Source organism: Gimesia benthica, assembly GCF_009720525.1.
Taxonomy (GTDB): domain Bacteria; phylum Planctomycetota; class Planctomycetia; order Planctomycetales; family Planctomycetaceae; genus Gimesia; species Gimesia benthica.
On sequence record NZ_CP043930.1, the window covers coordinates 461,372 to 519,042 of the forward strand.

Below are 57,671 nucleotides of genomic sequence, written 5' to 3' on the forward strand. Positions count from 1 at the left end.
TATCTGAGAGTGACAATCTTCTACACATTGCGAAAAAAATGAAAATTTGTCAGAGTGAACCCTCGGTCTTTCAGAATTTGTTTACAGAAATCGATCCTGGGAAAATGATTGAATGGATTTTTTAAAGTTAGCGGGAAAACGGATTCTCGTATTTGGAGTCGCCAACCGTAAAAGTGTCGCCTATCAGACAGGGAAGGTCCTGGAGGAAGCAGGCGCCGAAGTGATTTACGTCGTTCGCTCGAAAGCCCGCAAAGAATCGCTGTCCAAACTGCTGAAAGACGCACCGATCTATATCTGTGATGTTGAACATCAACAGGAAATCGATCAGCTCCAGGCGGACATCAGCCAGAAATACGATGTCATCCATGGTCTGGTCCACTCCATCGCGTTTGCAGACTACTCAGCCGGCTGGCTTCCGTTTCATGAAACACCCCGCGCCGCTTTTCTGCAGGCAGTTGATATTTCCTGTTTCTCCCTGATCGCAGTCTGTAATGCTTTCAAGGATCTGCTCGATCCAGAGCAGGGGAGTGTGGTGACAATTTCGATCTCCACCACCCGCATGGCGGCGGAAAATTACGGCTACATGGCTCCCGTGAAAGCGGCCCTCGATTCCTCGGTCTGCTTTCTGGCCAAGTCGTTCTCGAACTTCTCGCAGGTTCGCTTCAATGCCATCTGTCCCGGTTTGTTGAAGACGTCCGCCTCCGCAGGAATTCCCGGCTACGTGGACAGCTACCTGTTTGCTGAAAAAGCCACATTGAGAAAGTCAGCCGTCCAGACCAGTGAAGTGGCAGATACCGTCGCCTTCCTGATCAGTCCCCGTTCCTCGGGAATCAATTCGCAGGGAATCGTTATTGATGCCGGTATGGGCACCAACTATTTCGACAACCAGATCATCTCAGAGCAGTCGACCTGAGTGCCTGACGACCAATAAAAACAGCCGACGGAATAAAAATCCCGTCGGCTGTTTTCGTTCACATCACGAACGAGACCTGCGTCCCGTCCCTGATTAAGCATTAATTCTTCTTCTGTCCTTTGCCTTTGGCTTTCCCTTTGCCACCGGCACCTTTACCACGGTTCTTCATCATTTCTGCCCGTGCGGCCTGACGTTCTGTGTCATCCAGTTTGCCGTCGCCATTCTTGTCGAATTTCTTGAGCATGGCTTCACGATCAAACCCGGGACGACGACCGCCCATGGCTTTGCGTGCTTCCTGGCGTTCAGCTTCGCTGAGCTTCCCATCGCCGTCTTTGTCGAACTTTTTCACCAGTTCTTCACGGCTCATGCGCGGACCACGCTGACCCATTTTTTCGCGGGCTTCGCGGGCAGCTTTGCGTTCGTTTTCATCCAGTTTGCCATCACCGTTTTTGTCAAACTTTTTCATGAACTCTTCGCGATTGAAACCCTGACCACCCTTTTCACCACGGGCAGCCCGAGCAGCCGAACGCTCTTCTTCATTCAGCTTGCCATCGCCGTCCTTATCGAATTTTTTGAGGATCTCCTCACGGTTGGGGCGCTGTCCTTTTTTCCCCTCTTCAGCCTGCGTAGCAGAGCTCCATGAAATCACAGCCATACCCAGTGCACACGCAGCAACGATCCGATTCATTTTCATCAAGACAGCTCCTCATTCTCAAAATCTGTGGAAACAGGAATCAGCTTCCTGCAGCGGTTTCAGTTAACACGGTATCAAACGCGAGAGGGAGGCAGAGGTTTCGCGGATTCTCAGAAAAAATTCAGAAAACGTGATCGAAGTCGTCGCGTAACCCCTTGAAAACCGGGCTTTTCTGACGCATCCCAGGTACAAGCTGATCTTGCCTCATTTCGGCAAATCACACTATGATGCCGCCCCTGTGGGCTGCGCCTGTTCCAGTACACCTTACATCTGATGCCTGTATTCCCGAATTCGATGAACACAACCGACCCGTTAGCACGATTGAATCAGATTGAAGCGCAGCGGATCTGCATTATCAAACCCAGTGCCCTGGGTGACGTCGTGCAGACACTCCCCATCCTGCCGGTCCTGAGGCAACGGTTTCCCAATGCCCGCATCTCCTGGGTCGTCCGAGACAGCTTTGCTAATCTTCTGGAAGGACATCCCTGCCTGGATGAAATCATTCCCTTCCAGCGACGCAGCTCAGCAGGACAGTGGTGGCAGTTTCTCAAGTCACTCAACAAACAGAAATTTGATCTGGTCATCGATCTGCAGGGCCTGCTCCGTACCGGCATCATGACTGCCGCCACCCGCGCCCCCTGGCGGGTCGGTATCGAAGCAGCCCGCGAAGGTTCACACCTCACCTGTAATCTGACGATCCCCGACACGGGACGCTACGTCCCTGCCTGGCTCAAATACTGGCGCGTCGCTGATGCCTTTGGTCAGGGGAAGCTGAAACGCACGACTGACATCTATCTCTCCGAAGATGACCAGAACTGGGCACAGGAAAAACTGTATTGCCCCGAGTATCCTCTGCCGACTCTCGCGATTCACGCGGGCGCGCAATGGATCACCAAACGCTGGCCTCCGGAAAGCTTCGCTGCGGTCGGTGCCAAAGCCATCCGTCGCTTCCGCTGCCAGGTTGTCCTGGTGGGAACCTCTGCGGAAAGAGAACTGACCGGCCATATCGAAAAACTGCTGCAAAAGTTCGTCCCGACCGGCAGAGTCATCAATCTGGCAGGGGAAACAACACTCAAACAACTCGCCGCGGTGTTACAGCAATCCGACTTTGTCCTCACCAATGATTCCGGTCCCATGCACCTGGCCGCTGGTCTCGGCACCCCTGTCACCGGCATCTTTACCTGCACCAGTGCACTTCGCTCCGGACCGCCGGGGGACCGGCACGAACTTGTCTCCACGAATGTCAGCTGTGGTGGCAGCTATAACAAACGCTGCCCCAAACGCGGACCACAGAATCTGTGCTGCATGGAAGAGCTGGAAATCAGCCGCGTCTGGCAGGCCCTGCATCGCCTGATCACACGGGAAGCAGCTGAAAGAACGCCGAAAGCAGCCTGACGCTTCTCGCAAGCGGTCATCAAGGACGCCGCAGCTCGTAGTAGCGACTCAACACGCGGACCCGATAAATCTGGTAAGCCGTGATCATTCCCAGAATCGCCAGCACCATAGCGTAGATGACGGGGTACTGCCATAACTCAACCAGCTCCGACCGGGCCAGTACCAGGACAGCAAACGAGAGCAGTGAAAGCACCGTGGTAAACAGCACGAGCCTGACGTAAAAGAACAGTCCAGACGAGACAATCAGCATCGGATATCCAATCAAGAGAATCCCGATTGGCGCATCGGCGAGCATCAGCAGTCCCGTCAGCAGCGCAACATCTGCCGCCGACCAGCAGTAACGTACCCGTTTTTTGTTCGGAAAGTGATCCAGACCAAACTGGAAGAACACCACCAGTGCGCCCCACAGACCAAACAGCGACATGATCCGCAGGTGATAATTCAAATCAACGCCCTGCGTGGAATACACGGTCTGAATAATTCCGACTGCCAGCAGGATCGCGGAGAGCCGCGACACCAGTGCCGGCTTGCGGCGGAACCAGCGCTGGAACTTCTGAATCATGCCCGCAGGTTGTGCCTGCAGAGGCTCTCCAGCAATGAACCGTTCCAGATCCGCCGCCAGTTCGCGGGCCGACTGGTAGCGTAAAGCGGGATCCTTCTCCAGGCACTTCAGACAGACCAGTTCCAGACTACGGGGAATGTTTCTGTTATGCGAATGGGGGAGTGCAGGTTCCCCTTCAATCACCGCCACCAGCGAATCGAGAGGGCTGGAGTGTTTGAACGGAGATACGCCGGTCATAAGTTCATACAGAATAATACCCAGACAGAAGATATCACTCCGCGTGGAAATCTGATCCAGTTGCCCCGCGGCCTGTTCGGGTGACATGTAACCCGGAGTCCCCACTATCATGCCCGTCTGTGTGCGGGCATCGGTCCCTGAGCCTCCCGGCAGTCCATCGTAGAGTTTCGCCAGACCAAAATCGGTGACATAAGCCTGCCCAGCTTCATCGATCAGAATGTTCGACGGTTTCAAATCACGGTGAATGATCTCTTTGGAATGCAGATACTCGACCGCCTCGGCAACCTGCTGCATGAGAGAGGCGACCTCGTAATAATTATCCGGTGCCATCTGAGAAAGCGGGCGAAAATCGGGACTCGCCAGTGAACCTCCGCCAATAAAGTCCATGGTGAAATAATGCTGCCCCAGATGCTGGCCCACTTCGTGAATCGCGACAATATTCGCGTGCTGCAATCGACCGGCGGCCTGGGCTTCCAGATAGAACCGTCGGACCTCGTCTTCGGATGCAAACTGATTACTGAGGATCGTTTTCAGTGCCACGACCCGATTCAGATCTTTCTGGCGTGCCTTATAAACGATGCCCATCCCGCCGCGTCCCAGCTCCTCCAACAGTTCATAATTGCCGAACTCCCGCGCGAGCAGGGGGGGCGCCTGTCGGGATGCGTGGGGAGAAACTGGCAACGTCGCATCATCGGGGCCCAGCTCAACCGATTCGGGATCACTGTCTGACTGAGGCGCGAGACGCTCCAGGGAATCCAGACAGGCCATCAGCGGTTTTAACTCAGGATTGACTGCACGCAGACTCTGACAGCTGGCATCATCCTGACGCTGCAGGAAGTCCAGGTACTGATTGAGTACTTCCACCTGCTCAGATTGCTCATTCGACTCGTCGGTCACGGGCTGCAGTCTTTCTTAAATCTTCAGTTTTCAGTCGGATTTTTCCAGGCGCGAGTACCGCTTCAGACCTGCTCCAATTGTTCCTGTAGCTGATTCAGTGCCCTCAACCAGAGCATCTGTACGGCACCGGGGCTCCTCTGCATCCGCTCGGCAACCTCTTTGAACGACAGTCGCTGCAGATTGCGAAGCATGATCACTTCCTGGTAGTCAGGGGGGAGCCGACTGACCGCGTCAGCAACCTGAATCTCCTGCTCCCGGTTCAACAGAATCCGGCTCGGCGTCTCCGCCTGGTCTGGCAACTCCCACTTCATCTGACCAGAGGCTTCTGGTTGCTGACCAGCGCGATCAATGGAAAACTCACGTTTCACATCACGCTTGGCGGCCCCCTGGTAACGCCGGGCGAAGTCCAGCGTGTTATGATTTAAAATACCCCGCAGCCAGCCCAGCCATTCCGCCTCGGTCTCTCCCTCGAAACGGGAAAGCCCCTGGTGCGCTTCGAGCAGCGTCTGCTGCACCAGGTCGGAGGCATCGAACTTGGTTCGCATCCAACCTTCAATCTGAGCGCGGGCAACCAGGGAGATATAAGCGCGGCATTTTTCCAGCAGTTCATTTTCGGCACTGCGATCGCCGGCACGCGTACGCTGAATCAGCTCTTCAAATTGTGACTGAGGCATGACGGACCACCGGAATCAGAATGCAATCTCACAGCTGTGAACTCCCGATCCCTCAGGGTAATCTGTCGCAGTCAGTGATTCAACGCTTTTTGTACTTGCTGCTGGCCTCTTTGAGCAGTTCTCGCTCCTGATCCGTCAGACTGGCTTCACCTTCGCGGCTGATTTTTTCCAGGATGGCGTCCACCCGCTCATCCAGGCTCGCTTTGCTCAAACGGGTATCGGGCTCGGAATAGACTTTGAGTTTGCTTTTACGGACCGACCGGTTGGACTGGAAGCGATCCCACTTCCGCAGCAGACCATTCGACAGATTCCAGCCGTAATATTTGTAGGCCACCCCAAAGGCAGCGCCACCCAGGTGAGCAAAGTGGGCGACGCCATCGCTGCGGGGATTCACAAAGCCAAACAGATCGACGACCGCATACAGCACCGCCAGCCAGCGAAGCTCGATCGGCAGGATGAAAAACAGTAGCACGGTCATCTTGGGGTAGTACATGGCCGTCAGAAAGACCACCGCCATCACGCCCCCCGAAGCACCAATTACAGGGTTGGGACTGATGGCAACATGACACAATCCGCTGATCACGATGCTGACCAGGTAGAAGACCAGGAATTCACGCGAGCCGACCACCGGTTCCACCATGCGTCCAAACATCCAGAGGATGAACATGTTGAAAAAGATATGGCCCAGAGTCTGCGTGGAATGACAGAAGCCGTAAGTCAACAGCCGCCAGATCTGGAAACCAGGGAACAGGCTGCCTCGGTCCAGTGCCAGGAAGTTAATCACGGGAGAAGAGCCCCGACCTTCCGAAGTCGCCACTTCCAGCAGGAAGACAACCACATTCGCAATAATCAGGTATTTGATCGCCCAGCCACCGGATGACATGTTGAAAGAGCGGTAATTTCCCTCACTCTCGTGTCGCAGGTAATCCCGACTCTCAATCCCCATCGCCTAACGTATCCTTAGTCTGTCAGTTCCTGGCCAGAGACATTGTGTGCAACGCTCTGTCATCCATGTCTGTGTCGTCCGTGTCTTTTAAGCTATTGAGAAGAGACTTCAGAAAGCTTATCGCCGGTTGGCTGTTTTTGTTCGCCATACCCTTCGTTGTGCTGGGGCAACTGTCGGGCCAGCTTGCTGACGTCTTCAATCAGTTTCTGCTGCTCCTGGTAGACTTTCAGCAAATCACGCCGCAACTGATCGGTTTCCTGAAATTCCTCGTTCCGCTCCTGCTCTTCTTCTTCCAGACCAGCAACCAGCCCCTTGCGCAATTCAACGGGCAGGTTCTCTTCCTGGGGAGCATTGTCGGAACCGATCAACTCACTGACGCGTGCATCCAGTCGCTTCTGGGCAGAAGCCAGCAGGCGGTTGAGGTCTTCGATTCGATCCTGTTTTCTTTCGAGCTGCTGTTTGCGCTCAACCAGTTGATCCCGCAGAGTTCGCAGGGTTGTGATGTAGTTGGGGGGCACCAGAGCTCGCAGCCGCCAGGTACCGTTTTGCCATTTTGCTGCTTCACCACCTTCGGGAGGTGTCACTTTCTGCAGAAGTGCACGGTTCGCTTCCAGGGCGGTTACACGGAACGCACCGACATAAGCGACTCCCCCCGGTTGACCGGGAGCTGCCTGAAACGCGAAGACAACCGGTTTGGCCTCTTCAGCATTCTGAGATGAGCCGAGCCCGTTATTACTGCCGATCGCAACCTGAATCTCACCGGTCTGCTGATTGGATACAGTCACTGCAGCATCCCAGTAACGATCCCAGCCCAGCATGACCCGGGTCAGTCGGTTGCGAAGATCTGCGCTCTCTTCGGATTTCGCTTTGATTTCTGCTTCGTTTTTGGCAATCTGAGTGCTGTTCTTCTCCACTGCCTGCAACCAGCTGCTGCGGACGGCAAGAACCTTGGCTGTCAGTGGTACTGCGACAATCGCTGCCAACACGACAAGCCAGGCGAAGACTACTCCGGATTTATGCATCGTTTTAAACCTTGATCGAATTCTACGAAACCGGCGGTTTCGTGTGGTGCGTTCGAATTCCTGTAATGAATGTCTGTCTTCTATGTTGGGTTTCAGACAAAAACTGATGAGCCCTTGTCTGTTACATCGTCTATCCTGACCATCGGAACCGAAGATAAATCATTCGGTATCAATTATTCACGCGTATCCCGGACAGATCAATTGTGGGGATCAGGAAAGCTGCGAAAAACCGGACGGGACTTTTATTTAATGATAAGTCCCATAACAAATCAGGGTCAAGCAGAAACCGTAATTATACGCTTTTCGCCGGCCGATAACCGCTAAAACCCCTATAAGCGAACTCCCGGAAAGAGCAGCGTGAGCGTCCCCTCGCATTCTCCGGTTCCGACGGGGCGGCCTTTCCAGAGCCGCTTCTGATTGATTTCCCAAACTTTCTTGCTGCAGATTCCGTGCATTTTCCCGCTCAATGGCTTATAAAACATCCTATTCTATCATCAGAGGTGTATTGAAGTCCTGAATTATACTGACCTTGCGGCGGTCTGTTTTAATACGTTCCGCAGCCCCCGGGAATGGGGACAGAGCAGTCGTTCAGCAGGTTTTCAGTCGCTGCGAACCTTTTCAGACTTGAACCGTCATTTTATTTATCAGGGAAGCCGACCATGTCCACTGTCACAGTAAAACGATCCGATCTGAAAAGCGGGGAAGTATTATGCAGTTATTGCACGGCACGCTGCTGTCGCTATTTTGCACTACCCATCGAAACGCCGACCACCTGGGAAGACTACGATCACATGCGGTGGTACATCATGCACGGCCACAGTGCCATTTTCGTCGATGAGGATGTCTGGTTCCTGATGGTCTACGGAGACTGCAAATACATTCTCCCGGATTACCGTTGTGGGAACTATGAAGACCGTCCCCAGATCTGTCGGACTTATACCACCGACGACTGCGAATACGACAATGACGGCACCTATGACCGCCTGTTTGAGACTCCGGAGCAGATCTGGGAATACGCCCACGCCGTTCTGCCTCCGAAGAAAAAGAAACGCAAAGGGAAGTCCAAAATCAAAACTGAGAACCTTCCCGTCGTGCACGTGTAGCACGGCTTCAGTCTCAAAACGAAACCATAACTGAAACTCTCCAGTCAACAGCGATCCGCGAGGATCACAGCCGGTACGATACTGTGAATAAACCATTAATTACCCCACGTACGCTCAAAGGGTTCCGCGACTATCTCCCCTCAGCCATGATTCCCCGCGAACAGCTGATCGAGACAGCCAAGTCCGTCTATCGCAGCTATGGCTTCAGCCCGATTGACACACCGGCTCTGGAATACACCGAAATCCTGACCGGCAAAGGGGGAGAAGAATCGGACAAGCAGATGTTCCGTTTCGAACAGGGGGCCGTGATGTTGCCATGCGGTTCGACCTGACAGTTCCTTTCGCCCGTTTCTCAGCGCAGAACATCAACGAGCTCGGCACCCCGTTCAAACGCTATCACGTCGGCACGGTCTGGCGGGGCGAACGACCACAGAAAGGACGCTACCGCGAATTCGTCCAGTGTGACTTCGATACCATCGGCACCAACTCTAATGCCGCGGACATTGAAACGTTGTTTATCATTCACGATCTGATGCTGAAGATCGGCTTCACCGATTTCAAAATCCGCATTAATAATCGCATGATTCTCAATGGACTGCTCCAGTTGCACAACCTGGAATCGCAGTCGGCAGCCGTCCTGCGCGCCCTCGACAAGCTGGCCAAAACCAGCCCGGAAGCCGTCATTCAGGAAATGCAGGAGCAGGGGGGACTGACTCAACAGCAGGCCGAACAGATTCTAGCACTAATGACCGCTCAGGGTACGACTGCAGAAATTCTGGACTCACTGGAATCACAGCTCAAAGGAAACGAGCGGGGTACGCAGGGTGTACTCAATCTCCGTGAACTGTTTACCGCGGTAGAGCGGGCGGGAATCCCTGCCGAACGGGTGGTACTGGATACGTCCATTGCCCGTGGCCTCGATTACTACACCGGTACGATTTACGAAACCTTCCTCGACCAGATGCCCGGAATCGGCAGCGTCTGTTCGGGCGGACGCTACGATAACCTCGCTGAGCTGTTTACCACTCAGGAACTGCCCGGCGTCGGTGCCAGCCTCGGACTGGACCGTCTGCTCGCCGCGATGCAGGAACTCAATCTGCTAAGCGAGGTTTCTACTCCCGCACCGATTCTGGTGACACAAATGGACGCCGCTTTCACCCCCGAATACCTGCGTCTGGGACGTGATCTGCGTCAGGCGGGCTTGAACGTGGAAGTCTATCCGGATACCAAAGCGATCAAGAAACAGTTCAAATATGCCAACCGTCACGGCTTCAAAATCGTCATCGTGGCTGGCTCAGACGAATTCGAAAACCAGCTCTGGCAGGTCAAGGACATGCAGGCCGGTACGCAAACCGCAGTCAAAGAAGAAGAACTACTGGAAGTTATCCAGAAGATCCTCGCCTGAACCCCCTCATTCTGAAAACAGACTGATCTATAGATATTTACAGTACCACCAGTCATTGGTACCATTTGATCAGTAATCAGATCGTTTTCAGATGAGGATCAGCATGGTCATTCGCAGGAATCACTACGAATCCGCCTTTGAGGATTACCTCCGCTCCCAGAAAATTCCGTATGTCGCCGTGGATGAGAAACGCCGGGCACTGGCCCAGGAGGCGTCAATCAAATCACTGGACTTCATCGTCTATTCATCGCAGGGGCCCAATTTGCTGATTGACGTCAAGGGACGCACCGAGATCTTTGACGCCCCCACGCGCAGCCGTCGCTGGGAAAGTTGGGCCACCCGAGAGGATATCAGGGGGCTCTTCCAGTGGCAGGAACTGTTCGGAGAAGGCTTTATCTCCAGCCTGGTCTTTGCCTATCAGTTGCCCCCTGACTCCATTTCCAACAACCTCGAGAAGGTTTATGAGTTCAAAGAAAATCTGTACGCATTCTACCTGGTTCCGGTCGACGCCTATCAGGACAAAATGAAACCTCGTTCCGACAGCTGGCAGACCGTTTATCTGCATCAGCAGGATTTCCAGCAGCTCCGACAACCTGTAGAAACGCTCATCCAGGGCTCAGAACCCGCAGAATTAACCGGGGAAAATAGAGAGGAATGCGGTTTTCCAGATGCAGATTCGAGTTCAGGCTGATACAATCAGGCGACTGACAGACACTTTTACCAGACTCTCAGAATGACGTTATGAACATACGCACGCGATTCACATCCCGCATCTTTTCCGCTCTGACCGCATTTGCCGGTACGACGCTGTTTTCAGTGATGACCGTCCTGGCCCAGGAGGAGGAACGCAAGGGGGGAGCGATCGTCCAGTCCCAGACCTCGATCGTGGAATATCTGATCGTAGCGGCCCTGATTGGCGCCGCCCTGTTCGCCGTCTGTCGCACCAGCCATCGCGTCTGATCACTCTTCGATTTCATTCACACTCAGCCCTCACGTTTTCATGCGACCACTGTCTACAGTATCTGAGCCTGAGCCCCGCAGGATTGTCATCACGGGCATCGGACTGATCACCCCGTACGCCGTTGGCCGGGAAGCTTCCTGGCAGGGAATCTGTTCCGGCGTTTCCGCGATCCAGCCATTGGATGCATTATCCCAACAGCTGAAGCGTCCCTTGGCAGGGGGAATCATTCCCGACCCCAGTCTCTCAAGTGCCTCATTACGCAGCTCGACTCCCCTGCAGACTGAGCCCTCTCTAACCCTCGCACTGCAGGCAGGCACCGAAGCATTTGAGGATGCCGGCCTGGACTTGAACCTCCTCAACCGGGAAACCACCGGGTGTGTCATCGGATCGAGCAAAGGGGGCATGGCCAGTTTTGCACAACTGGCCGCGCTCTCACACCTGGATGCATCTGCCGCAGAGCAGGTTCCCCCGGATCTCTGGCTGCAGTGTTTCGCGGGGGCAGCCAGCCACTCATTCGCCGCCCACTTTAACCTGCAGGCCGCAGCCCTGACCCCGGTCTCAGCCTGCGCTACCGGCTTCTCAAGCATCATGCGTGGTGCCGAACTGATTCAGGATGGAGTCTGCGACACGGTTCTTGCGGGCAGTACTGATGCTTCACTCCTGCCCGCCGTTCTGGCCTCGTTTCATCGCATGGGTGTACTGGCATCGCAGTTCGATCACCCCGCCCAGGCTTGCCGTCCTTATGATGTCAGACGTAACGGGTTTGTCGTCGGAGAAGGGGCCGGCATCCTGGTGCTTGAGTCACTGGAGCAGGCACAGAAACGTAACGTGACTCCCTATGCAGAATGGTTGACCGGAGGCCTCGGTGCGGATTCCACACATTTGATGCAGTTCGATCCCCAGGCAGAGAGCCTGTCGCACCTGATTAACGTTACACTGGGTCGGGCCGGAGTGGCTCACGAGGAAGTCGACTATGTCAATCTCCACGGCACCGGAACCCAAATTAACGATATCTATGAAACGCATGCTTTACAGAAAGCATTCGGTTCCCGCGCCGCTGCGCTTGCCTGTTCCAGCCTGAAAGGGGGCATGGGCCATCTCCTCGGAGCAGCAGGGAGCGTGGAACTGGCGCTGACGCTGCTCGCCATGCGGGACGGAATCGTTCCCCCCACACTGAACCTGGAAACTCCCGATCCGGAGTGCCCACTCAATTACACGCCCCAGGTTGCAGTATCACGGGAAATCAGAACGGCTCTCAAACTCTCTTTTGGATTTGGAGGCCACCTGTCTGCCGGCCTGGTCCGCAAATGGGACAGCGACCGATAAGCTGTCGTAGCTGCGGAGTTACTGTTTGAAACGAGCCGACTTCAAAAACGCTTCGAACTCAGGCTCTGCTTTCAGCAGCTGTTCCCGAGGTCCAGTCAGCTTGAGGTAAAAATCGCGAGGACTGCGAGGGATCGCCACGCCAATCATCCGCATGCCCGCTTCCGCCGTCCCGTTCAGGGCCGGTCCGGTATCAAAGGTACCGCGAAGATCGAGCCAGATCGCTTCCACGTCATCTACGCGGACAGTCTTCTGAATCGGCTCTTCACCCGGAGGTAACTGAAACTGCCCTCGCCAGCGCTGCAGGTTGGCCTCGATGCCACCGCCGACCGAAGAAAGAGTGAGTTTTACATCCGGTCCCGCTTTGGGAATCTGAAAGCTGGCTGAGATCATCCCCTGTTGTGCTGGAGACAAAGGGATCTGCTGCCAGCCGACGGGCACGTCGAACTGAATCCCGTCAAAGACTTTTTCGCCGGACTCAGAGTCTGAAGCTTCAGTCGCAGCACTTTGAGCAGAACTCAGGGGAGCCGCTTCGGGAACAGGCAGGTCGGCAGGAGCATCTGATTCACCAGAGCCACAGCCCGACAGGACAGGGAACAGGCAAATCAGGAATACACTGTGCTTCCAGAGATTCTGAGGTAGGACAGCTGACATGAAAGACTCCCGCATGAAGACAGAATAAGGTTATACACCTATCCTAATCATTCAGCGAAAGTCAGTCCATCAACCGACCGTCAGTTCCAGTTGCTCAGCAGATTCCAGGTTGTATTTCTGCGAGAGCTGAGTGATTTCATCACGGATCTCAAAGTAAGCGTCGATCACGTCAGCATCCCATTGAATCCCTTTACCTTCACGGAAAATTCCTTCGAGTCGTTCCAGGGGCATACCGTTGCGGTAGGGACGATCACTGCCCATCGCATCATAGGCATCCGCGACAGCAATAATCCGCGCCATCAGTGGAATATCGTCTCCAGTCAAACCGTCGGGATATCCCCGGCCGTCGATCTGCTCATGGTGATTACGGATCCCCGGCAGAATGTTTTTGAGTTTTTTGATACCGGTCAGAATCTTGTATCCGATCATCGGATGTTTCTGAATCTGCAGGAATTCTTCATCGGTCAAACGGCCTTCCTTGCGGAGAATGCGGTCATCCACGCCGATTTTCCCAATGTCGTGCAACAGACCGGAGAGATAGATGTCGTGAATGAATTCTCCCGTATAACCCAGTTGTTTCGCCAGTTGCTGTGCGATCAGGGCCACGCGCTCGCTATGACCGCGTGTGTAAGGATCTTTCGCATCCAGAGTGGAGATGAACGATTTAACAAAGCTGAGCATCAGCTCTTCCTGTTGCGCATACAGGTCGATGTTACGCAGGTGTGTTCCCAGGAAAGAAGCCACCGAATTCAACAGACTGGCCTGAATAGTGCCATACTCTTCGCTCTTGAGAAGATTACAGCTCAGGATCCACCCGTAAGAATGAGAGCCATCGGTAATCGGCACCAGCACCAGATTATGCAGATCCGGAAATTCCAGTGAGAGCAGGGAACTGTCCACGTGATTGATGACCAGAGGCTGATTGAAGTCAAATCCATCAAACTGTGCGACCAGCCGAGCCAGTTTGAGTTCATCAAATTCAGTCTGGCTCTCAGACATGAATCGGGACGTGTGTCCCTGTCCTTCGAACCAGATAATATTTGTTTCCGCTTCGATCAGATTGCCGATCCGCTCCAGACAGAGCTCTCCCAGCTTCTCGGGACTTTCAGAAATCTTCAAATGCTGCGCTACTTCGTGCAGCAGGCTGATTTCTTCAAACGTCTCATCCAGACATTCGGACAGATTATCGACTTCCTCGTTCAATTCATCCAGCTGCTGTTCTTCATCCAGATGCATGATGGCCAGGCTGAGCAGGGCATGCAGCGATTTCACATCCAGTATCCGCTGCCCTTCGAGCCAGGTATCCAGTTCCTCGGAAGACCAGCTCCGCTCTACAGCTGACAGTACCATTTCCGTCAGTTTGCGTTTCTCTTTCTGAAACACAAAGCCGGCGGCAACATATTTATGTTCGCTATCCTCAAACAGGGGAAACAGATAATGGGTCAGTCCGTTAGTATTCTCGACCAGGGTCAGCCCCTGAATCTCATCGAGCTGGTTTAAGACGTCGATCGGAAAAAAGGGCAGGGAGTGCGTATGAGTCCGCCCGACCAGCCTTTGAACCCTGGCGTCGAAACAGAACATTGACAGGCCCGTCAATTCTGAAATGCGCCGCATGCGATCATTGGACAGTTCCACCTTGGTATCCTGGTGAATTTCCAGATCCCATGCGCCACCACACTTGCTGAAGTTAGACAGTTTCTTGAATGAATCAATTGTTCCCGAGACCATAAGTCATTTTCCTGCTTTCTAGAGGAGTTATTCCCTATAGAAAGTTAGTTCGCAGACGAATGGTCGCAAATCAGATTTGAAATCAGGACCTGCGATTGTGTCAGTTTTCAGTAAACCGCAGTTTTCGCCCTGAAAACTGCGGTTTACACCGCAAATATCGGCAAACACAGGTTCTAGTGAACAAATCCAGGGTTTTCTGAAGTTATCTTCGTCAACAACCAGATATCAAAATGGATATAAAGAGTAACGGGTCCATTACTCTGGTTGTATCACCTTGTTTTCATGACAGTTAGAAACAATTCACCATGAATCCCCGTCTTTCTGCCAGGGAGAAGAGCTTCTCAACCTTGTTCACCACCAGACGGATCCGAAGTAAGCAAAACTACATCTGAAAAGCACGATGCTGCGGATTCTGCCAGATGTGTGCATTGTCAGGCCAGACCAGCAAAATGATTCACCAGTTAAGTAAATTTCGGCGATTTTCGGTGGAAAGAGAAAATGAAACACCGTCTGAGTGCAAATCCGCCTGATTCTATGGGTCGGAATTGCTCTTGCGATAGCGGGCACTCACCTGATTTAACTGCTGACGCTCCTTGGGGGTTAAGGATTCCAGACCGAATTCATGAACCTTATTCAGCAGGAGATCGAGTTGCTTTTCTGCATCCCGTTCTTTTTCGCGTTCCCGCATCCGTTTCTGCAGTTTTCGTTTCTCACGCCACTTCTGGAAGAAACCAACTTTCTGTTCTGAAGGTTCCGGACTCGAACGTTCCAGGCTGGTATAGCCTTGTGAGAAATCGTAGCCGAAAATGGAATCGTCGAAGGCTTCCTCGCGATGGCCGGCAGCAAATTCCAGCAGGTTCAGCATTAACAGCAACGCTCCGAAAAAGACCACCCAGACGGTATGGGTGCAGAGGCCGATCACCATTCCCAGCCCCCCGACCAGAAAACTGACGTTCAGCATCACCATATGCAGCACAGTTTCATCAAAGCGGCGGGAGAGGATGATCTGCAGCACTTTACCACCATCCAGGGGAAGTACCGGAATCAGGTTTACCAGCAGCAGGAGCCAGTTGATGCTGAACACCATCAAAAGCATTGCCTGCCCCAGATTATTGCTCAGATCGACAGTCGGAAGCTTGATCGGGTTGAGCGATTCCGACATCTGTCCGGACCAGATTACAGCCGGCAGCGTAATCGCACATAACAGCAGATTCACCAGCGGCCCACCCAGAACGGTGAAGATGCGTGAGGCATCGGTACGGGCAGGGCTGCAGGGTACCAGGCCTCCCAGAGGCCAGAGCATGATCTGATCGGCTTCGCCTCCCATCATCCGACAGGCGACCACGTGCCCCATTTCATGCAGGAATACGCTGATGAACAGAACGCCGAATAAAGCAAATCCCAGTCCTAGAGAGTAATGTGACCAGAAGACGAGCAGGACGACCGGCAGAAAAATGCTGACACGCACCTGAGTCAAAAACCAGGATCCAATGGGAAATGACCAGTGCAAAGGATTCGATCGACTCATCTTACCATGACCTGTTGCAGAGAATCACAAACGTCCTTCAGCTAATGCTGAGCTCAGAATGACCGGGTACGTAGAACGTTAGAGCAGGGAAACTCCTGTTTCCACTCCACATGTTATATACATCAGGAAATCTCCTGACAATTCCACTCCCTTTTCTGTAACGAAATCATACTCAATTCACAGGTTCAAAGCATCCCCAAAAGTTTTTTCTCACCGATTCGGTTCGCAATCTGAGTCTGAATTTCCCACTCGGCATCGCCTGCCTGATGAATACAGTCTGTGGAAATTGCCAGAACTCCGGTGACCTCACCGTCCTCGATGACGGGTATCGCATAGGATTGCTGTGCACCAAACTTCACCAGCCACTCAGAAGACCCTGGCAATCCTGACTCTGTGCTACTCAGAGTTCCAATCGCAGGCCGACGATCCAGCACCGCCTTGACGATGCCTAACCCTTTATTTTCCAGTGAAACTTCTTTCGTCAGAGCGGCAAAATCCTGTTGCACCTGCAGATCCATTTCCGGTACTGCACGAAAGCCTACCTGCAACAGATTCCCGTCGGCACACCGCCAGAGACCAGCGGCCCGCCCCTTCAGCTGGGCCAGCAGCAGATCCAGCACACCGGAAACAGAATTCTGTTCACGTAATTCCTGTTCCAGCTGAGTGACAACCTGCTCGACCTGTAAATCCATGATTCTCTGTCCCGTTCCTGAAGTGGTAGTGGTGTGTTATGTTCGAATGGCTGTGGATCGCAGCGCTGCTTTTGAGTTAACAGTCTCTGTCAGAAGTTTTTCTCATTTCTGAAGATCCGACATTCATCGGCGTTCATTGAATATTCCTTGAAGAGGAGGTTATTCAATGTATACAATGATACTTAGCTTTCTGTTTTCTAAACAGTTAACTATGATTCCTTTCCGATCACAATCCAACTGTTGCGTTTTGATTTTTCCTTTCTGAAGACTTTCGGATTACGTAACAGGTGAGACATGGACATTGATTAACCACCAGAATATATCGGACGATTGAAATATGGATTTGCCAACCTGCCCGTCTTGTGGGGCATCAGTACTTGATGAAGACGTCACCGAGTGCCCGTCCTGCGGCGCCCCCATGAAGTCCTCAGGTAAAACCAGCAGCCCCTCTCCCAAAGACAAACCCGCACCTGCTAAATCCGCTGCAACTCAGCAGCCCGTCAAACGTCGAGGCCGGGAAACGGTCTCTGATGATGACCCGTTTGAACTGGAACGGAAAAAACAGGAAGCAGTGAAGGTGATCCCTCTGGCACGTAAGCCCGCCAAGGGAAAAATGTTCCGTGTGGTCTGTCCCATGTGCGACACCCAGGGGTTCGCCTCTGAGAAAGTCATCGGACGTGAGGTAAAATGTCGAAATCCGGAGTGTCTGGCCCCCGTCTTCACCGTCCCCAATCCTGAAGCGCAGGAACGCAAAGCCACTGAGGAAGAAGAGCCCAAAGAAAAGAAACCCTCGAAACTGCCGCTGATCGGTGCCATCGTAGTTTCTGTAGGAGCCATTGGTGGTGCCTACTGGTATTTCACTCAGGTTCCAGATGCTTCCGAACTGTCCCAGCCCTTCAAAAACCCGGTCATTTCTCAGGCGACTAAGAATAATTTCTCAAACAATTCCAATGATAAACCAAATCCTCTGGCGCAAAACCCGCTGAATCCCCCGAGCAGACAACACAGAATCCGCAGACGTCCGTTGATCCGGCCAAAGTGAAACAGAATGCACTGGAGGAAATTGTTAATCTTTCTCGCGACCGCGGGAATCGCAGCAAACCGTTCAGTCGGCGACTGGCAGCCGAAGCTTATGCAGTTACCAGAAACATTCCTGCCGCCCGCGAACAGATGGAGCGGATTGACGCCGTCAGTCCTCCACTGCCATTTTATAAAATCTTCCCCCTGATCGAAATTGGCTGGATCCAGCTTAAGGAGAAAGATCAGGCCGGTCTCAAAGAGACGCTGGATCAGACAATTGAACTCTCCCAGAAGATCCCCGATTACGGCGGAAGGGATACATTAGACCTGATCTCCCGCCTGGCTGCCTTCTGGATTGCCGCTGGAAAAGAAGATCTGGCAACCGATCTCATCCGCAAATACCAGGCGGAAAGCAATCTGGCACAACTGTCTGCTTATCTGCAGATCGCCCAGGAAGCCAATCATCATGATTTTGAATCCCTGATCGACCTGCACCGCATGTGGGCTTCTCCCCAGTGGGTAGCAACCACCATGATTCTGGTCACTCACGGTTATCCGGAAGCCGCCCTGAACTGGGCAGCCATGGCCTCCGACTCGGCCGACCGGACGGAAGCAGTAACTCAATGGTCACTCTCTCGGCTCGAACAGGCCGTCAAACAACAGCAGAAACCAGATTTAAGTCTGGTCCAGCCGGCAGAGCAGAAGCTCTCGCCCACCGGTAACGCCATGATGTTGGCTCGCTGTGCGCGAGAACTGGTCAACCTGAATCAGAAAGAGGCTGCACAGGCCTTTGTCGACCGGGCCGTCAGTCTGATCAAAGATCAGCCCGTTCCGACTCCCATTACTCTGGGAGACCTCAAAGAAGTGAACTCCATGCGGCTGCCTCAAGCTGCTCCTCTGGAACAGTTGGCTCAGACTTACCTCCAGATCGCCTGTGCTGAGTCAGAACTCGGGAAGAAAGCTGAAGCACTGCAATACCTCAAAAATGCAGTCCAGAGCATTCAGGCCACTGCCCCCAGCCTCGCTGCAGTCAAAGAAAAATCGAACGCGACGACGAATTTCAATTTCCGGGATGAGATCAAAGACACCTTCAACCTGGATACCTCCGATCGCATCAACCGGGCCATTACCGAATACAATAAACAACTCCGCAGTCTGAAAGCCGCCGGTGAACAACGTTCCGAAAAACTTGTCGCACTACTGGCAAAGGCCTCCCGCTCTGGCCTGGCTCTTGAAGTCTGGAATCTGGTGCAGGCTGCTTCACAAAATTCAAATCTCAACCTCAAAGATGCCCTGCAGGAAACGACGCTGCCTGCTGTGATTCTGGAATCTGTCGGCTCACAGAACGAAGATCTGAAATCACAGATCAGCAAGGCCCTGACCAGCAGTGCTCCCAAGCTTTCCAAAGAGGATGAGCTGATCCGTCAGACCGCGTCCCTGATTAAGAACGGGAAACCAGAGCAGGCGGCTCACCTGATCAACCAGTCTGACCTGAAGAAACCCTGGAAGGGTCAACTCTCCCTCAAACTGCTATCCCAACTCCTGAATCAGTCTCAATTCAGTCAGGCTGTGCAGTTTGTGGCTGCGACTAAAGATCCGGTACTCCGAGAGGATATGCTGAACACAATTGGTGCAGTCGCGGTCGAACAGAAACAGATCCCGGCTGTCAGCAAAATGCTCCAGGGCAGTAATTACACGCCTACCGAACGAATCTCAGGCTATCTGGGACTGGTCACAGGAATTGAGGCTGCTCGTAGTTCACAACCCGAAACGCCTCCCGCCAAAGAGCCAGAGAAAAAGTTGTAATCACAGTTGAGGACTCCCTCTGATGAAACAGCGGGGATATCCCGGCGATATCGCGGACTGCCCGACTCTCAGCCAGAGAAGGGCACCTCCGCGCTGGCCTGGTCAGTCCCGTTAAGACTGAATCAAAATCGACTGAAAATTCAAAGGCTGGGGAATCTTAGCGATTCTGCAATGAGGTCGACTTCACTTCGGAAATTTTTGGGTTTGTTTCTGAACAGCCTTCATATTTTCGCGGAGCACCGCCGAATTTCTATTCTGGACCCTCTAGTCCACCCGGACCCTGACAATACACACGTACACATTGTATTTCTTATCCCAGATTCGCCTGGTCTACCCGACAGAGAAATCTTCGATTTCGGACTTTAGCTATTTCTTCAACCAGAGTTCCCTATTCATTACTATTGGTATAAACTAACATTTGCACCAACCTGTGTTGAATCGGGATGACAGTTACTGTCGGTCCCTGCAGAAGATGCAGGCAAATCAGATATCGATCCCCAAGATCCTCAGAAATACATCATGGAGGAAATGTATGAGCCGCATTGCTCATTTTGCTTTGATTCTATTCGTTGCGTTCTCACTCCCGCGCGTCGCAACTGCTCAAGAAAATAAAGCTGCCCCTAATATCTCTCTGGTCCAGATTAATGCCGATGGCATGATTGCGGACCTGAAGTATCTGGTATTAGATCTGGCAGGCGACAAAAAAGGCTGGACCAACCTCGAACAGTTGATCCCGACCTTCCTGGAGGGAATTGATAAACAACGTCCCCTCCGCATCGACATCCTGCTTGGTGAAAATCAGCAGCAGCGCTATCGACTGATTCTCCCCATCAGTGACCTGGGGGAATTCCGCGATAACCTGGAAGTCTTTGAAATCTCTTCCAAGAAACAGCGTAAAGGCCCATACAAACTGGGTAACCTGTTCGAAGGTTTCATGCAGTACCTGCAGGACAAGAAATATGTAATCATCTCTGAAAAACTCGATGAGGTCGAGAACATCGAAGACCCACTCAAGCGGGTCCAGGAACTGATCAAAGCCGAATACGATTTCAGCGCACTGATCACGAATGAAAAAGAAGGCGTGGATCTGCGGAAGAAATCCATGACCAAAACCCGCGAACAGCTGCAGGCTGCCATCAAGAAAAAGCGGGATGAAACCGACAATGCTTTCGAACTGCGGAAGCTCGCTTTTACCCACCAGATGGATGAAGCCGAGCGACTCTTTGCTGAAGCCCAGAAGATGGTCATCGGCTGGACCACAGACGCCGCTCAGAATGAAGGACGCCTCGTTTTCAGCCTGAAAGCAATCGAGGGAACTTCGCTGGATGAAAGCATCAAGCAGTTTGCCACCAAGCCCAGCTACTTCGCCAACGTCGAAGTCAAGCAGGACGGAATCTTAAACGGCCGCATCAATCATCCCCTGGATGAAATGCGCAAAGCCAACATCACCGCGTTCTACAGTCTGCTGCTCCCCAGCATTAAAGAGCGGATTGATAGTAACAAAGATTTGACCGACAAGCAGAAAGAAGCCGGCAAAAAGATCTCTGAACTGGTCATTCAGATGCTGGATGCAGGCAAAGAGACCTCACTCATCGATGGCTTCATCAATACCAACTCAGCTGACGGCGGCAAATATGCACTGCTCGGAGGCATCCGTTCTACCGATGGTGCTAAGCTGAAGGAAGTTGTTGAACTCCTGCCGCAGCTGATGAAAGGGCAGACCGTTGAAGTGGATGTGGTCAACGAAGAGAACCTGAAGATCCACAAAATCACGATCCGGGAAGAATTCCAGGCCGGGTTCTATGAGCTCTTTGGTGATGGAGAAGCACTCTATGTCGGCAGCACTCCCGAGGCACTCTGGATGGCAGCTGGCCCTGATGCGATTCAGAACATCAAGGATGCTGCTAAGAAGGTCAAAGAGCCGGCTCCGGAAAAAGTCAGCCCCAATGTGATTGAACTGAACGTGAAAACGCTGCCCTGGTTGAAACTGATCAACAAAGTCCGGGACAAAAAAGGCAACGTCGAAATCCGTGAAATTCTGCTCAGCTCGCTCACCGACAAAGACGATACCTTCACCTTTGTCATGAAACGCGAAGGCGATGTCATCGATGGCAAAGCCAAACTCGACAAAGGTATTCTCAAATTCATCGGAAACGTGATTGCCAAGTTCTCGAAAGAGACCCTCTAATTCACAATCGATGACCGATAATTAAAAACCCCGCGGAGCCCATTGTCAGCTCTGCGGGGTTTTTCTTTGGATTTTCAGATACCACATGAGAATGCCCGGATCTTCGAGCGGGCCAGGATTGATCAGCTGCAGATTGAAATTCAATCGGGAACAGATCAGCCCTGATTACTCCCATTCTTCCATAATCTCTTCCAGCATCTCTTCCTCTGACTTGTCGAGTGAAAGATCACTCAGTTGATCTTCAATGGAAGCACGACCAGCACTCTTTTCTGCAGGGTGAGGTTGCGGAGTACTACTCACGACAGTAGTGACCGAGTTCTGACGGCGTGCTGAATTCGGAGTATTGGCCACATTTCCGGATCCCGGCTGAGCGAATTTCCTGACCTTATCCAGCAGCTCAGTTTTGGAGAAGCTGGTTTTAATGATGTAGTCGTTCGCACCACCCTGAATTGCAGCGACAACTGTCCCCTTGCTGGCATCCGAGGTCAGCATGATGATTTTTGTCTTGCAGAGGGTAGGATGTGACCGGAATGCTTTCAAAGTCTGCAAACCATCCCAGACCGGCATCTGCACATCGACAATGGCAATGTCCGGTGGATACTCGAGTGCTTTATAAAAACCTTCCGAGCCATCACTGGCCACGGATACAAAATACTCTCTCCGTAAAAATGAAACCATCAGATTACGAAAGAGCGGGTCGTCATCTATGACTAAAATTCGTGCGTTTGACTTTTCTGATGCCTGTAGCATGAGAGGAACCTACTACTGAAAAATGAAATCAATTTTTAAGACTTGCTTGAAGGAACAATCGCATCAAATACTTCATTTAAAACCAGCAGCATCTCCTGAGAACGAAGATTGATTTCAATTTCCCGGGATCTCTGACAGTGGGTTTCGGTTTCCTGTGTTAACTCTTCCGGTTCGATCAATAATTCTGCGTTACTCATGATTTCACTCTCTCCAGGCTGCTGAATACAGATTGTACAAGGCCCATCACATCCGCATCTCCGTGATGCCCGTCGTTAAAAAATAGGTCAACTTTAGCCAGATGGCCAGAAATTCTGAGAAAAATGAACAGTCAGCCGCGCACGAAGTCTACCTGTTCCGTTCAGGCTGCATAATCGGAACCGGGCCAGCCTGGCCTCAAAAAGCATTGCCAGAAATGAAGAGTTACTTGGAATCGAAGCGGATTGTCCCATCCCAGTCAGCAGGTGCCACTCGATTTGAACGGGCAATCTGCAGAGACAGAAAATCCTGGGCCCGGTCGGAAGCGGGTATCGCGTGGAGCAGACGAAATGCTTCTTCCCAGTCGCCTGTGATAAAGCAGTCCACAGCCCGTTCGTAGCAGGCAACTTCCTCTTCTGTCAGGGTTTCCGCCTGCGATTCGGGAGGCAATAGCTCGCTGACCAGCACCGACTTCTCCATACCATAGGGCAGGATCTGAGCAAGTTTGCGAACGCGACCTTCCCGTCGATCCAGTTTACTCCGCACGATCTGCGCCGTCGCCTCATCCAGCACAACCGGAACGCGGAGGTGCTTGGTTAAACCTTCCAGTCGGCTGGCCAGATTGACCACCGGACCAAACACAGTCACCTTAACCTGGTCGCTGGTGCCGATTTTACCCGCGACTGCCCGACCATGGGCAATTCCAATCCCCATTCGAAAATCAGACAGCGGATGTTCGGGTTGCTGACGGATCTGTTCAAAGGCCTGACGAATTGCCAGGGCAGCCCGGCAGGCATCCAGAGGCGCCATATCAGAAGAGAAGGGCCAGCCCCAGAACCCCAGGGCTGCATCTCCCTGAAAATCTCCTGTCACCCCGCCAAAGTCCAGAATATGCGCTGTCATAATTCCCAGCGCCTGACTGACACGCCCCAAGAGACCGATCAGGTCGCCAGAAGAATCTTCTGCGTGCTGACTGAATCCTCGTAAGTCACAAAACAGCACTGTCACGTCACATTCGCGGGGCTCCAGAATCTCCGTATTCAGATTATCTCCCAAAGCAGACAGGATCGGAGGAGCAAAGAACTGTCGCAGACCGGCCTGTTGACGTTCCAGCTGATTCAAGCGACGGACCGACTTCACGATCGCCGCAACCAGTTCGGTGAATTTTACATCCGCCTGGAGATCGAGACCGCTCCTGCCACCACCTGCCTGATAAGGATGGTCCAGTTCCCCCGCAACATACAGTCCCCATTTTCCCGCGGGACCATCTTCAATCGGCGTACAGAATGCCCAGTCAAACTCAGCTACTGCTGTATAATCATCCTGCTCCGGTTTTTCTTCACGTGTCGCCCAGACGTGAAGCACCGAGCGCCCGCTCTTTTTAACAGCCTCTTTCACCAGACGTCCACTCGGATGAAAGCCCCCCTGGGCCTGGCGTCGACGCTCCCAGAAGGGAACTTCGACCCGGTCATCCTCATTGAGCCGCACGACAGCCACCGCGTCAGCATGCTTGACGCCGGACAGCAGCATCGTCACCAGACGATGAAACAGGTCTGCATCATTCCGAGCATCTAAAATCAGTTCTGGCAGATGAGCGAGTACGTCGATTCTCTGATCGGCATCTCGATACTTTACTTTTAGAAGTTCATGTGGCTTGAAGGTCACTTCTTCCAACGGGGATTCACGCGGCGAAGTAAAACTGGAAACAGAGTCAACCAGCTGGAATGTCGTAGAGCCGATGACAAACGAGTTACCTGGTTCCAGCTGAAACTCGGTCTGCCCGGAACCCGATAGGAAGATTTCATTTTCTGCTTCCTCAATCTTACTGACGTGCACCTGTTTGGACTGCACCTGCAAGCGGGCATGCCGTCGCGAAATGCGGTCATCCCAGGGAACCGAAATGTCGGCAGTGGAAGCACGCCCTAATACCAGTTCCTGTCCCGGTTCCAGTCCGATGCGACTGGAATCCCGGGAATGGGCTCCATAGATCAAAAGTTCCAACAAAAATCTGCTCCCTGCTTGTGAGGATCTCCCCGCGAGTCGATGAGGGTTCGCCTCAAATCGTCAATTCGAAACCGTTGTCTCCGTATCCGATTTCTTTTCCGACTGGTGACGAGACCAGTCCCAGCCGCGCCGCTCGGTCAAAACCCGCATTACGAAATACCATACCGTGAAGATCAGCAGGCAACTCGTGACGAGCACAATCAACCCGTACTCAATCAACCAGCGTTTCATCTCGACAACCGGCCGCAACGCCAGCCCCCGTCGTTCCTGAACGACAGCCGTCCATCCCGTATTTCCCACCGGTGCGAAAGCAGCCAGCCAAAGATTATCCTGAGGATCATCGGAAAAGACCGCCTCTACCGGATCGTGATAATCGCTGATCACTGCTGGCAACGGGCCACGATTTTGCTTCTTCTCTGTCAGTTTAAATAATTTCAGCTGATCAAAGTGCTCACCTTTGAGTACCAGCTGGTCGACCTCATCCCGGCTCAGGGGACGCAGGTTTTCTGCAGTCATTCGAGGGTGAGCCAGCACCTTTCCATCCCGGTTATCAATCAGTGCGATTTTCCGGTCTCCGATTTTCTCAGAATCGCCGCGAATACTCTCATCATATCCTGTGAGCAACTGATCCAGATGGGTCGTGCGGCCCAGAATTCCCAATACTCTCTCATGTTGCAAATCCCAGATCGGAACTACCACCGCCACCATCCATTGATTGGAGGCATCACTTTTGAAGACCTGGCAGATATACGGACGCTGAATCGGCTCCACGGAATCAGGTGCATGGCCTTTCTCATATTCGGTCCCATGCCCGTGAAAGTAGTCCCGGTGAGAAAAGTCCTGGCCGATAGTCGGGCGGGGTGGATCACGCCAGACCTGGATCCCCTGGGCATTCACTAAAAACCAGCTGGCATCTTTTTCCCGCTGCAGTGATTCACGCTTCTCATCCACCATATCCTTTTCATGTTGCAGGTATTCTGCAATTTCGCCGTAGCTCTCCAGGCTCTCTGATTCGTCATCCTGGGGATCCTGTACTCTTTCCATCATATCACGCAGCAGAGTTCGCTCAGATAATTCTACCAGCTGTACCTGACGATCCTGAAGATCGTGCTCCACGTTTTGTGACAGCAGGTTGGCTGAGATCAGATCTCCCTTCAATGCCCGCGCTGTCAGGTTTTCACGAAACTGAGAGACCATCTGATTCACCGCAGCCCCCGCCACCGGAATCACTCCCAGCACCAGCAATAAAGGTCCGATGATTCCCAGTGCAATTAAAGGACGACGGGCACGATACTGCTCACGCTGGACAAGACTGCTCAAAACGGCCTGCGCATTTGGAAATCGATTGCGGGGATCTGTTTCCAGACATCGATCGATAATATCAACCAGACGACGGTCGATCCCTTTGACTTTGCGATGTTCCGCAGGGCGGGGGGCTTTACGGATTAATTCCCGGTAGGCTTCGAGTTTCTCCTCCAGTGTCTCCAGCTGGCGAATGGCCTGCTCATTCTCAGCTGTCCGGTAAGGCGCCTTGCCGGACAGCATGTGATAGAGCAATGCTCCCAGCGCATAGACGTCCCAGCGGGCATCGGGAACCGCCTGCAAATCTGCCTGTTCGGGAGCCATGTAATAAAGCGTTCCCAGGGAAGGGCTCTGTTCGTCAGACAGACGGGACTGCCCGAAATCACAAATTCGGGGCTCATAATTGTCATCCAGCAGAACATTCGCCGGCTTCAGATCGCAGTGCAGAATCCCTCTCCCATGCGCATGCACCAGTGCCTGCAATACTGTTTTGGCGATGCGCACGGCCTCAGGAACCGGCAACGGTCCCGCATCCAGAAACGATGCCAGCGATCCGTTTTCCAGGTACTCCATCATGTAGTAGGGGGGATCACTGTTCCAACCCACTCCCTGCAGGCTGATAATATTCCGCGAGGTATAAAGCTCTGCCAGTTTTTCAACTTCCCGGTTCAGCAGCGACCAGTCCAGACCCCGGCGATACGTATAGAACTTGATCGCCACATATTTCCCTGTATTTTCTTCCTGAGCCAGCCAGACCGAACCATAGGATCCTTCCCCCAGAGAACGAACCATCAGATAACCGGGGACCTTCGCAGGCAGTGACAGTCGATCCTTACTCAGATGGGCCGCCTGCTCACGTTCAGCGGGGCTCTGCCTCAGTGTTTTTTCCAGTGAATCTTCCAGGTCCCCTGAAGGTGCCTGCACATTTTGGCTCTCCAGACTGGAATCGCCGGGGCAGTCTGCCTGATCTTTTGATTCTGGATCATTCATACAAAAGTTTTCGAAAAAATGGGGGGCTTCCGGACAGCAATCCGAGTCAGAAAACGGGGCAAAAAACAGCCGATCTGCGTTTATCTATTCTATGCAATGTCCATGTTCTCCTCAATGATGAATTTGAGAACGTAACTTATTGAAAATCAAGGTTTTTCACCCTGGTCAGACCTTAAAATTCAGGGGCATTGTCAGTTGTGATATCAGGCGATTCCAGCTACAATTTGTAACAGGTTGAGACGCATGAATTCTGCGAGTTTAGGCTCGTTTTTCAACCTCTGTTTTGATCTAAAAAACAGTTTTCGCCAGGCAGTTTTTTTCAGTCGACAGTAAGGATACCCGCGTTCATTTCAATTTGCCCGAATTGTTACCCTGATGTCAGGATGAACGGTGCCTGTTTCCCCGGAATCAGGACTGTCAGTTTCCTGAGAAATCAGCGCGAAACAGTTTCGATACTATCTACAAAGCAAGACAACATCTGAAGTTGAATTCCTTAAGGAGAACAAGGATTGGCCACCGATAACGGCGAAGAGCCAAACATTGACCCGAATATCAAGCATCTGGACATTCAGGATGAAATGCGGGACAGTTACCTCACCTATGCGATGAGTGTAATTATCAGCCGCGCCCTGCCTGACGCTCGCGATGGTCTCAAACCCTCACAGCGTCGTATTCTGGTCGCCATGAACGATCTGAACCTGGGAGCCAGTTCATCCCGGGTAAAATGCGCAAAGATTTCCGGTGACACCAGCGGTAACTATCACCCCCACGGGGATGGTTCAATTTATCCTACCCTGGTCCGTCTGGGGCAGGAATGGGTCATGCGGAATGTCCTCATCGACAAGCAGGGGAACTTCGGCTCTCTGGCCGGCCTGCCTCCCGCAGCCATGCGTTACACCGAAGCCCGACTGGCCCCCGTCGCGGCAGAGATGCTGGACGACATCAACCGCAATACCGTCGACTTCGTGCCGACTTATGACCAGCGGAACGATGAGCCGGTCGTGCTCCCCTCGAAGTTTCCGAACCTGCTGGTTAACGGTTCCAGCGGGATTGCCGTCGGTATGGCAACCAGTATTCCTCCCCAGAACATGGGTGAGGCCTGCGAAGCCGTCAAACTGCTGATCGACAATCCTGACGCGACCATCGACGACATTCTGCAGGTCATGCCAGGCCCCGATTTCCCGACCGGGGGAATCATCTGCGGACGATACGGCATTCGCAAAGGATACGCCACCGGACGTTCCACCATCACACTGCGGGCTCGTACTCACTTCGAAACTGAAAAACAGTCCGATGTGATTGTGATTACGGAAATTCCTTACATGGAAACCCGTGACCGCATTCGTGAAAAACTGGAACTGCTGGTCCGCGACGACCGGGTCAAAGGAATTTCCCGCATTGTGGACCTTACCGACCGCAATGTGCCCCCCTGGAAAGTCCATCTGCAGATCATTCTCAAGCGGGATGCTGACAAGGAAGTGGTGCTCGCGCAGCTCTTCAAGTTCTCACCACTGCAGACCACATTCAGTATCATCCTGCTCGCGCTGGTCGGGAACCGTCCCGAAACCCTCTCGATCAAGGAACTGATCCAGCAGTTCATCCTGCACCGCATCGACGTGATCCGTCGTCGGACTGAATTCCTGCTGGCTGAAGCCCGCAAGCGGAAACACACGGTCGAAGGTCTGATGATCGCTCAGATCGATATTGATGAAGTCATCAAAACCATCCGTAACTCACCCAGCCGTGCCGAAGCCAAAATCAGCCTGCAGGGCATGCAGGTCGATGGAAAACTTATTGAACGGGCACTGGGTGAAGAGGGATTCAAAGAATACCAGAACGAGCAGGGGGTTCACGAATATTACACCCTCTCCGCAAATCAGGCCGAAGCCATTGTTTCGATGCAGCTCGGTTCACTGGCCAACCTGGAACGGGAAAAACTGGCCGACGAACACCGCGAACTGCTGAAAGCAATCTCCGAATACCTGTACCTGCTCTCGGACGAAGACCATATTCGCGCGGTGATTCGCGACGATATGCTCCACCTGCAGGAAAAGTATGCAGATAAACGCCGGACCGACATCAGTGACGAAGAACTGACTGACGTCAACCGGGATGATCTGATTGCTGAGGAACCGATGGTCGTCACGCTTTCACAACGCGGCTACATCAAACGGACTCAGCTCAATACTTATCAGGCTCAGAACAGAGGCGGCAAAGGAATCCGCGGCGCTAAAGTCGATGAGGAAGACCCCATCGAGCACCTGTTCGTCGCCAGTACTCACTCTTACCTGCTGTTCATCACGAATCGCGGGCGGGTTTACTGGTCCAAGGTCTACGATCTGCCGCTTCAGGGCCGCACCGCCAAAGGCCGGGCACTGGTCAACCTGCTTTCACTACAGGAAGATGAAACCGTTTCCAACTGTGTCTCTGTCCGGGAATTCGATGAAGAACGCTTCCTGGTCATGGCCACCCGTAACGGTATCATCAAAAAATCGCCTCTGTCCGCTTACAGCCGGGTACAACGGGGCGGGATTATTGCGATCAAACTCGATGAAGATGATGAACTCGTCGAAGCTCTGATCGTCTCCCCGGGAGAAGACCTCCTGCTGGCAACCTCTGACGGCATGGCAATCCGTTTTGCCCAGTCGGATGCACGCAGCATGGGACGAAATACCCGCGGCGTAAAGGGCATCAAGCTGTCTAAATCTGGTCACGTGATCGGCATGGTCATCGCGGATCCTCGATATTGCCTGCTGACAGTTTGTGAGAATGGACACGGGAAGCGCACTCCTTTCGGCTTCATTCCAGCTTCAGAAGAGGATGAAGATCAGGACGAGCAGACCGAGACAGACGAAGAACTCTCAACTGCTGAAAGCGATACCGACGAAGATGCTGATGACGAACAGGAAACCCGCAGTGGTATGCAATATCGTCGACAGAAACGCGGCGGTAAGGGAATTCGCGACATCCGCACATCGGCACGCAACGGTCAGGCGGTCGACATCATCTCTGTCGCGGAGGACGATGAGATTCTGATGGTAACCCGCAGTGGGAAAATTCAACGTATTCGAGGCTGCGAAATCAGTCAGGTCGGTCGAAATACTCAGGGTGTGCGAGTGATCACACTGGACGATAACGACAAACTGGTCTCCCTGGCCCGAATTCCGGCAGAGATCGTAGTCGACTCAGAAAACGAGCCCACGGATGCAGACACAGAAGTGGATGCGGATACCGAGTCTCCGGAAACGGAAAACGAAAGCAACAGCGCTCAAGACACCCCTGGCGACCAGGAATAAACACTCACTTAATTCGTGATCTTCATTTGCTTTAAAAAGAGGGACAAAGACAGTCATGAAACGGATTTTAGTAACAGGCGGATGTGGTTTTATCGGATCAAACTTTATCCGTTTACAATTATCTGAGTATCCGGAGATTGAAGTCACCAATCTCGACAAACTCACCTATGCCGGCAATCTTGAAAACCTCAAAGATTTTGAATCGCACTCCGGCTATCAGTTTGTCAAAGGGGACATTACTGATCCGGAAGTGGTAAATTCCCTGCTGGACTCCGTCGACTTCGACGCCGTCATCAACTTTGCTGCAGAATCACACGTTGATCGCAGCATTCTGGATTCCGGACCATTCATCCAGACGAACATCGTCGGAACACAGGTTCTGCTCGATGCAGCCCGCAAACATGAAGTCAACCGGTACGTCCAGGTCTCCACTGACGAAGTCTATGGCAGTCTCGGTCCAGAAGGACTGTTCACAGAACAGACTCCGATCGCACCGAACAGTCCCTATTCTGCCTCCAAAGCCGCCGCTGACCTGCTGGTTCGCAGTTATGTAAATACGTTCGGCTTCCCTGCCATTATCACTCGCTGTTCCAATAATTACGGTCCCTATCAGTTCCCTGAAAAACTGATTCCTCTGTTTATCTCTAACGCCCAGGAAGGTAAATCGCTGCCGATCTACGGTGAGGGAACCAACGTACGCGACTGGATTCACGTAATGGACCATTGTCGGGGAATCGATGCTGCTCTCAGAAAAGGTGAACCCGGTCAAGTTTACAACTTCGGCGGTCACGCAGAGATGCAGAATATTGAAATTACGAAACTGCTTCTCAAACTTCTGGACAAGCCCGAATCTTTAATTGAATACGTCACAGATCGCCCCGGACATGACTTACGTTATGCGATCGACTGCAGCAAAGCGGAATCTGAACTGGGATGGAAAGTGGAAACAGACTTTCAGGCAGGTCTCAAAGAGACCATCGACTGGTATCTGGACAACCCCGAGTGGGTCAACCGGATCCGCACTGGAAAGTATCGCGAATACTATGAACAGCAGTATGGAACCCGTCTGAAATCCTAACTATTCTGATTTTACAATTCTTCCACATTCACGGGAGCTGACGCGACGCTTTCTTTGAGGATTTCAACTTCTCTGTCAGTGTTCGATTTAATACCACAAGCGTCAGCTTCCAAATTCGAATGGATTCCAAAGACGATGAAAATTGCAGTAATAGGTACAGGATATGTAGGACTCGTCACCGGGACCTGTTTCTCCGAAAGCGGAAATTACGTCACCTGCATTGATATCGACGAGTCCAAAGTCCGTCGTCTTCAAGCGGGAGAAGTTCCGATCTATGAACCCGGTCTGGAAGAAATGGTCAAGCGGAACACAAAAGCCGGACGCCTGACCTTCACTACCAGCTATGCTGATGTGATCCCGGATTCCAAATGTATTTTCATCGCGGTCGGCACACCGATGACCGCAGATGGCTCTGCCAATCTGGACAGCATCTGGAAAGTAGCAGAATCACTGGCACCGCTGCTCGCTGAAGACGCTGTCGTCATCATTAAAAGTACAGTCCCGGTTGGCACAAACCGCAAGCTGGCAGAAATGCTGAAATCCCTGACTGGACGGGAGGTCGATGTCGCCTCTAACCCGGAATTTCTCAAAGAAGGAGCAGCAATCGACGACTTCTCCAAACCTGACCGCGTGGTCGTCGGAGTCTCTCGCCCGGAAGTTTCTGAAGTATTACATGAACTTTACAAACCATTTCTGCGAACCGAACACCCGTTCCTGTCGATGGAGCTCGAGAGTGCGGAAATGACTAAATATGTCGCCAACTGCATGCTGGCAACCAAAATCAGCTTCATTAATGAGATGGCCAATCTCTGTGAACGCGTCGGAGCGGATATCAATCAGGTGCGACGCGGAATTGGACACGATCAGCGGATCGGCTTTTCATTTCTGTTTCCGGGAGTCGGTTACGGTGGATCCTGTTTCCCCAAAGACGTCTCGGCGCTAATCTCCGTGGCCCATGATCGCGAAATGGAACCCTCAATCCTGAACGCCGTCGATCAGGTCAACACAGCCCAGAAACGGGTCCTGTTCGACAAGATCAACCGCTACTTCGAAGGGGATCTCGCCGGAAAAACGGTCGCCATCTGGGGACTCGCTTTCAAGCCTAAAACCGATGATATTCGCGAAGCGCCAGCCCTGGTCCTGATCGATCTGTTACTGGAAGCGGGCGTCAGTAATATCAAGGTTCACGATCCTGTCGCCATGGAAAATGTTAAAGCGGAGTATGGTGATAAACTCTCATACCTTGACCATCATTACGACACGCTTGATGGTGCTGATGTACTCGTAATCGTTACGGAATGGAACGAGTTCCGGCACGCTGACTTCGATTACATCCGTCATAAACTGACACAGCCAGTTATCTTTGACGGACGCAACCTCTACGAGCCCTCAAAGCTGAAAGCCAAAGGAATCAAGTACTTTGGGATTGGACTCAGTTCGGAAAAAAACTTAGATTGACCGGCATGCCTCAAATGCTTTGTCAGTAGACTCACAGATATCCATTCAGCACTGCCTGTTTGGTTTTTAAATCATTTTCCTGCAGCCCCGACTGCAGAGCGATAGAAAGCACACACCAATGGATCACGAACTCAGAGATAAATGTACCGGAATCATGGATCGCATCGTCAAATTACGAGACTCTCTTTGACTACGCTGGTAAGAAAAAACGGACCACCGAAATTAATGAAAAGATGGGGGCAGCCGGCTTCTGGGATAACCAGGAGAAAGCTCAGGTCCTCGTTTCTGAGATGCAACAACTGCAATTGACTGTCAAACCGTTGACAGAGTTGATTGAAGGTGCTGGGGATCTTGAAGTCCTGCTGGAATTCATTGAGGAAGAAGGCAGTGAAGACAGCATTCCCGAACTCGCTTCCACCGCAGATCGTCTGCAGAAGATCCTGGATCACCTCGAACTTCAGGCCATGATGTCTGCACCCGAGGATGGCTCTGCAGCTTACCTCAGTATTCAGGCCGGTGAAGGGGGGACCGACTCCTCTGACTGGGCAGAAATGCTGCTGCGGATGTACCTGCGCTGGGCGGAGCGTCGCGGTTTCAATGTCGAAATCCTGGATCGTTCTGATGCTGAAGAGGCCGGCATTCGCAGTGCCACAGTCCGCATCGAAGGAGACTATGCCTACGGCTATCTCAAAGGGGAAACCGGGAACCACCGGCTGATTCGTATCAGTCCGTTCGATTCCGCAGGCAGGCGACATACTTCCTTTGCCGCCGTCGACGTCTCACCCGACCTGGGAGAGATTGCAGAGATTGAAATCAACTGGGACCAGGACGTACGGGAAGACACCTACCGCGCCAGTGGTGCCGGGGGACAGCATATCAACAAAACCGATTCTGCAATCCGTCTGACGCACCTGGAATCGGGTGTAGTCGTACAATGTCAGAACAACCGCAGTCAGCACAAAAACCGTGCGGAAGCCCGTAAAATGCTCAAAGCGAAACTGTTCCAGATTGAACAGGAAAAACGGGACGCCGAACTGGCTGCAAAGCGGGGTGGTAAATCAAAAATTGGTTTCGGCGGCCAGACCGTCCGCAATTATGTATTGCACCCCGACCAATATGCAAAAGATGCCCGTACGGGCCACAAAGTAGGCAATCCGGGCCCGGTCCTGGATGGCGATCTGGATGGATTCCTCGAATCCTTCCTCCGCTGGGGTATGGCGGAAAATTAACCAGGCTGATAATACGAATGCCTGCTGGTAAGTAATCAGAAACAGAGGGAAGTAAATCATGCGATCAGGAAAGCTGACTTGCGGTGTTTTAAGTATGTTCATTTCACTCAGCCTGGCTGGCTGCCTGAAAGTGGAACATCCTTCCCCTCCTGCCAAAACCAATGCCGAACCTCAGGTAGGCGAGTCGCCGGAAGCGAAACCAAAGCCGTCCCCCGCACCTCCGGGGGACGTTATTCCAGACACCGGATTGACCAAAGCCGAAATTGAAGAGGGCTGGATTGCCCTGTTTGACGGTCACAGTCTGTATGGCTGGAAACCCAACAACGACGTGAACTGGCACGTTGAAGAGGGAGTCATCAAAGCGAGCACCGGCGAACCGGGTCTGCTCCTGACAACATCCCCGTTCGCAGACTATGAGTTGCGTTTTGATTTTAAACTCGCTCCCGAAACCAACAGCGGCATGTTCCTCAGAACAACCTTCGATCCCAAAGATCCCACCAAAGACTGCTATGAACTGAATCTCTGTGACACAAAAACGGAGTTTCCCACCGGCAGTCTGGTCGGCCGCAGTAAAATCAAAGAAGCGGTCACCGCCAGTGCGGACTGGCAAACCTTTTATGTCCGCGTGGAAGGGGCTCAATTCCAGGCTTCACTCAACGGAAAAGAGGTTCTTAATTTCAAAGACACTTCTGAGAATCAGCGCGACATCGGTTTCATCGGTCTGCAAAAGAATGAAGGAGCCGTCGAATTCCGGAATATCTATCTAAAACCGCTCCGGATGATGACACTCTTCAACGGCGTCGATCTGGCAGGCTGGCAGGTCGTCCCCGGTTCTCAGAGCAAATTTGAAGTCGTCGACAAAACCATTCACGTGACCGCCGAGAAACAGGGCTATCTGGAAACTGAAGACACATTCGACAATTTCCTCTTTCAGGCCTCAGCCAAATCGAACGGAGAAGCACTTAACAGCGGTTATTTCTTTCGTGCCATCAAGGGTACCGAATCCGGAATGGCTAACGGCTACGAAGTTCAGATCCACAATGGATTCAAAGACAAGGATCGTACCAAACCCGAAAATGCAGGGACCGGTGCCATCTTCCGGAGAACGGAGGCCCGTCGTGTCGTTTCCAACGATCACGAGTGGTTCACCACCACTCTCAATGCTTACGGCTCTCACATCGCCGTCTGGATCGACGGCTATCAGGTCACCGACTGGGAAGACACCCGCAAACCGGATGAAAATCCGCGGAAGGGCCTGCGCCTCAAAGCCGGCCACATCAGCCTGCAGGGACATGACCCGACGACCGACCTGAACTTCAAAGATCTGAAGCTCAGCAATCTGCCGGGGGAATCATCGCCTCCTGCAAAGTCCGGGAAATAGTCTGAAACAACTCCTGCTCCGGGGCAACTTTACAGACGACAGCGTCTACTCCCAGCAGACGTGCTGCTGTGATGGTCTCAGGATGCGCCAGCCCCATCATGCCGATGCAAACCGGATGTTCTCCCAGCAACATCAGTCGGGACTGCACGATGTCCCAGGGATCGAGGTCATACAGCCAGAGATCTGCCTGGGCCCGTCGAGCAGCAGACGCGATCAATGCGCCGCGAGACTGCACCAGCGCTTCCAGCATCCTGCGGTACACCGGGTCCCCGGATATCACTCCAACCCGTTTTCCCGCCAGACAATCATCCTCCGTATCTGATCCCGAAGCTGCCTGATAGTGAAATATTTCATCGCGGCCCGTAGTCAGGGGGTAAGCGGGCGCAGTTCCTCTGATGATCTCTGCCTCCTGCCGAATCCGAAACTCGGCAGCGCGGGCCGGAACCCGAATACTGACGGGCCAGAAATTCCGTGTTCTTCCATCGGCTTCACACCAGACACCGTAACAGCAGAGAAACCGACTGACCGGAAATCTCCTGACCAGTTCTGTCAGGATTCGCCCCGCGAACTCATCAGGCCAGTTTTGACAGATCACGACCAGTTCAGGCTGGACGGACTCTGTTTTCAGTTCAGAGAGACGGGGCAGGCATACCAGTTCCGCCGCGCCGAACACCTCCTGGAGGGAATGCATCACACCACGCATTTCTTCGGTCTGGGAATTCCCCAGAATCAACACACATTCCCGTTGAGCGTCGCTCTGCCGCATCCGCCTCTTCTCCTAAAGGCCATATCTTTCGTAGTTTCAGATAACTTATAACGCAAAACGCCAATTCAGGGGAAGGGCACTCTCTCTGCTCAGAAGTTGTCAGTTCCTGCGAATCGGTCTTGCGAAAATCCCGTTATTTTGTCATAAATCGTTATCTAATAAGCTGATCGGATTTGATCTCGCCAGTGGCTCAGGATGCCCGACACATTGGTGAGGAAAAGGATTTCTCAAACGTTGATCGAACCGCCTTCACAAGAGTTGATTCATCGCCTGACCAGCCTCAAGCTCTGTACAGCCGCTGATCTGAGACGATGCCGACGACGAGTCAGAAAATTAGCCCGGGGAATCCCGGCTTTCGACTCGGTCTGGATCGATGCGCTGGTTCAAGCCCAGAAAATATCTCCCTTCCAGGCCAAAGCACTGGAAGCAGGGCACCCCGAACAGCTGACCGTTGGCCCTTACTTGCTGATCTCTGAACTGGGACACAGTCATAAATCTCGTACTTTTATTGCACGACCTTCTGAAAGTGCTGATCGCTGCGCCCTGAAACTGACACAACCTCAGTCAGAGTACGGTAACCAGCTGCAGCAGGATTTCCACACATTGCTGCAGCAACTGCAGGGTCTGCATCACCCCTCTTTAATTCTGCCCCGCGTTGTCAAACCGGTAGGTCAGCAGTTTGTGGTGATCAGTCATTACCTGCCGTCATCCACAGTCTCCGAATTGTTGATCCGACGCGGACGCTTTCCCGTTCCCGTTGTACTGTCTCTTGGAGCTCAACTGCTCGACGCCCTGGTCGCCCTCGAAAAACGGAGGGTGATTCATGGTGACATTCGTCCCTGGAACGTACGGCTGACTCCCAGCGGAATCGCCGCCCTGGTCGATACGGGTCTGGAACCGATCCTGTCACCGGAACTGACTATTCACTCATCCTTACCGCCGCGCTGCTACGACGGAATTGCACCGGAACTGATAGGGACCGGGCGTCATCCCAATGCCCAGAGTGACCTCTACGCACTGGGCTGTCTGCTCTGGGAGTTACTCGCAGGCCGACCTCCGTTTACGACGGGAGACCCTCTGGCAAAACTGGCCTGTCATCAGACAAAGACCATTCCTGATATTCGCAGATGGGCCCCCGAAACACCGGCTCCCCTGGCTGAAATGCTCTTGAAACTGACCGCATCACAACCCAATCAACGACCAACAAGCATGCAGGCCGCTCAACAGCAATGGCCGGTTTCTCAGCAAGGCTCCCGGAAAACACTGGCCCGCTTCCATGCATCATTTCAACACCAGACGACCCGCAGCCAGAGCGAAACAGGCACCAGCCGACCAGGCCGACTCCCTCTGATTGCAGCCACGATATTCGTCCTTTCCGGACTCTCTTACACACTGCTGGATGAAGGAGCCCGCAATCACCTGCTGGAAATCACATCGCGTGTTTCCTTCACTCAATCCAGCACAAACTCATCCCCAGCTGAGACAACCACCGAGTCTTCTTCTAATCAAAAAGCCGAGACTGCTGCCCAACGACTATTACTTCCCGTCCCTGACGGAAACGGCGTGATTCTGCTGGATTCAGCCGAACCATACGTATCCACACAAATCTCAACGGTCGGCGGATTGTCCATCAAGGGCACTGCCGAAAACCCGGCGATCATTGAAATCGAAGAGACTCCCTGCCGCATCGTTGCCGCCAGTCTCAGTCTCGAAAATGTGATTTTTGTCAACCGCTCCCAAAGTCCCTCTCCACAAAAACAGTCAGCGTCAGCAGGCACTTCCACGGCTTTACTGCACGTAACCGCCCAGAGCTTGAAGATCAAAGGCTGCTGTTTTACTCAACTCGATTCAGAAAGATCAGACACCTCAGCCCTCGAAAGGGAAGCCATTTACTGGAGTCCCCTCGATCCGCAACAACGGAACAGCAGCCAGGTCCTCATTCAGGACACTTTGTTTGCAGTTCCCCAACATGCACTACACCTGACACATACGCCTCAAGTCCTGACGCTCACAAACAGCTTGAATGTCACGTCTCATTCTACGCTTTACCTCGAACGTGCCCCGGAGATTGACCAACAGTTCAATTTGAAACTGCAGCACCTGACGCTCCGAGAAGCAGGCCCGCTGGTCCTGTTAAACTGGACCGATCCCACATTAATTCCCGGCACTATTCAAATCGAGGCCCGTGATTGCGTGTTTGACCTGAATCAGGCAGCTCTGATCCAGGTCAGAGGGCAGAAACCACCGGAAAACTGGCTCTCTTCGGTCAGCCTGCTCGGCGAGGGCTCCGTTGCCTCTGCAGAAATTCAGATCGCAGGCTGGCAAGCCTCAGCCACAGAGCCACTCCAGGAACTGAGCACGCTTAACATGGACATCGAAGGCCTCTCGACTGGTAAATTCGAATACGCAGCACCACTGAGTCTGCACGCGGAAGACTCAGTCATTACCGCCGCCCAGGTCCCACGAACTTCATCGCTGCCACCGGGCATTCAGGTAAAACTGTTCCCCGCATTCCTGGCACGCCTGATGTCTCTCGAAAACTGAGAACCGCGGCCAAATATCTCCAACCACGCTCCTTGAAGGGAGGACAGAGGGTTGGTAACATCTCTTCCAGTCCTGTGAAAAACGACCTCCGTCGGCCGGCAGCACACGGGCGGCTCCGCCAGTTGACGAACGCACACACTTATCTGATGTGACTATGAATATCGACCATGAGTATCGAACCGACATCTCCCGTGGCTGGAACCGGAAACACATTTTAGGACTGCAGGACCTCTCCCGGGATGAGCTGAACATCATCCTGAATCAGGCAGCCGAATTTAAGCGGCTCGCAAATATTGGAGAAACCAAACTCACCCCGCTGGCAGGCACCGTGGTCGCGAATCTGTTCTTCGAACCTTCCACACGCACCCGTATCAGCTTCGGTCTCGCAGCCAAACGACTCAGTGCCGACACAGTTGATTTCACCGCCTCCGGCAGCAGCCTTTCCAAAGGGGAAAGCTTTGTCGACACAGCCAAGACCATCGAGGCCATGGGAGTCTCCTACGTAGTTGTCCGACACAAAACCCCCGGTGCCCCGCAGCTTCTGGCACAACACCTGGATGCCAACATTCTCAACGCCGGCGATGGAACACACGAGCATCCAACCCAGGCTCTACTGGACATCTTCACCATCCGCGAGCATTTCGGGAAAATTGAAGGACTGACTGTCACCCTCGTCGGAGATATCCTCCATAGCCGTGTCGCACGGTCGAATATCTGGGGTCTGAAAAAACTGGGGGCCCACGTCATCGTCTGCGGTCCCACCACACTAATCCCTACCGATATTGAGCAGCTGGGTGTCGAAGTTTCCAACAGCCTGGACGACGTGATCGATCGCACCGACTGCCTGAACCTGCTGCGGATTCAATTCGAACGCCAACGCGGACATTACTTCCCGTCGATTCGCGAATACGCCCACCTGTTCGGCATGAATAAACAGCGCATCAATAAAGCCAAAGAAGATGTACTGATTCTGGCTCCCGGACCAATCAACCGTGGTGTAGAAATTACTCCCGACGTAGCCGACGGCCCGCACTCTGTCATCCTCGGACAGGTCAGTAACGGGCTGATTATCCGCATGGCTTGCCTCTACCTGCTTCACTTACAACGTATTGCCTCCCAGGGAACATCTGGATGAAATCTCTCCTTATCAAAAACGGGCACATTATCGATCCTTCGCAAGATCTGGATGTGCAGGGCAACCTGCTCGTCGAAGGAGGAAAGATTACAGGACTCTGCGATGACGATGTCACAGCAGACGAAGTGATCGATGCCACAGGATTGATTGTCAGCCCCGGGTTCATTGACCTGCACGTCTCTCTGTGCGAGCCAGGTTTCGAAGAAGACGAAACCATTGAAACCGGTACGGCTGCGGCATTGGCCGGTGGTGTGACTTCGCTGGGTTGCCTGCCGAATACCGCTCCAGTTGTCGACGACCGATCTTCCGCAGAGTTCATCCTGCTGCAGGCCGAGCGGGCATCTAACTGTCACGTCTTTCCCCTGGGAGCAGTCACCAAAAACAACGAGGGGAAAGAGCTCGCTGAAATCGGGCAGCTGGTCGCCGGCCAGGCGGTCGGTTTCACCGATGCCGACAAACCTATCGAGAGTGCTGAAATCATGCGGTGTGCCCTGGAGTACACCCGGATGTTTGGCCGCCCGATTTTAAATCGTCCGCAAGTCGCGGAACTGACCGAGAAAGGACAGATGCACGAAGGGTTTCACTCAACCGTATTGGGTTTGAAGGGCATTCCCGCAGCGGCTGAAGAGATCATGGTCAATCGGGATATCGCACTGGCCGAACTGACACGGGGACGCATCCACCTGATGTGTATTTCCACTCAAAACAGTGTCGCCCAGATCAGACGTGCCAAGGCGTCTGGAATCCAGGTCTCCGCCGACGTTACTCCCCATCATCTCACTCTGACGGACCAGATGCTGGAAACTTATGATCCCAATTACAAAGTTCTGCCTCCGCTCCGCTCTCAGGAACATATTGACGCCCTGATCGAAGGCCTCAAAGATGGCACGATTGAAGTGATCTGCTCGGACCATACTCCGCATGCTGCTGAGAAGAAGACAGATGAAATCCTGGGTGCTGACTTTGGCATCATTGGTCTGGAAACTCTGCTGCCAGTCTGCCTGCAAACCCTGATCACACCGGGACATTTAACCTGGTCGGAATTGATCAGCAAACTCACTATTGGTCCGGCCCGCATTCTGGGGCTCGCCAAGGGAACACTCGCTGCGGGAGCAGATGCTGATATCACCCTCATCAATCCTGAGGTCCGCTATGTTCTTCAGCGGGAAAATTTGAAATCTTCCAGTCACAACAGCCCGTTTCTGGGTAAAGAACTGCAGGGCAGGGCAGAAGTCGTGGTTGTCTCCGGTGAAATCCGCTATCGGGCCGATCATTAAAAACTTCTGCACACAAAATGATCGAAGTTGACGTTCCCCTCTGTATCATCAACAATATCAATAAGTTGATCCGATCAGATCAGCGTGAACATCAGAGAAAGAACGAATTTCGATAATTTAAATCAAGTCACCCGATCGGGATCAAGTTTTTCTGTTCACCATCAGATAGGAACTTCAGACAGCAGGCACTAAACCACTCCCGTTGTAGAGTCGATAATACATATACCGCTCCCAACCCTTTATCAGAATGGGGCTTGTGATTAATTATGAAAATCAGCTTCCTGTCTTGTCTCCTGCTTAAGCGAAACATGAGCCTGCCCGTTCTGCTTTGCCTGAATCTGGCGATTCTGTGCTCTGGTTGTGGCGCAGAGACGTACGAGCAGCGACTCAACGAAACGGAGCAGTATTTCTCATATCTGCATGAGCGGAATCAGGCACTCGCTGGTACCTGGAGTGCTCCTCCGATTCACTTCCGCCCCCCCCTCGATTTTCAGGAAATTTCCGCTGCCGCACCAGCAGCAGTTCCGGCAGGTGAGAATGGAGAAGCGGAACCAGCGGAGCCGACACAGACGATTGACCCTCGACAGCCGGATTTTGCCGATCTCAAACTCCCCGGTCTCGAAGGCGCCTGGCGAACGGAAGTCCCCGTCGATCTGGAAAATGAAACTGTGGATCGCCCAGCCTATCTGTATGTGCTGTGCAATTACTCGCTGCTGCAGAACGAGGAGCAGGAAGCTGCTGCCAATTTTTTAAACGAAGTCAACAACCAGCTCTCCACCACTTTTAACAAGTATTTGAATACGGAAGACTTTGTTAACGAACGCTTTCCCCGTAAGCGGGGTTACACCAATCCCAAAGAGTTTACCTTCAATTCCTTTACTCCTGAAATGCCCATCGATGGCGCCCCTTATGAAATACAGATCTACCTGACTGAATCGGGTGAGTATCAGGCTGCCATCCTGGCTTTCATCCCCCAGAATATGGTCCGAAAATCCAAATTGCAGGAACAGATCGATTTCAGCCTCGAGACATTCGATCTACAGCCCCCGCAACGCGGAAACGGCGGCGGAGAATCACGCCCCAGCACACAGTTTTAGTTGACTCAATGAGCGGAATAGAAAAGAGATCACAAAACGTAACGATCTGAATCGCCAATCAGACTCTCCAATAGACACATCAATCTATGTCACTCATTCACCCTGGTTTATTACTTGGAATTCTGCTGGCAACAATCCCGGTGATTCTCCACTTTCTGCTTCGTTCCAAACCAAAAAAACTGATCTTCCCTGCCTTAGCGCTATTGCAGCGACGTAAGATTCAAAACTCGCAACGCCTGAAACTGCGACACATCTGGCTCCTGCTCCTGCGAATTCTGATCATAGTCGCCATTGTCCTGGCACTGACACGTCCCTCACTCCCGCCAGCCAATTATAGCTTTTCGACGTACGAGCTGGTCATGTTCTGTTCCATCATCGTCTTGGCGGTGCTGGCCTACCTGGGATTGATGAGACATTATCAGAAACAGAGAATCTCCCAGCAGTCTTTGAATACACGACGCACTTTTCTAAGGGGAGGCATCGGAGGCGCCGCGTTCCTGCTGATAGCACTCCTGGTTCTCTGGCCTTACCAAAGGAGAGTCTTTGCGGAAATTTCTGCCCCCTTACCGGCCGTTTCTGAAAACATTCCGGTCACGGCGATTTTCCTGTTTGACACCAGTCTGAGCATGGACTACCGCCAGGAAAACCAGTCACGACTGGAACAGGCCCAGTCCATCGCCGAAGAACACTTGAGTAATCTCCCCGCGCAGAGCAGGGTCTCAATTCTGAACAGCAGCAGCGAAGATATCTCCCCATTTCAGTCAGACCTCACCGCGGTGAAATCCCGGCTCAAGTCCCTCAAAACATCCGCCTGGTCCCTCTACCTGGATGATCGCCTCCGCACTGCCATCAATCGTCAGGAAGATGACTTCAAACGCAGCCAGAACGAACGCCAGTCCTCAGGTTCACAGTCAGCCGGCTCCGATCAGTTTGTGCGGGAAATCTATATCTATACCGATCTGGCCCGCACCGCCTGGCGCAGCCAACCTTCCCAGTTAATTCAACAGCAGCTGGAAAAGCTCAAATGGCTGGGAATCTACGTGATTGATGTCGGAGTGACCAGTCCACAAAACATCGGGATTTCCCACCTGGATCTTTCACGCGAATCGATCACGCTGGGCAATTCCGTCTCCATCAAAGCAGAAATCACGTCCACCGGCATCACGGCCAGTGACACGTTTCTGGAGTTATACACACAAAACGAGAAAGGACAGTTGATCAAACGGGATCAACGCCCGCTTTCCACGGTCGCATCTCCAGACGATGCTCCCGCAACAGAGAATGTGACCACCGGAGCAAAACCGGGCCCCCAGCTGGAAATGAGCCTGCCGAATGTCGACCAGCCGGTCACACAGGGGGAACTGCGGATCACCTCTTCTGATCCCTATCTGCCCGATGATGTCCGTTATTTTACCATCACCGCCCGGCCTCCACCCAAGATTCTGATTGTCAGCCCCGACGCCAGCTCTGCCCGCCTGTGGAATGATGCCCTGGCACCCAGACCTTTGGTCGCCCTTAAAAGAACCGCTATCAGTGTGAGATCGCCCCCCTCAACCAGATCGAAACACTCCCTCTGGAAGAATATGCCGCCATCTACCTGATCAACATCACCAGCCTGCCTGACAGCCTGTGGCAGCAGTTTACAGACTATGTCAAACAGGGGGGAGGCCTGGGAGTACTGATGGGCAGCGACGGCGATGCGCCGGAATCGACAATCGTTTCATTCAACTCCCGGCCGGCCCAAGAACTCCTGCCGGTGGAACTGTTAGGCTCACTCAAGTTCATCCCGCCGGAATTCCTGGACCTGGAACACAATGAACACGCACTATTCTCTTATTTTCAGGATCTGGGAGGGACCGGAGAACTCTCAAACATGGAAGTCAACCGCTACTGGCGTGTGGAACCGGAAAATCCGGACCAGGTCATCGCCCGCTATACTGATGCGCGCCATTCACCCGCCATCATCGAACGTAATCTCGGCAGGGGAAAGGTCGTCGTCTTGACCACAGGTATCGACGCTCAGGGCTGGAGCCAGCTCCTGTATGCCCGCTGGTCCTATCTCGCGTTTGCCGACCAGTTGACCCGCTACCTGATCCGTACACGCGCCAATCGGACCAACTATCTGGCTGGCGAAGTTGCCATCTATCAGTGGCCGGCAACCGCCACCACACCGGAATCCTTCCTGCTCAGAACCCCCGATTTGAAACAGCTGCCCATTGAAGTCAAACAGGGAGCGCATCAGGTCTCTATTCCGGATACCCGGATCGTCGGCCATTACGAGCTTATCGATAACTCTAGTAACATCACTCGATCCTCGAGCGGATTCAGCATGAATGTCAATCCGGCCGAAAGCAATTTCCGCCCCATCAGCAATCAGGAACTGGATCAGATCCTGGGAGCAGAACGTTACAGTATGACCCGCGATATGGAAGGACTGAAGCGCACCATTCGAACGGGGAGACTTGGTGTCGAAATCTTTCCGATCCTGGTCACTCTTCTGCTGGCCGTCTTCTGTCTGGAACATTTTACTGCAAACTATTTTTACGAAATCGATCAACCTTCAGAAGAATCCACATCCTGAACGACAACCCAGACAAGTACTGTCTGACGTGAAACTGACTCTCTCATGAAACCAATCTTTGAACCAATCTGGTCCTGGCCCACGATGATCCTGCTCATCATCGCGCTATTCGCATTGGTTCTCACCACCTATCCCGGGCGCGTCACGCATTTTTCCCGTCCGATCAGGCGAACATTGATCGGTCTGCGACTGCTGATCGTCCTGCTGCTGGCTTTCATGATGCTGCGTCCCGCGATCGAACTGACCGACAAAACAGTCCGTCAGTCCTGGTTGTACATCCTGGCTGATTCCAGTCGCAGCATGCAGACTCAGGACGGCCCCGCGAGCACCACCCGCCGCAATGAACTGCTCAAAACACTGGAAGCTGCCCAGCCTGCATTCAAGGAGATGGATAAGAATATCAAAATCAGGCGGTTTGATTTCGCACAGGACCTGACACCTGTCGAAACATTCTCCGATCAGGCGAAAGGACAGCAGACGGCCATCGGTTACGCATTGGAAATGCTCTCAGGCGAACTGCAACAGGAACAACTGGTCGGCATCCTGCTGCTTTCTGATGGAGCGGAACGTTCGCTCCCTCCCTATGATGTCGATATCAGATCACAGGCCAGCTATTTCGGCGATGCCGGCATCCCCATCTACACGCTCGGCTTTGGTTCTTCCACGTTGCAGGACACCACCCTGGATCTGGTCATGGAAAATCTGGTGATTGATCCGCTGGTTTTTGAAAAGAAAACCACGCCGATTACCGTCAAGGTGCGCAGCCTGGGTGCCTCCGGGAAAGATGTTACTGTCCGACTTCTGGTTGAAGATCGAGCGGGGAAAAAAATCGGTGAAGCCGGTCTGATGCTTCCTGCGGCTCCTTATAACAACTCCCGGGTCGCGACCCAGATTCATCCCACCCAGAATAACGAGCTCGACACCGTCGAACTCTTCTGGACTCCGGAAGTGCCGGGAGAATACAAAATTGCCGTCGAAGCGGTTCCCCTCGATGGAGAAATCAAGCAGACAAACAACCGCCTGGAAACGATTGTCACCGTCCAGAAAGGGGGCGTGCAGGTCGCCTATTTCGATGCGCTCCGACCGGAACAGAAATTCATCCGCTCCATGAATGACCCTAAAATTCAGCTCGACTATATTCCCATGGGCAGCGGTTTCTCCGGGGGCAGAAAACCGACCAGCCCCGATCTGAATGATGTTTCCAAGTACGATGTATTTATCATCGGTGATATCCCCGCGGATCTCCTGGGCCCCACGCTGCTGCGTAAGATCGCCGCCCAGGTGGATCAGGGTTCCGGCCTGTTGATGACTGGTGGTTATCACAGTTTTGGCCCCGGAGGTTACGCAAACACGCCGCTGGACAACTTTATTCCGGTCGAAATGCGGAGCAGTGAAAAACAGACGGGAAATGGGATCGCAAAAGACCTGCATCATTTTGAAGATCTGAAAATGATACCCACATCACTGGGCCTGCAGCGTTATGTCATGCAACTCGATAGTTCGTCAGACCGCAATCGCCAACTCTGGAATGAACTGGCCCCCCTGAAAGGAGCCAATAAGCTCCGTAAGAAGTATGAGACGGTCGAAGTCCTGGCCCAATCCGCAGGGAACGGTGCCATACCGCTGCTGTTTGCCTCCGATGTGGGAGGAGCCCGTGTCATGGCGTTTGCCGGCGATACGACCTTCCAGTGGTTTCTCTCCGGACACCGTAAGGAACACGAGCGTTTCTGGCGACAGATGATCCTCTGGCTGGCCCACAAAGAGAATGACTCAGATCAGAGCGTCTGGACCCGGGTTGAACCTCGAAACGTCGCTCCCGGCAGCCAGGTCCCCATCCTGTTTGGTGCCCGGGGCCCGGAAGGGAAACCGTTAAGCGATGTGAAGTTTACCGTACAGGTAGCTGGTCCCTCTGGTAAGACGTCGCAAGTCGAAGTCGTGGGAACGGGAGAAACATCCCGCACCACTTTTTCTCAAACGACGGAGCCCGGAGATTACTGGGTGACCGTGCATGCAGAACAGAACGGCGTTTCTCTGGGTTTTGATGCCACCACACGTTTCATCGTCGATCCCCGGGATCTGGAACTGGATAATCCCGCAGCCGACTACTCGCTGCTCGAAACGATCGCCTCACTCTCGGGGGAATAGCAGTCCCTCCTGAAGAGCTGGGCAGCTTCCTCAACCGGATGAACAAGGACAAATCCTGGAACAACGACCTGACCCGATACAGGCGAATATCACTCTGGGACAACTGGTATTTTCTGCTCCTGTTTGTGCTGCTGATCTCCCTGGAATGGTTCCTGCGTAAGAAAAAAGGCCTGGTATAACGATTGTCCGGGTATTTGTCTGATAATCTTCTGAAAAACTGCCGAAAACGGAAACTCCCTGAAAAAACAGGAACATTATTTCCATCGCAGGCGTCGATCATTCTATAATAAGAACGTAAGGACAGTTCTTTTATGGATTTCAGACTGACACAGGTTCTCCATGTCTACAGCTTCCAATTCGACCCCATCGACAGAAAATCGGAACGGGCAATACGCCAAATTCGATGAATATGTGGACTATCAGGTCTCCCGCACCGGTTCTCACATCAAGGCGAATGATCTGCTCACGACAGCAGTGGGTATCTCCACAATTTTCCTGGGTTACCTGTTGCTCTTCATTCTCTGTGATCACTGGCTGATCAAGGGGGCTTCGGTCATCTCTCACGGTTGATCATGCTCGCCGGGGTGATTCTGGCCAGTATTGGCTGGGCTGTCTGGAAACTGGTTTTACCCTACTTCAAAAAAGTGACGCGGCTCTACTCCGCCCGTGCGTTGGAACAGACCTCCGATGATATGCACGGCGCGCTGTTGAATCTGGTAGACCTCCAGCGATCCAACCGTAAAGTCAATCCGGATATCATCAGTTCGCTCGAAAAGCGGGCTGCACTGACGCTTTCCCAGACCGATACCGAACAGGCGGTGGATCGACGCCCGTTGATGCGGCTTTCTTACTGCCTGTTGTTTGTCGTCGCCATTCTCTGTTTCTACGCACTCTTTTCACCTAAGCAGATCTGGCCCTCACTCTCGGCTGCGATCTCATTTTCCTCCCAGCGCGAGTTTGCCACCCAGACTCAGATCAGTTCCGTCACTCCCGGAAACACAGAAGTTCTGGCAGGCAGCCAGTTGGAAGTGATTGTCGATCTCCGAGGTGAAGTGCCGGAAGACGTCACACTGTTCTACACATCCAGCGACCAGGGGCGCGTCGATGAGCCGATCAAACTCCGAGCCATGGATGAAACCCTCAAACGCTTCCAGGGTCTGATTGTTGGCGTCAATGGCCGCGGAATTCGCCAGAATCTGAGTTACCATATCGAAGCCGGAGATGCAGTTTCCGAGGAATACCAGGTCAACGTCATTCAGCCCCCCTCAGCGACTGTGCATTCCGTCCGCTACGATTATCCATCCTACATGGAACTGGCAGCAGTAGAACAGCCCGGCGGCGCTATCGATGCCTATGAAGGCACCAAAGTAACCGTAGATGCTACGACCAACATGCCCATTACATCGTTTGAAGTTCTCTTTTCTGACGAAGAAGACTCGGCCTCTTTGCTGGAAGAGTTCCAGGTCAAAAAAACGATCGACAAGAATACCATCTCCGCCTCCTGGAAACTGAAGCTGAGATCTGATGGAACTTTCCCGAAATTCTATCAGATCAAATGCAGGAACGAAGCAGGGCAGGTGACACTCTCACCGACCGTTTACCCACTGATGATCCGTCGTGATGTACCGCCCGAAATCAGCCTGCTCTCACCCAAACAGGATCTGAAACTCCCGTCCAACGGCACGGTCCCGATTTCAGTGATCGCGGAAGATCCGGATTTCAAACTCCGCTATCTCAATCTGCGGGTTGAAAAACAGCAGATTCGCATTCTTGATAAAACCCTGTTCGAAGGGGATCGCAAAAGCGTAGGGATCAATTACGATCTCGCCCTGGAACCTCTCCGATTGAATCCGGGTGACACAATTTACTTCTGGGTCGAAGCTCGCGACAACAAGCACCCGTCGGGAAACCGCAAGAACACACCCAAGATCAAAATCGAAATCCAGGAACCGGTCTCACCCGAAGAAGCCAAAAAACAACTGCAAGAACAAAAGCAAAAGGCCGCGGAAGAGAAGAAGCAACAGAATCCTGATCAGCAGAAACAGCCCGGCCAGCAGAAAGGTCAGGAAAAACAACCCGGTCAGCAGCCAGGTGACGGCGACCAGCCTATGCCCGATCAGAAAGAGCAGGGGGATTCCAAATCCGATTCTGGTAAACAATCCGGCGACCAGAAACAGCCGGGCAACGAAGATCAAAAACAGTCTGAGCAGCGTGGACAGAAGAAATCAGATTCCCCTGAATCAGGAGCAGAGCCAAACCCGGAACCGGGTAAAAGCCAAACCCAGTCCAAGCCAGAGAAAAAAGAAGGTCTGGACAGCGATGGCAGTGACGACCAGGCAGCACTCAAGAAAATTCTAGAGAAGCTGAAAAAAGAGGGCCAGGAACCAGACTCGGATCAAAAACAGCCAGGAAACGAAAAACAGGGTTCTGAGAAACAGGACTCCGAACGCCCAGGCTCTGATAAGCAGATGCAGGAACCGGAATCGAATGGAGCCGATTCCAAATCCAGCGAATCCTCTTCCAGTCAGGATAAAAACTCTCAAGGCACACCCGGTCAGGGCCAGAACCAGGACAAAAACCAGAAACCCCAGCCCTCTTCTAAGGCAAATGAAAATAATCCTGATCAGAAATCAGCAGACCAGAAATCCCCGCCTCAAAAAGGCCGGGTAGAGGATGGTACGAAAGAGCCTTCTGACTCGAAAGAAGCGGATCGCAAAATGAAAACCGAAGGAGATCCCAAAGGGAAGGCCAGACCGGACAATGATCCCGACGCTGATCCCAAGCGGAACAACAGCGACGTGAAGCGGGATCCGAATGAGAAACCGGCGATGCGACCGGGAGATAAAAAATCTCCGAATGCCAATCCGCAGGAGAAACCGGAGCAGTCCTCTTCCAAGCAGGGACAGCAGAATGATCAGCCCGATCAGAAACCGGGTTCTGAAATGCGAAAACCACAACAGTCGAACGACAATCCCTCCTCCCCTAAACAGCAACAGGCTGCCGAGGGGAAGAAGTCGCAGCAGAAACAGGATCAGCCTGACGGTTCTAACCAGCCACCGGGGGGTAAACCTGAAACCAATGATCAAAAATCCAAACGCCCCCAGGACGGAGAGAACGGCAATAGTTCCCAAAATGACCAGGGACAGAAAGGGAGTCAGCAGCCCGGCAAAGGTGATTCCACCGGACAAAAAGGGAACCAGGAGCAAGGCAACAAAGGAAATCCCTCCGGCTCCAGTAAATCAATGGAGCAGAACCAGTCCCCTCAGAAACAGGGACAGGATCAAAACCAGCAGAACAAAAATCAGAATCAGAAAGGCAATCAGTCTGGCGGACAAAAAGGAGATCAAGCTGGTGGTCAGAAGGGAGGCCAAAAAGGAGGGCAGGGCTCATCCGAAGGCAAAGGTCAATCCCAGAAGAGCAACAGCCAGACTGCAGGCTCCAGTAAAGGTTCCAACTCCAGCGATCCTCAAGGTTCCAGTTCGACGACCGGAGGCACCGCTCCTGGTGACAGTGAATCAGGGGGCCCCGGTTCCAGTCCAGCGCTACCCGACGCAGATGAAGCCAACCTCGAATATGGAAAAGAAGCCGCCAACCTCGTTCTGAAACGCATCAAAGACGAACTCAAACGCGAGGAAGTCGATCCGGAACTATTGAAGGAACTGGGCTGGTCGAAAGAGGAAATGAAACAGTTTTCCGAACGGCTGCAGAAACAGCTGCAAATGCAGGACAATAACCAGCAGTCTCCTGAATCTCTGGCCCGTAAGCGGCAATTTGAAGAGATGCTAAAATCACTCAAACCTGCTCCCCGGGCGGCACGCCGAAACCGGAACAGTACCAGAGAACAAACCAGCGACAGCCTGGGACCACGTCGATTGCCGGTTCCGGAAGAATACCGCGAAGCCTACGAAGCCTTCACACGTGGTCTGGCCAATCAGAAACCGGCTGACAAATAAGTCACTCAGATTAACTGCTGGAAGACATCACTCGCACTGCTGATTCCCTTGTTAAGAGAGCAGCAGTTCGAGATCTTCGCTGGACAGGTTCTTGAGGACGCTCTGGTTTTCTTCCAGAATCGCATCGGCCAGTTCGCGTTTCTGCTGCTGTAACTCAGTGATCTTCTCTTCCACCGTATTGCGACAGATCAGCTTGTAGGCAAATACCCGTTTGGTCTGCCCGACACGGTGTGCCCGGTCGATCGCCTGCGTCTCCACAGCCGGGTTCCACCAGGGATCCAGAATGAAGACGTAATCCGCAGCGGTCAGGTTGAGTCCTAAACCACCAGCCTTGAGACTGATCAGGAACACGCCACAATCTTTATCGGTCTGGAATCGATCGACGCGTTCTTTACGATCGCGCGTCTGTCCATCCAGGTATTCGTAGACGATCTCTTTCTGATCCAGGTGTTCCTGCACAATCGACAACATGCTGGTGAACTGTGAAAAGACAAGAGCCTTGTGACCTTCTTCGATCAGTTCTTCCAGGTGTGGAATCAACACATCCATCTTGGCCGAAGCATCCAGTGCGCGTCCCCGTTCCAGCAGAGCAGGGTGGCAGGCTGCCTGTCGCAGCCGGAGCAGTGCTTCCAGCACATGGATTTTGGTTTTCCCCAGCCCCTTGGATTCGACCATCCCCAGGATTGAGTCCCGGTAATGCTGTCGGAGTTCGTCGTAAAGACGGGTCTGATCTTTGCCCATATCGCAGTAGAGCGTCTGCTCAACTTTGTCAGGCAGTTCGTTAGCCACCTGTTCCTTGGTTCGCCGCAGGATAAACGGCCGCAACGCATTCCCCAGGAGGAGCCGGGCATTCTTATCTTCGATGTCGTTGGTATAAGCTTTGAACACCGAACTGCGTCCCAGCATTCCGGGATTGAGAAACTCGAAGATCGACCACAGATCTCCCAGATGGTTCTCCACCGGGGTACCACTCAATGCGATTCGATGTTTTGCCTGCAGCAGCCGCGATGCCTTCGCAACCTGCGACCCTGAGTTCTTAATCATCTGGGCTTCATCCAGCACAGCATAATCGAACTGGATATCTTTGATCTGAGTAATATCGCGACGCATCGTGCCATAGGTCGTTAAAACCAGATCGTACTCTTCCAGCGAATCGATCAGTTTGCCTCGATCCCCGCCCGCGTACTCGACAACTTTCAACTCAGGCGTAAATTTGGCGGCTTCCTGCATCCAGTTGAACATCAGCGACTTGGGAACGACAGCCAGTGAAGGCAGATGTCCTTCCCGGCCCTTCTTACGACGTAACAACAGGGCCAGCAGCTGTACCGTTTTACCCAGCCCCATGTCATCAGCCAGACACCCACCAAAGTGGAAGTCCTGCAGGAACTGCAGCCAGCCTAAACCTTCGAGCTGATACTTACGCAAGCCCCCTTCGAATCCGGCTGGTTCTTTATCCAGGGCAATCCCTGAAAAGTTCCGGATCTTATCCCGCATTTCATCGAATTTGGCGTCTGTCTCAACAAATTCCTGTGAACTCAGCAGAGCGTCCAGCAGTGCTACCTGATTGGGAGCAAACCGAAGATGCTCTTCATCAGTGACCGCCAATCCGGCCAGAATGCCGTACTGTTCGATCCACTCTTCCGGCAGGATTCCCAGTGAGCCATCGTCGAGTCGAATCGACGAATCACCGCGGGCCAGTGCTGATAACAGCTCTGGAAACTTAACCGTCTGGCCTTCAAAATCGATATCTGCATGCAGTTCGAACCAGTCAATTCCAGACTGGACCTTGAACATCATATTGGAAGGCTGATGGACCTGTTTACCATCGGCGCGAACCACCCAGCCGGCATTGATCATTTCGCGAACAGCCCCCCCCAGGTCACGGGCAGCAATTTCCACATCGCGCCCCTGAACCCGGCGGTCCAACAGGCGACGGAAACCACTATCCTGCAGTAGTGTCCAGGCTTGGGATTCTTTTTCACGGTCTCTAAGAATGCAGCGTTTTTCCTGGCGATCCACAATCGCCCACTGGGTACTGCTTCCCGAAACCAGATGATCGAGATAATTAAAATGAATCTCGCCGAACAGGCGATCCTGCTGCCAGCGTTTCTTCTGCGGAGAATGAATCAGTAACTCCGGACTGGGCTCGCAGGTAATCTCTTCCAGATGCAGTTCTTCAGGCAGTTCCAGTCGGGGCAGGACAGGCATGTCCAGCAGGCGGTCAACCAATTCCTGCTGCTCGCCTTCATCGACTTCAATTGTCTCATTCATCTGAATCATTTTGATCCAGGGAAATGCATCGTAATCTTCCAGAGGCGTGATTTTATCGCGGGTCAGTACCAGTCCTCCCGCGACAATCAGACGGGCATCAGAGATTTCCAGCGTATCGTTTTCTCGCTTCAGATGACCATTCAGTTTCCATGTCGATTCTTTGCGGTCATGCTCAACTCCCATCCGGAATTCCCAGGCATGCTCGCCGTCCCAGACCAGGGAATCGACGTCATCAGGCTGTCGATCCAGGTAGCGCACGTGTCCTGTACCGCACATCAGCGGAAGAATCAGCTCACAAAGCTCATACGGAACCCGATAGCGGAACGCAGCCATTTGTGTTTCGGTCTGCTGGGCTCGCCAGTTGGTCCGCTCAGGTGTCCCGCCGGAGAGGTACGCCAGAATCCGGCGATCATCTTCATGTTCGACTTCCTGCAGCTGGCCGACTTTTAGCTTGAGTGGCTTCAGCTTGCCCCACTGGCCGTTAGCTCTTCGCTGACGCTGTGAAGTCTGCACGACCAGTTGTCCAGATTCCTGACTCTCTTCTACATCAATCTCGTAGAAGATCTCACGTTCCTGTTGCGTGGTTTTAGACAGAACCGGCGTGAGGGCGAAATCATTTTTCAGTTCAACCAGTTTCGTTTCCCACTCGCGCAGTCGCGGACGCGAAGTCACTGCCGTCGACTGTTCCCCACTCGACTTTGACTTGCGAGACCGACCACTGCCCAGCTCGAAATCGGAGGGCATTGAGAAATCGTAGTCGTCATCTTCTTCATCGAAGGCAATCGGCGTATTTTCGATGATGAAGGGAGGAATGTAACCAGGCTTGACCGAACCGGTCAGGTAGCCCGCCACATCTACCGCCAGGATAGAAGCCCAGAGATGTTTACAGACGTTGAACTTCTGAAACTGATCGCAGGTGCAATACGTCTTCAGATTGCCGTCATCGCGGGACAGCTGAGTCTGATACTCTACACCATCTCTGACCACCGCAAACACATGGTCTGCGGTCACGCGAGTCAGTTCAACCCGTTCGGCTTCAATGTAAGCCGCTCCACGGAAACGAATGTCCGCACGAAATTGATTTTCCAGTAATTCTGCTAACGTCATGGACGGCCTCCTGCCTGATCCCAAAACGCAACTCGCATTATTGAGACACTCCCAGTTATCTGCATAAGTCAGTCCTGAATGGCTCCTGGACCAACGCTAGTATCGGTCGGAACTTATAATGTTAGGTTCGCTCAGCCAGATCGTTTCACACTGAACCAGCCCGGGTGGGTTATTGAAGTTTTACCCTCAACTCCCGTGCAGAGCGCATCTTACGAGGTTACTAGATCCACGCCGCATTTGACCAGTCTATCTGGAGGGTTTTCTTATGAATTTTTGACTTCCATTTAAAAATTGATTCTGAGCATTCCATTATATTCAAGAGTCTCTGAAGTTCAGCCCCCTCAGACTGGTCGAACGGGAAAAAGTGTGATATACGACTCCCACAAGTCCTTCGCTCGATTTCCTTTTTTCGAAAATGGATTATATAATAAGTTTTTTGCTGTCAGCCCCTGCAGTAAAGCGAATCAGAGACCAGTGGGCTCCCCTGAAAGCAATTGCGACTAATGGAACAACCTCACCAGACCCTCACCGAACAGGAAGTCATTCAATGGTTCGAAGAGAACCTTCCCGTTGAAGACTATCGCAATAAACGTATTCTGCTCATTGTCCCGGATGCGACCCGCACCGCACCTCTGCCTCTCTTGTTTGCAACATTCCATCGCCTGTTAAACCCTGTTGCCAAACAGATTGATGTGCTGGTTGCCCTGGGCACGCATCCCCCCATGCCCGAGAAAGACATCTGCCGCCTGCTGGGAATTTCAGAAGCGGCCCGTCAGGCGGAATACAAAGACGTAGGGCTATATAACCACGAATGGGACAACCCCGAACGTCTGACTGAGATTGGTACGCTGACGAAAGAAGATACCAAAGCCATTTCCGAAGGCCTGCTGGAAATGGAAGTCCCTGTGACGATCAATTCCCGCATCAGGGATTACGATATGCTCCAGATTATGGGGCCCGTCTTCCCGCATGAAGTCGTCGGTTTCTCCGGTGGCAGCAAATATTTCTTCCCGGGAATCTCCGGTCCGGACCTGTTGAACTTCTTCCACTGGCTGGGCGCCCTGATTACCAACGTGGGAATTATTGGCGTCAAACATACGCCGGTACGCGAAGTCGTAAACCGTTCTGCAGCAATGATCCCTAACGAGAAACGCTGTATCACCTTCGTCGTCGCTCCGGACAGTTCGCTCTACGGCTTGTTTTATGGAACCCCGGAATCGGCCTGGGAATCAGCCGCCAACCTCTCCGGCCAGATTCACATCAAACGCAAGCCGAAACCATTCAAGCAGGTACTCTCCTGTGCGCCCCTGATGTACGATGAACTCTGGGTAGCCGGCAAATGTATGTACAAGCTGGAACCAGTCGTAGCTGATGGTGGTGAACTGATCATTTACGCTCCGCACATGAAGGAAATTTCGGTCACTCATGGCAAGCTGATTTCCGAAGTTGGTTACCATGTCCGCGACTATTTCACCAAACAGTGGGACCAGTTTAAGGACTACCCCTGGGGCATCCTCGCCCATTCGACTCATGTGCGTGGTACAGGAACATTCGAAGACGGCATCGAACGGCCCCGGGTGCAGGTGACTCTGGCTTCCCAGATTCATCCCGAACTCTGCGAGAAAATCAATCTCGGCTATCGTGATCCCGATACGATCGATGTCGAATCATTCGCAGACCGGGAAGATGAAGGCATCCTCCTGGTGAGGAAAGCAGGGGAGCATCTTTACCGTCTGGAAAATGAATAATTCAACCTAAGTGACAGCGACTCGCTGATCATTCAATATTGCTGATAACTTCTGACCATCCTCAGGAAACGATTTTCTTATCATGACTATTCACTCAGAACAATTTGAACTGAAAGCCCGCCTGGAACTTGCTTTGACCGCCTCTGAAAAGGCCAGCGAGCTCATCCTCAAATACTATCAGTCCCCCGAACTGAAGGTAGATCGCAAGTCAGACGACTCACCGGTCACGATCGCCGACCGTGGGGCAGAGGAATTGTTGCGGGAAGAAATCACCATGGCGTTTCCTGACGACAGCATCATGGGTGAGGAATTACCGCCAGTCGAAGGTTCAAACGCATTCAAGTGGATTCTGGATCCAATTGACGGCACCAAACCGTTCACACAAGGCGTGCCCCTCTTCGGAACCCTGCTGGGTCTGGAAGAAAACGGTAAGCTCGTCATGGGCGTCTGCCGTTTCCCCGCTCTGGACGAAGTCGTCTATGCGATCAAAGGAGATGGGGCCTGGTGGAAAATCCGTGACCAGGAACCACGTCGCGCCCGGGTTTCAGAGAAATCCCAACTCTCTGATGCCGTGTTCTGTACGACCACTATGACTCGCTGGGAAACCATCGGCAAGCAGAAGGCGTATGAGAACCTCTGTCGCAATTCCTACCTCGCCCGAGGCTGGGGCGACTGCTATGGCCACATGCTGGTAGCCACTGGTCGTGCGGAAGTGATGGTGGATCCCGTGTTAAGCCCCTGGGATGCTGCTGCTTTGCTGCCCATCCTGGAAGAAGCCGGCGGTCACTGGATTGACTTTGATGGCAAGCCTTCAATTTATACAGGCAACGGAATGGCCGTTAACGACGCACTCAAAGACGAGGTCCTGCAGATTATTGCCCAGAACTAGCCGATTTCCAGCTATAAAACAGGGTTTTGAAGTCGCATTGATTCCCGCTGCAGTTCTTTGCTAGGATCTCCTCAGGAAGGACTGATTCGATCCATTCAGGAACAGAACGCAACTTCAGGGAAGAATTGCATGGCCGGTTATACGGAGCACATCAGCGTCAGCGGGTTATTGGGAGTCGTTTACGGCTCCGTAGGCACCCTCTTATTGGGATTCACCCCGACTCAGGGTATCCTGGCAGGAGTACTGACCTGGGTGGGAGGTATGCTGCCAGACCTCGATTCTGAAACGGGACGGCCCATCAAGGAACTGTTCAGCCTGACTGCCGCCGTTGCTTCCTTTATGGCAATGCGCTGCATGATTCGCAAAGGGGCAGATCCCGATGATGCGATCCTGATGGCGGTCGTTACCTACGCGGGAGTTCGTTACGGCGGTTCAGCGATCCTCTCGAAATTCGCAGTACACCGGGGCATGTTTCACAGCATCCCCGCCCTGATTATCACCGGAGAAGCCGTTTTCCTCTCCTATATCAGTGATTCCTTCGCCGTGAAATTTCTGATGGCCGGTGGTATTTCACTGGGCTTTCTCTCCCACCTCGTTCTGGACGAGGTTTACAGCGTGGAACGCAAAGGAGTCACCATCCGTCTGAAGAAATCTGCGGGGAGTGCACTGAAATGGTTTGGGAACGGATTGTTTGGTAACGCGGTCGCCTATGCTATCCTGCTCACCA

General features: G+C 52.8%; 43 protein-coding genes and 1 pseudogene (1 of these 44 cut by a window edge). 28 read left to right on the plus strand and 16 right to left on the minus strand.

Going from position 1 to position 57,671, the window contains the following annotated elements:
- The first annotated feature begins 112 nt into the window (after positions 1–112).
- Positions 113–913: an enoyl-ACP reductase FabI gene (locus tag F1728_RS01970; RefSeq protein ID WP_155362673.1), complete on the plus strand. Its 801-nt coding sequence runs from the start codon at positions 113–115 to the stop codon at positions 911–913.
- Between the two features lie 100 nt (positions 914–1,013).
- Here the strand turns inward: F1728_RS01970 and F1728_RS01975 are convergent, their stop codons facing one another.
- Positions 1,014–1,607, minus strand: coding sequence for an EF-hand domain-containing protein (locus F1728_RS01975; RefSeq protein ID WP_155362674.1), 594 nt, complete (start codon positions 1,605–1,607; stop codon positions 1,014–1,016).
- A gap of 294 nt (positions 1,608–1,901) precedes the next feature.
- Here F1728_RS01975 and F1728_RS01980 point away from each other — a divergent pair, with 294 nt between their 5' ends.
- Positions 1,902–3,002 carry a glycosyltransferase family 9 protein gene (locus F1728_RS01980; RefSeq protein ID WP_228030467.1) on the plus strand — a complete coding sequence of 367 codons (1,101 nt, stop codon included), beginning with the start codon at positions 1,902–1,904 and terminating at the stop codon, positions 3,000–3,002.
- A 19-nt stretch (positions 3,003–3,021) separates the two neighbouring features.
- On the opposite strand, the gene F1728_RS01985 is transcribed toward F1728_RS01980, so the two are convergent.
- From F1728_RS01985 to F1728_RS31165, 5 genes are all read right to left on the minus strand, one after another.
- On the minus strand, positions 3,022–4,698 hold the full coding sequence (locus tag F1728_RS01985) for a serine/threonine-protein kinase (RefSeq protein WP_155362676.1): 1,677 nt from the start codon (positions 4,696–4,698) through the stop codon (positions 3,022–3,024).
- A 62-nt stretch (positions 4,699–4,760) separates the two neighbouring features.
- The gene (locus tag F1728_RS01990; protein WP_155362677.1) at positions 4,761–5,372 is read right to left on the minus strand and encodes a sigma-70 family RNA polymerase sigma factor; all 612 of its coding nucleotides are present in this window, start codon (positions 5,370–5,372) and stop codon (positions 4,761–4,763) included.
- A gap of 79 nt (positions 5,373–5,451) precedes the next feature.
- The gene (locus tag F1728_RS01995; RefSeq protein WP_155362678.1) at positions 5,452–6,318 is read right to left on the minus strand and encodes a rhomboid family intramembrane serine protease; all 867 of its coding nucleotides are present in this window, start codon (positions 6,316–6,318) and stop codon (positions 5,452–5,454) included.
- 92 nt (positions 6,319–6,410) lie between these two features.
- Positions 6,411–7,340 carry a hypothetical protein gene (locus F1728_RS02000; protein WP_155362679.1) on the minus strand — a complete coding sequence of 310 codons (930 nt, stop codon included), beginning with the start codon at positions 7,338–7,340 and terminating at the stop codon, positions 6,411–6,413.
- Between the two features lie 329 nt (positions 7,341–7,669).
- A complete protein-coding gene (locus tag F1728_RS31165) occupies positions 7,670–7,822 on the minus strand; it encodes a hypothetical protein (RefSeq protein WP_194242642.1) in 153 nt (50 codons plus the stop codon).
- A gap of 177 nt (positions 7,823–7,999) precedes the next feature.
- Here F1728_RS31165 and F1728_RS02005 point away from each other — a divergent pair, with 177 nt between their 5' ends.
- From F1728_RS02005 to F1728_RS02025, 5 genes and pseudogenes are all read left to right on the plus strand, one after another.
- Positions 8,000–8,443 (plus strand): YkgJ family cysteine cluster protein, encoded by a 444-nt coding sequence (locus F1728_RS02005; protein WP_145040252.1) that lies wholly within the window; start codon positions 8,000–8,002, stop codon positions 8,441–8,443.
- 146 nt (positions 8,444–8,589) lie between these two features.
- Positions 8,590–9,848, plus strand: a pseudogene (gene hisS, locus F1728_RS02010) (histidine--tRNA ligase).
- Between the two features lie 103 nt (positions 9,849–9,951).
- Positions 9,952–10,539, plus strand: a complete 588-nt coding sequence (locus tag F1728_RS02015; RefSeq protein WP_155362680.1) for an HYExAFE family protein — start codon at positions 9,952–9,954, stop codon at positions 10,537–10,539.
- Positions 10,540–10,589: 50 nt separating this feature from the next.
- Positions 10,590–10,808, plus strand: coding sequence for a hypothetical protein (locus tag F1728_RS02020; protein WP_155362681.1), 219 nt, complete (start codon positions 10,590–10,592; stop codon positions 10,806–10,808).
- Positions 10,809–10,848: 40 nt separating this feature from the next.
- Positions 10,849–12,135 carry a beta-ketoacyl-[acyl-carrier-protein] synthase family protein gene (locus F1728_RS02025; protein WP_155362682.1) on the plus strand — a complete coding sequence of 429 codons (1,287 nt, stop codon included), beginning with the start codon at positions 10,849–10,851 and terminating at the stop codon, positions 12,133–12,135.
- Between the two features lie 18 nt (positions 12,136–12,153).
- Here F1728_RS02025 and F1728_RS02030 read toward each other — a convergent pair whose 3' ends face one another.
- The 4 genes from F1728_RS02030 to F1728_RS02045 form a co-directional block, all read right to left on the minus strand.
- On the minus strand, positions 12,154–12,786 hold the full coding sequence (locus F1728_RS02030) for a hypothetical protein (RefSeq protein ID WP_155362683.1): 633 nt from the start codon (positions 12,784–12,786) through the stop codon (positions 12,154–12,156).
- A gap of 69 nt (positions 12,787–12,855) precedes the next feature.
- Complete coding sequence (locus tag F1728_RS02035; RefSeq protein ID WP_228030468.1) at positions 12,856–14,514, minus strand: HD-GYP domain-containing protein; 1,659 nt, start codon at positions 14,512–14,514, stop codon at positions 12,856–12,858.
- A gap of 532 nt (positions 14,515–15,046) precedes the next feature.
- On the minus strand, positions 15,047–16,042 hold the full coding sequence (locus tag F1728_RS02040) for a M50 family metallopeptidase (RefSeq protein WP_155362684.1): 996 nt from the start codon (positions 16,040–16,042) through the stop codon (positions 15,047–15,049).
- A gap of 185 nt (positions 16,043–16,227) precedes the next feature.
- A complete protein-coding gene (locus tag F1728_RS02045) occupies positions 16,228–16,734 on the minus strand; it encodes a GAF domain-containing protein (protein ID WP_155362685.1) in 507 nt (168 codons plus the stop codon).
- A gap of 418 nt (positions 16,735–17,152) precedes the next feature.
- Between F1728_RS02045 and F1728_RS02050 the strand changes: the two genes are divergently transcribed.
- The 3 genes from F1728_RS02050 (at position 17,153) to F1728_RS02060 (ending at position 21,748) form a co-directional block, all read left to right on the plus strand.
- A complete protein-coding gene (locus F1728_RS02050) occupies positions 17,153–17,776 on the plus strand; it encodes a hypothetical protein (RefSeq protein WP_228030906.1) in 624 nt (207 codons plus the stop codon).
- Entirely contained in the window at positions 17,773–19,560 is a 1,788-nt protein-coding gene (locus F1728_RS02055; protein ID WP_155362687.1) for a hypothetical protein, read from the plus strand. The genes F1728_RS02050 and F1728_RS02055 overlap by 4 nt, the downstream gene beginning before the upstream one ends.
- A gap of 532 nt (positions 19,561–20,092) precedes the next feature.
- Complete coding sequence (locus F1728_RS02060; RefSeq protein ID WP_155362688.1) at positions 20,093–21,748, plus strand: hypothetical protein; 1,656 nt, start codon at positions 20,093–20,095, stop codon at positions 21,746–21,748.
- Between the two features lie 165 nt (positions 21,749–21,913).
- Here F1728_RS02060 and F1728_RS02065 read toward each other — a convergent pair whose 3' ends face one another.
- The 4 genes from F1728_RS02065 to F1728_RS02080 all read right to left on the minus strand — a co-directional run bounded on the left by F1728_RS02065 (position 21,914) and on the right by F1728_RS02080 (position 26,989).
- Positions 21,914–22,498, minus strand: coding sequence for a response regulator (locus tag F1728_RS02065; protein WP_155362689.1), 585 nt, complete (start codon positions 22,496–22,498; stop codon positions 21,914–21,916).
- Between the two features lie 35 nt (positions 22,499–22,533).
- Positions 22,534–22,695 (minus strand): hypothetical protein, encoded by a 162-nt coding sequence (locus F1728_RS02070; protein WP_155362690.1) that lies wholly within the window; start codon positions 22,693–22,695, stop codon positions 22,534–22,536.
- Between the two features lie 223 nt (positions 22,696–22,918).
- A complete protein-coding gene (locus F1728_RS02075; protein ID WP_228030469.1) occupies positions 22,919–24,697 on the minus strand; it encodes an adenylate/guanylate cyclase domain-containing protein in 1,779 nt (592 codons plus the stop codon).
- 60 nt (positions 24,698–24,757) lie between these two features.
- Positions 24,758–26,989 carry a serine/threonine protein kinase gene (locus F1728_RS02080; protein WP_155362691.1) on the minus strand — a complete coding sequence of 744 codons (2,232 nt, stop codon included), beginning with the start codon at positions 26,987–26,989 and terminating at the stop codon, positions 24,758–24,760.
- Positions 26,990–27,498: 509 nt separating this feature from the next.
- Between F1728_RS02080 and gyrA the strand changes: the two genes are divergently transcribed.
- From gyrA to F1728_RS02105, 5 genes are all read left to right on the plus strand, one after another.
- Entirely contained in the window at positions 27,499–30,285 is a 2,787-nt protein-coding gene (gene gyrA, locus F1728_RS02085; protein WP_155362692.1) for a DNA gyrase subunit A, read from the plus strand.
- A gap of 55 nt (positions 30,286–30,340) precedes the next feature.
- A complete protein-coding gene (gene rfbB / locus F1728_RS02090) occupies positions 30,341–31,363 on the plus strand; it encodes a dTDP-glucose 4,6-dehydratase (RefSeq protein WP_155362693.1) in 1,023 nt (340 codons plus the stop codon).
- Positions 31,364–31,498: 135 nt separating this feature from the next.
- Positions 31,499–32,821 carry a UDP-glucose dehydrogenase family protein gene (locus F1728_RS02095; RefSeq protein ID WP_155362694.1) on the plus strand — a complete coding sequence of 441 codons (1,323 nt, stop codon included), beginning with the start codon at positions 31,499–31,501 and terminating at the stop codon, positions 32,819–32,821.
- Positions 32,822–32,939: 118 nt separating this feature from the next.
- A protein-coding gene (gene prfB / locus F1728_RS02100) for a peptide chain release factor 2 (RefSeq protein WP_197999847.1) occupies positions 32,940–34,050 on the plus strand; the annotation gives its coding sequence in 2 pieces (ribosomal slippage) (positions 32,940–33,008 and positions 33,010–34,050; 1,110 coding nt in all).
- Between the two features lie 58 nt (positions 34,051–34,108).
- Complete coding sequence (locus F1728_RS02105) at positions 34,109–35,431, plus strand: 3-keto-disaccharide hydrolase (protein WP_155362695.1); 1,323 nt, start codon at positions 34,109–34,111, stop codon at positions 35,429–35,431.
- Here the strand turns inward: F1728_RS02105 and F1728_RS02110 are convergent.
- Positions 35,382–36,197 carry a hypothetical protein gene (locus tag F1728_RS02110; protein ID WP_155362696.1) on the minus strand — a complete coding sequence of 272 codons (816 nt, stop codon included), beginning with the start codon at positions 36,195–36,197 and terminating at the stop codon, positions 35,382–35,384. The two genes, F1728_RS02105 and F1728_RS02110, sit on opposite strands and share 50 nt — an antisense overlap.
- Positions 36,198–36,431: 234 nt before the next feature.
- Between F1728_RS02110 and F1728_RS02115 the strand changes: the two genes are divergently transcribed.
- The 10 genes from F1728_RS02115 (at position 36,432) to F1728_RS02160 (ending at position 50,929) form a co-directional block, all read left to right on the plus strand.
- A complete protein-coding gene (locus tag F1728_RS02115) occupies positions 36,432–38,741 on the plus strand; it encodes a serine/threonine protein kinase (RefSeq protein WP_194242643.1) in 2,310 nt (769 codons plus the stop codon).
- Between the two features lie 154 nt (positions 38,742–38,895).
- Positions 38,896–39,876, plus strand: coding sequence for an aspartate carbamoyltransferase catalytic subunit (locus F1728_RS02120; RefSeq protein WP_145440378.1), 981 nt, complete (start codon positions 38,896–38,898; stop codon positions 39,874–39,876).
- The gene (locus F1728_RS02125; protein WP_155362698.1) at positions 39,873–41,153 is read left to right on the plus strand and encodes a dihydroorotase; all 1,281 of its coding nucleotides are present in this window, start codon (positions 39,873–39,875) and stop codon (positions 41,151–41,153) included. Before F1728_RS02120 ends, F1728_RS02125 begins: the two co-directional genes overlap by 4 nt.
- A gap of 308 nt (positions 41,154–41,461) precedes the next feature.
- Positions 41,462–42,250, plus strand: a complete 789-nt coding sequence (locus F1728_RS02130) for a hypothetical protein (protein WP_155362699.1) — start codon at positions 41,462–41,464, stop codon at positions 42,248–42,250.
- Between the two features lie 86 nt (positions 42,251–42,336).
- Positions 42,337–43,851, plus strand: coding sequence for a vWA domain-containing protein (locus F1728_RS02135; protein ID WP_155362700.1), 1,515 nt, complete (start codon positions 42,337–42,339; stop codon positions 43,849–43,851).
- 80 nt (positions 43,852–43,931) lie between these two features.
- On the plus strand, positions 43,932–44,831 hold the full coding sequence (locus F1728_RS02140; RefSeq protein ID WP_155362701.1) for a hypothetical protein: 900 nt from the start codon (positions 43,932–43,934) through the stop codon (positions 44,829–44,831).
- A gap of 45 nt (positions 44,832–44,876) precedes the next feature.
- Entirely contained in the window at positions 44,877–46,976 is a 2,100-nt protein-coding gene (locus F1728_RS02145; RefSeq protein ID WP_155362702.1) for a hypothetical protein, read from the plus strand.
- A 38-nt stretch (positions 46,977–47,014) separates the two neighbouring features.
- Positions 47,015–47,155, plus strand: a complete 141-nt coding sequence (locus F1728_RS02150) for a hypothetical protein (protein WP_155362703.1) — start codon at positions 47,015–47,017, stop codon at positions 47,153–47,155.
- 160 nt (positions 47,156–47,315) lie between these two features.
- Complete coding sequence (locus F1728_RS02155; protein WP_155362704.1) at positions 47,316–47,546, plus strand: hypothetical protein; 231 nt, start codon at positions 47,316–47,318, stop codon at positions 47,544–47,546.
- Positions 47,547–47,548: 2 nt separating this feature from the next.
- The gene (locus tag F1728_RS02160; protein ID WP_155362705.1) at positions 47,549–50,929 is read left to right on the plus strand and encodes a hypothetical protein; all 3,381 of its coding nucleotides are present in this window, start codon (positions 47,549–47,551) and stop codon (positions 50,927–50,929) included.
- A gap of 51 nt (positions 50,930–50,980) precedes the next feature.
- On the opposite strand, the gene F1728_RS02165 is transcribed toward F1728_RS02160, so the two are convergent.
- Positions 50,981–54,307, minus strand: a complete 3,327-nt coding sequence (locus F1728_RS02165) for a DEAD/DEAH box helicase (protein ID WP_155362706.1) — start codon at positions 54,305–54,307, stop codon at positions 50,981–50,983.
- Between the two features lie 503 nt (positions 54,308–54,810).
- Here F1728_RS02165 and F1728_RS02170 point away from each other — a divergent pair.
- The 3 genes from F1728_RS02170 to F1728_RS02180 all read left to right on the plus strand — a co-directional run.
- Positions 54,811–56,055: a lactate racemase domain-containing protein gene (locus tag F1728_RS02170; RefSeq protein ID WP_155362707.1), complete on the plus strand. Its 1,245-nt coding sequence runs from the start codon at positions 54,811–54,813 to the stop codon at positions 56,053–56,055.
- 82 nt (positions 56,056–56,137) lie between these two features.
- Positions 56,138–56,944 carry a histidinol-phosphatase gene (gene hisN, locus F1728_RS02175; protein WP_155362708.1) on the plus strand — a complete coding sequence of 269 codons (807 nt, stop codon included), beginning with the start codon at positions 56,138–56,140 and terminating at the stop codon, positions 56,942–56,944.
- A 129-nt stretch (positions 56,945–57,073) separates the two neighbouring features.
- Positions 57,074–57,671: the 5' portion of a metal-dependent hydrolase gene (locus F1728_RS02180; RefSeq protein WP_155362709.1), read on the plus strand. The gene runs 125 nt beyond the window's last position; only the first 598 of its 723 coding nucleotides appear in the window; it begins with the start codon at positions 57,074–57,076; its stop codon lies off the right edge, out of view.

What these genes read in the sequence shown, in the direction of transcription:
- F1728_RS01970 (WP_155362673.1), top strand. Translation starts at nt 113, where the DNA reads ATGGATTTTTTAAAGTTAGCGGGAAAACGGATTCTCGTATTTGGAGTC.
- F1728_RS01975 (WP_155362674.1), bottom strand. Translation starts at nt 1,607, where the DNA reads ATGAAAATGAATCGGATCGTTGCTGCGTGTGCACTGGGTATGGCTGTG.
- F1728_RS01980 (WP_228030467.1), top strand. Translation starts at nt 1,902, where the DNA reads ATGAACACAACCGACCCGTTAGCACGATTGAATCAGATTGAAGCGCAG.
- F1728_RS01990 (WP_155362677.1), bottom strand. Translation starts at nt 5,372, where the DNA reads ATGCCTCAGTCACAATTTGAAGAGCTGATTCAGCGTACGCGTGCCGGC.
- F1728_RS01995 (WP_155362678.1), bottom strand. Translation starts at nt 6,318, where the DNA reads ATGGGGATTGAGAGTCGGGATTACCTGCGACACGAGAGTGAGGGAAAT.
- F1728_RS02000 (WP_155362679.1), bottom strand. Translation starts at nt 7,340, where the DNA reads ATGCATAAATCCGGAGTAGTCTTCGCCTGGCTTGTCGTGTTGGCAGCG.
- F1728_RS31165 (WP_194242642.1), bottom strand. Translation starts at nt 7,822, where the DNA reads ATGTTTTATAAGCCATTGAGCGGGAAAATGCACGGAATCTGCAGCAAG.
- F1728_RS02005 (WP_145040252.1), top strand. Translation starts at nt 8,000, where the DNA reads ATGTCCACTGTCACAGTAAAACGATCCGATCTGAAAAGCGGGGAAGTA.
- F1728_RS02015 (WP_155362680.1), top strand. Translation starts at nt 9,952, where the DNA reads ATGGTCATTCGCAGGAATCACTACGAATCCGCCTTTGAGGATTACCTC.
- F1728_RS02020 (WP_155362681.1), top strand. Translation starts at nt 10,590, where the DNA reads ATGAACATACGCACGCGATTCACATCCCGCATCTTTTCCGCTCTGACC.
- F1728_RS02025 (WP_155362682.1), top strand. Translation starts at nt 10,849, where the DNA reads ATGCGACCACTGTCTACAGTATCTGAGCCTGAGCCCCGCAGGATTGTC.
- F1728_RS02030 (WP_155362683.1), bottom strand. Translation starts at nt 12,786, where the DNA reads ATGTCAGCTGTCCTACCTCAGAATCTCTGGAAGCACAGTGTATTCCTG.
- F1728_RS02035 (WP_228030468.1), bottom strand. Translation starts at nt 14,514, where the DNA reads ATGGTCTCGGGAACAATTGATTCATTCAAGAAACTGTCTAACTTCAGC.
- F1728_RS02040 (WP_155362684.1), bottom strand. Translation starts at nt 16,042, where the DNA reads ATGAGTCGATCGAATCCTTTGCACTGGTCATTTCCCATTGGATCCTGG.
- F1728_RS02045 (WP_155362685.1), bottom strand. Translation starts at nt 16,734, where the DNA reads ATGGATTTACAGGTCGAGCAGGTTGTCACTCAGCTGGAACAGGAATTA.
- F1728_RS02050 (WP_228030906.1), top strand. Translation starts at nt 17,153, where the DNA reads ATGAAGTCCTCAGGTAAAACCAGCAGCCCCTCTCCCAAAGACAAACCC.
- F1728_RS02060 (WP_155362688.1), top strand. Translation starts at nt 20,093, where the DNA reads ATGAGCCGCATTGCTCATTTTGCTTTGATTCTATTCGTTGCGTTCTCA.
- F1728_RS02065 (WP_155362689.1), bottom strand. Translation starts at nt 22,498, where the DNA reads ATGCTACAGGCATCAGAAAAGTCAAACGCACGAATTTTAGTCATAGAT.
- F1728_RS02070 (WP_155362690.1), bottom strand. Translation starts at nt 22,695, where the DNA reads ATGAGTAACGCAGAATTATTGATCGAACCGGAAGAGTTAACACAGGAA.
- F1728_RS02080 (WP_155362691.1), bottom strand. Translation starts at nt 26,989, where the DNA reads ATGAATGATCCAGAATCAAAAGATCAGGCAGACTGCCCCGGCGATTCC.
- rfbB (WP_155362693.1), top strand. Translation starts at nt 30,341, where the DNA reads ATGAAACGGATTTTAGTAACAGGCGGATGTGGTTTTATCGGATCAAAC.
- F1728_RS02095 (WP_155362694.1), top strand. Translation starts at nt 31,499, where the DNA reads ATGAAAATTGCAGTAATAGGTACAGGATATGTAGGACTCGTCACCGGG.
- F1728_RS02105 (WP_155362695.1), top strand. Translation starts at nt 34,109, where the DNA reads ATGCGATCAGGAAAGCTGACTTGCGGTGTTTTAAGTATGTTCATTTCA.
- F1728_RS02110 (WP_155362696.1), bottom strand. Translation starts at nt 36,197, where the DNA reads ATGCGGCAGAGCGACGCTCAACGGGAATGTGTGTTGATTCTGGGGAAT.
- F1728_RS02120 (WP_145440378.1), top strand. Translation starts at nt 38,896, where the DNA reads ATGAATATCGACCATGAGTATCGAACCGACATCTCCCGTGGCTGGAAC.
- F1728_RS02125 (WP_155362698.1), top strand. Translation starts at nt 39,873, where the DNA reads ATGAAATCTCTCCTTATCAAAAACGGGCACATTATCGATCCTTCGCAA.
- F1728_RS02130 (WP_155362699.1), top strand. Translation starts at nt 41,462, where the DNA reads ATGAGCCTGCCCGTTCTGCTTTGCCTGAATCTGGCGATTCTGTGCTCT.
- F1728_RS02135 (WP_155362700.1), top strand. Translation starts at nt 42,337, where the DNA reads ATGTCACTCATTCACCCTGGTTTATTACTTGGAATTCTGCTGGCAACA.
- F1728_RS02140 (WP_155362701.1), top strand. Translation starts at nt 43,932, where the DNA reads ATGGGCAGCGACGGCGATGCGCCGGAATCGACAATCGTTTCATTCAAC.
- F1728_RS02145 (WP_155362702.1), top strand. Translation starts at nt 44,877, where the DNA reads ATGAAACCAATCTTTGAACCAATCTGGTCCTGGCCCACGATGATCCTG.
- F1728_RS02150 (WP_155362703.1), top strand. Translation starts at nt 47,015, where the DNA reads ATGAACAAGGACAAATCCTGGAACAACGACCTGACCCGATACAGGCGA.
- F1728_RS02155 (WP_155362704.1), top strand. Translation starts at nt 47,316, where the DNA reads ATGTCTACAGCTTCCAATTCGACCCCATCGACAGAAAATCGGAACGGG.
- F1728_RS02160 (WP_155362705.1), top strand. Translation starts at nt 47,549, where the DNA reads ATGCTCGCCGGGGTGATTCTGGCCAGTATTGGCTGGGCTGTCTGGAAA.
- F1728_RS02165 (WP_155362706.1), bottom strand. Translation starts at nt 54,307, where the DNA reads ATGACGTTAGCAGAATTACTGGAAAATCAATTTCGTGCGGACATTCGT.
- F1728_RS02170 (WP_155362707.1), top strand. Translation starts at nt 54,811, where the DNA reads ATGGAACAACCTCACCAGACCCTCACCGAACAGGAAGTCATTCAATGG.
- hisN (WP_155362708.1), top strand. Translation starts at nt 56,138, where the DNA reads ATGACTATTCACTCAGAACAATTTGAACTGAAAGCCCGCCTGGAACTT.